At 68.1% G+C, this 55,445-nt stretch carries 57 protein-coding genes and 1 tRNA gene; 36 read left to right on the top strand and 22 right to left on the bottom strand.

The window, feature by feature from the left end:
• Positions 1 to 357 precede the first annotated feature (357 nt).
• From ACLM5J_RS13900 to ACLM5J_RS13930, 7 genes are all read right to left on the bottom strand, one after another.
• On the bottom strand, positions 358 to 1,038 hold the full coding sequence (locus ACLM5J_RS13900) for a response regulator (protein WP_413657029.1): 681 nt from the start codon (positions 1,036 to 1,038) through the stop codon (positions 358 to 360).
• Entirely contained in the window at positions 1,035 to 2,300 is a 1,266-nt protein-coding gene (locus ACLM5J_RS13905; protein WP_413657030.1) for a sensor histidine kinase, read from the bottom strand. The genes ACLM5J_RS13900 and ACLM5J_RS13905 overlap by 4 nt, the downstream gene beginning before the upstream one ends.
• A complete protein-coding gene (locus tag ACLM5J_RS13910; protein WP_413657031.1) occupies positions 2,300 to 3,355 on the bottom strand; it encodes an acyltransferase family protein in 1,056 nt (351 codons plus the stop codon). Before ACLM5J_RS13910 ends, ACLM5J_RS13905 begins: the two co-directional genes overlap by 1 nt.
• A complete protein-coding gene (locus tag ACLM5J_RS13915) occupies positions 3,352 to 4,305 on the bottom strand; it encodes a D-alanine--D-alanine ligase (protein WP_413657032.1) in 954 nt (317 codons plus the stop codon). The genes ACLM5J_RS13910 and ACLM5J_RS13915 overlap by 4 nt, the downstream gene beginning before the upstream one ends.
• Positions 4,302 to 5,429, bottom strand: coding sequence for an alanine racemase (alr, locus tag ACLM5J_RS13920; RefSeq protein WP_413657033.1), 1,128 nt, complete (start codon positions 5,427 to 5,429; stop codon positions 4,302 to 4,304). The genes ACLM5J_RS13915 and alr overlap by 4 nt, the downstream gene beginning before the upstream one ends.
• Positions 5,426 to 6,061: a M15 family metallopeptidase gene (locus tag ACLM5J_RS13925; RefSeq protein WP_413657034.1), complete on the bottom strand. Its 636-nt coding sequence runs from the start codon at positions 6,059 to 6,061 to the stop codon at positions 5,426 to 5,428. The genes alr and ACLM5J_RS13925 overlap by 4 nt, the downstream gene beginning before the upstream one ends.
• 95 nt (positions 6,062 to 6,156) lie before the next feature.
• Entirely contained in the window at positions 6,157 to 6,957 is an 801-nt protein-coding gene (locus ACLM5J_RS13930) for a crotonase/enoyl-CoA hydratase family protein (RefSeq protein WP_413657035.1), read from the bottom strand.
• Between the two features lie 47 nt (positions 6,958 to 7,004).
• Here ACLM5J_RS13930 and ACLM5J_RS13935 point away from each other — a divergent pair, with 47 nt between their 5' ends.
• The 3 genes from ACLM5J_RS13935 to ACLM5J_RS13945 are packed head-to-tail and all read left to right on the top strand — an operon-like array spanning position 7,005 to position 10,524.
• On the top strand, positions 7,005 to 8,639 hold the full coding sequence (locus ACLM5J_RS13935) for an acyl-CoA synthetase (RefSeq protein WP_413657036.1): 1,635 nt from the start codon (positions 7,005 to 7,007) through the stop codon (positions 8,637 to 8,639).
• Positions 8,639 to 9,739, top strand: coding sequence for an NAD(P)H-dependent flavin oxidoreductase (locus tag ACLM5J_RS13940; RefSeq protein WP_413657037.1), 1,101 nt, complete (start codon positions 8,639 to 8,641; stop codon positions 9,737 to 9,739). Before ACLM5J_RS13935 ends, ACLM5J_RS13940 begins: the two co-directional genes overlap by 1 nt.
• Entirely contained in the window at positions 9,739 to 10,524 is a 786-nt protein-coding gene (locus tag ACLM5J_RS13945; protein WP_413657038.1) for an enoyl-CoA hydratase/isomerase family protein, read from the top strand. The genes ACLM5J_RS13940 and ACLM5J_RS13945 overlap by 1 nt, the downstream gene beginning before the upstream one ends.
• On the opposite strand, the gene ACLM5J_RS13950 is transcribed toward ACLM5J_RS13945, so the two are convergent.
• From ACLM5J_RS13950 to ACLM5J_RS13960, 3 genes are all read right to left on the bottom strand, one after another.
• Positions 10,499 to 11,299, bottom strand: a complete 801-nt coding sequence (locus ACLM5J_RS13950) for a PIG-L deacetylase family protein (RefSeq protein ID WP_413657039.1) — start codon at positions 11,297 to 11,299, stop codon at positions 10,499 to 10,501. The genes ACLM5J_RS13945 and ACLM5J_RS13950 overlap by 26 nt on opposite strands.
• An 81-nt stretch (positions 11,300 to 11,380) precedes the next feature.
• Positions 11,381 to 11,656: a DUF1294 domain-containing protein gene (locus ACLM5J_RS13955; RefSeq protein ID WP_413657040.1), complete on the bottom strand. Its 276-nt coding sequence runs from the start codon at positions 11,654 to 11,656 to the stop codon at positions 11,381 to 11,383.
• A 12-nt stretch (positions 11,657 to 11,668) separates the two neighbouring features.
• Positions 11,669 to 12,472 carry a hypothetical protein gene (locus ACLM5J_RS13960; protein ID WP_413657041.1) on the bottom strand — a complete coding sequence of 268 codons (804 nt, stop codon included), beginning with the start codon at positions 12,470 to 12,472 and terminating at the stop codon, positions 11,669 to 11,671.
• 71 nt (positions 12,473 to 12,543) lie between these two features.
• Here ACLM5J_RS13960 and ACLM5J_RS13965 point away from each other — a divergent pair, with 71 nt between their 5' ends.
• Positions 12,544 to 13,284 (top strand): NUDIX hydrolase, encoded by a 741-nt coding sequence (locus ACLM5J_RS13965; RefSeq protein WP_413657042.1) that lies wholly within the window; start codon positions 12,544 to 12,546, stop codon positions 13,282 to 13,284.
• An 18-nt stretch (positions 13,285 to 13,302) separates the two neighbouring features.
• On the opposite strand, the gene ACLM5J_RS13970 is transcribed toward ACLM5J_RS13965, so the two are convergent.
• The 5 genes from ACLM5J_RS13970 to ACLM5J_RS13990 all read right to left on the bottom strand — a co-directional run bounded on the left by ACLM5J_RS13970 (position 13,303) and on the right by ACLM5J_RS13990 (position 17,302).
• A complete protein-coding gene (locus tag ACLM5J_RS13970) occupies positions 13,303 to 13,701 on the bottom strand; it encodes a YdeI/OmpD-associated family protein (protein ID WP_413657043.1) in 399 nt (132 codons plus the stop codon).
• A gap of 149 nt (positions 13,702 to 13,850) precedes the next feature.
• Positions 13,851 to 14,447: a dihydrofolate reductase family protein gene (locus tag ACLM5J_RS13975; protein WP_413657044.1), complete on the bottom strand. Its 597-nt coding sequence runs from the start codon at positions 14,445 to 14,447 to the stop codon at positions 13,851 to 13,853.
• A 40-nt stretch (positions 14,448 to 14,487) separates the two neighbouring features.
• The gene (locus tag ACLM5J_RS13980) at positions 14,488 to 14,895 is read right to left on the bottom strand and encodes a YccF domain-containing protein (protein ID WP_413657045.1); all 408 of its coding nucleotides are present in this window, start codon (positions 14,893 to 14,895) and stop codon (positions 14,488 to 14,490) included.
• Positions 14,896 to 15,002: 107 nt separating this feature from the next.
• The gene (locus tag ACLM5J_RS13985) at positions 15,003 to 16,109 is read right to left on the bottom strand and encodes an acyl-CoA dehydrogenase family protein (RefSeq protein ID WP_413657046.1); all 1,107 of its coding nucleotides are present in this window, start codon (positions 16,107 to 16,109) and stop codon (positions 15,003 to 15,005) included.
• 14 nt (positions 16,110 to 16,123) lie between these two features.
• A complete protein-coding gene (locus tag ACLM5J_RS13990) occupies positions 16,124 to 17,302 on the bottom strand; it encodes an acyl-CoA dehydrogenase family protein (RefSeq protein ID WP_413657047.1) in 1,179 nt (392 codons plus the stop codon).
• Between the two features lie 121 nt (positions 17,303 to 17,423).
• On the opposite strand from ACLM5J_RS13990, the gene ACLM5J_RS13995 reads away from it, so the two are divergent.
• The 4 genes from ACLM5J_RS13995 (at position 17,424) to ACLM5J_RS14010 (ending at position 21,484) form a co-directional block, all read left to right on the top strand.
• On the top strand, positions 17,424 to 18,578 hold the full coding sequence (locus tag ACLM5J_RS13995) for a Rieske 2Fe-2S domain-containing protein (protein ID WP_413657048.1): 1,155 nt from the start codon (positions 17,424 to 17,426) through the stop codon (positions 18,576 to 18,578).
• Between the two features lie 291 nt (positions 18,579 to 18,869).
• Positions 18,870 to 19,967 (top strand): 2Fe-2S iron-sulfur cluster-binding protein, encoded by a 1,098-nt coding sequence (locus ACLM5J_RS14000; RefSeq protein ID WP_413657049.1) that lies wholly within the window; start codon positions 18,870 to 18,872, stop codon positions 19,965 to 19,967.
• A 302-nt stretch (positions 19,968 to 20,269) separates the two neighbouring features.
• Entirely contained in the window at positions 20,270 to 21,121 is an 852-nt protein-coding gene (locus ACLM5J_RS14005) for a 3-hydroxyacyl-CoA dehydrogenase (RefSeq protein WP_413657050.1), read from the top strand.
• 150 nt (positions 21,122 to 21,271) lie between these two features.
• On the top strand, positions 21,272 to 21,484 hold the full coding sequence (locus tag ACLM5J_RS14010) for a hypothetical protein (protein WP_413657051.1): 213 nt from the start codon (positions 21,272 to 21,274) through the stop codon (positions 21,482 to 21,484).
• 93 nt (positions 21,485 to 21,577) lie between these two features.
• On the opposite strand, the gene ACLM5J_RS14015 is transcribed toward ACLM5J_RS14010, so the two are convergent.
• The 3 genes from ACLM5J_RS14015 to ACLM5J_RS14025 form a co-directional block, all read right to left on the bottom strand.
• Positions 21,578 to 22,114, bottom strand: a complete 537-nt coding sequence (locus tag ACLM5J_RS14015; RefSeq protein WP_413657052.1) for a hypothetical protein — start codon at positions 22,112 to 22,114, stop codon at positions 21,578 to 21,580.
• A complete protein-coding gene (locus ACLM5J_RS14020) occupies positions 22,111 to 22,779 on the bottom strand; it encodes an MBL fold metallo-hydrolase (RefSeq protein ID WP_413657053.1) in 669 nt (222 codons plus the stop codon). The genes ACLM5J_RS14015 and ACLM5J_RS14020 overlap by 4 nt, the downstream gene beginning before the upstream one ends.
• A gap of 123 nt (positions 22,780 to 22,902) precedes the next feature.
• Positions 22,903 to 23,601: a maleylpyruvate isomerase family mycothiol-dependent enzyme gene (locus ACLM5J_RS14025; protein WP_413657054.1), complete on the bottom strand. Its 699-nt coding sequence runs from the start codon at positions 23,599 to 23,601 to the stop codon at positions 22,903 to 22,905.
• Between the two features lie 154 nt (positions 23,602 to 23,755).
• Between ACLM5J_RS14025 and uvrA the strand changes: the two genes are divergently transcribed.
• The 12 genes from uvrA (at position 23,756) to ACLM5J_RS14085 (ending at position 36,369) form a co-directional block, all read left to right on the top strand.
• Positions 23,756 to 26,791, top strand: coding sequence for an excinuclease ABC subunit UvrA (uvrA, locus tag ACLM5J_RS14030; RefSeq protein WP_413657055.1), 3,036 nt, complete (start codon positions 23,756 to 23,758; stop codon positions 26,789 to 26,791).
• A gap of 19 nt (positions 26,792 to 26,810) precedes the next feature.
• The gene (locus ACLM5J_RS14035; RefSeq protein ID WP_413657056.1) at positions 26,811 to 27,302 is read left to right on the top strand and encodes a Rieske (2Fe-2S) protein; all 492 of its coding nucleotides are present in this window, start codon (positions 26,811 to 26,813) and stop codon (positions 27,300 to 27,302) included.
• Positions 27,299 to 27,700, top strand: a complete 402-nt coding sequence (locus ACLM5J_RS14040; protein WP_413657057.1) for a Rieske 2Fe-2S domain-containing protein — start codon at positions 27,299 to 27,301, stop codon at positions 27,698 to 27,700. The genes ACLM5J_RS14035 and ACLM5J_RS14040 overlap by 4 nt, the downstream gene beginning before the upstream one ends.
• A 65-nt stretch (positions 27,701 to 27,765) precedes the next feature.
• Positions 27,766 to 29,712: an excinuclease ABC subunit UvrC gene (uvrC, locus tag ACLM5J_RS14045; RefSeq protein WP_413657058.1), complete on the top strand. Its 1,947-nt coding sequence runs from the start codon at positions 27,766 to 27,768 to the stop codon at positions 29,710 to 29,712.
• Positions 29,712 to 30,590, top strand: coding sequence for an RNase adapter RapZ (rapZ, locus tag ACLM5J_RS14050; RefSeq protein WP_413657059.1), 879 nt, complete (start codon positions 29,712 to 29,714; stop codon positions 30,588 to 30,590). Before uvrC ends, rapZ begins: the two co-directional genes overlap by 1 nt.
• A 44-nt stretch (positions 30,591 to 30,634) precedes the next feature.
• Positions 30,635 to 31,576 carry a gluconeogenesis factor YvcK family protein gene (locus ACLM5J_RS14055; protein ID WP_413657060.1) on the top strand — a complete coding sequence of 314 codons (942 nt, stop codon included), beginning with the start codon at positions 30,635 to 30,637 and terminating at the stop codon, positions 31,574 to 31,576.
• An 11-nt stretch (positions 31,577 to 31,587) separates the two neighbouring features.
• A complete protein-coding gene (whiA, locus tag ACLM5J_RS14060) occupies positions 31,588 to 32,574 on the top strand; it encodes a DNA-binding protein WhiA (protein WP_413657061.1) in 987 nt (328 codons plus the stop codon).
• Between the two features lie 40 nt (positions 32,575 to 32,614).
• Positions 32,615 to 33,622 (top strand): type I glyceraldehyde-3-phosphate dehydrogenase, encoded by a 1,008-nt coding sequence (gap, locus tag ACLM5J_RS14065; RefSeq protein ID WP_413657062.1) that lies wholly within the window; start codon positions 32,615 to 32,617, stop codon positions 33,620 to 33,622.
• Between the two features lie 49 nt (positions 33,623 to 33,671).
• Entirely contained in the window at positions 33,672 to 34,883 is a 1,212-nt protein-coding gene (locus ACLM5J_RS14070) for a phosphoglycerate kinase (RefSeq protein WP_413657063.1), read from the top strand.
• 3 nt (positions 34,884 to 34,886) lie between these two features.
• Positions 34,887 to 35,693 carry a triose-phosphate isomerase gene (gene tpiA / locus ACLM5J_RS14075; protein WP_413657064.1) on the top strand — a complete coding sequence of 269 codons (807 nt, stop codon included), beginning with the start codon at positions 34,887 to 34,889 and terminating at the stop codon, positions 35,691 to 35,693.
• Positions 35,694 to 35,724: 31 nt separating this feature from the next.
• Complete coding sequence (gene secG, locus ACLM5J_RS14080) at positions 35,725 to 35,958, top strand: preprotein translocase subunit SecG (protein ID WP_413657065.1); 234 nt, start codon at positions 35,725 to 35,727, stop codon at positions 35,956 to 35,958.
• Between the two features lie 51 nt (positions 35,959 to 36,009).
• Entirely contained in the window at positions 36,010 to 36,369 is a 360-nt protein-coding gene (locus tag ACLM5J_RS14085; protein WP_413657066.1) for an RNA polymerase-binding protein RbpA, read from the top strand.
• Between the two features lie 5 nt (positions 36,370 to 36,374).
• Here ACLM5J_RS14085 and pgl read toward each other — a convergent pair whose 3' ends face one another.
• The 4 genes from pgl to tkt are packed head-to-tail and all read right to left on the bottom strand — an operon-like array spanning position 36,375 to position 41,999.
• Positions 36,375 to 37,103, bottom strand: coding sequence for a 6-phosphogluconolactonase (pgl, locus tag ACLM5J_RS14090; RefSeq protein ID WP_413657067.1), 729 nt, complete (start codon positions 37,101 to 37,103; stop codon positions 36,375 to 36,377).
• The gene (locus ACLM5J_RS14095) at positions 37,100 to 38,755 is read right to left on the bottom strand and encodes a glucose-6-phosphate isomerase (protein ID WP_413657068.1); all 1,656 of its coding nucleotides are present in this window, start codon (positions 38,753 to 38,755) and stop codon (positions 37,100 to 37,102) included. The genes pgl and ACLM5J_RS14095 overlap by 4 nt, the downstream gene beginning before the upstream one ends.
• Positions 38,752 to 39,852, bottom strand: a complete 1,101-nt coding sequence (gene tal / locus ACLM5J_RS14100; RefSeq protein ID WP_413657069.1) for a transaldolase — start codon at positions 39,850 to 39,852, stop codon at positions 38,752 to 38,754. Before tal ends, ACLM5J_RS14095 begins: the two co-directional genes overlap by 4 nt.
• Before the next feature lie 44 nt (positions 39,853 to 39,896).
• A complete protein-coding gene (tkt, locus tag ACLM5J_RS14105) occupies positions 39,897 to 41,999 on the bottom strand; it encodes a transketolase (RefSeq protein ID WP_413657070.1) in 2,103 nt (700 codons plus the stop codon).
• Positions 42,000 to 42,118: 119 nt separating this feature from the next.
• Between tkt and ACLM5J_RS14110 the strand changes: the two genes are divergently transcribed.
• The 16 genes from ACLM5J_RS14110 (at position 42,119) to pdxT (ending at position 55,424) form a co-directional block, all read left to right on the top strand.
• Entirely contained in the window at positions 42,119 to 43,117 is a 999-nt protein-coding gene (locus tag ACLM5J_RS14110; RefSeq protein ID WP_413657161.1) for a heme o synthase, read from the top strand.
• A gap of 85 nt (positions 43,118 to 43,202) precedes the next feature.
• Positions 43,203 to 43,278, top strand: a tRNA-Gly gene (locus ACLM5J_RS14115).
• A gap of 235 nt (positions 43,279 to 43,513) precedes the next feature.
• Complete coding sequence (locus ACLM5J_RS14120; protein WP_413657071.1) at positions 43,514 to 43,657, top strand: GPGG-motif small membrane protein; 144 nt, start codon at positions 43,514 to 43,516, stop codon at positions 43,655 to 43,657.
• A gap of 103 nt (positions 43,658 to 43,760) precedes the next feature.
• Positions 43,761 to 44,864 carry a hypothetical protein gene (locus tag ACLM5J_RS14125; RefSeq protein WP_413657072.1) on the top strand — a complete coding sequence of 368 codons (1,104 nt, stop codon included), beginning with the start codon at positions 43,761 to 43,763 and terminating at the stop codon, positions 44,862 to 44,864.
• Positions 44,865 to 44,930: 66 nt separating this feature from the next.
• Complete coding sequence (gene thrS / locus ACLM5J_RS14130) at positions 44,931 to 46,910, top strand: threonine--tRNA ligase (protein ID WP_413657073.1); 1,980 nt, start codon at positions 44,931 to 44,933, stop codon at positions 46,908 to 46,910.
• Positions 46,910 to 47,848, top strand: coding sequence for a hypothetical protein (locus tag ACLM5J_RS14135; protein ID WP_413657074.1), 939 nt, complete (start codon positions 46,910 to 46,912; stop codon positions 47,846 to 47,848). The genes thrS and ACLM5J_RS14135 overlap by 1 nt, the downstream gene beginning before the upstream one ends.
• Before the next feature lie 12 nt (positions 47,849 to 47,860).
• A complete protein-coding gene (locus ACLM5J_RS14140; protein ID WP_413657075.1) occupies positions 47,861 to 48,367 on the top strand; it encodes an HIT family protein in 507 nt (168 codons plus the stop codon).
• A gap of 10 nt (positions 48,368 to 48,377) precedes the next feature.
• A complete protein-coding gene (locus ACLM5J_RS14145) occupies positions 48,378 to 49,634 on the top strand; it encodes an arginine deiminase (protein WP_413657162.1) in 1,257 nt (418 codons plus the stop codon).
• Between the two features lie 12 nt (positions 49,635 to 49,646).
• Positions 49,647 to 50,261, top strand: a complete 615-nt coding sequence (pgsA, locus tag ACLM5J_RS14150; protein WP_413657076.1) for a phosphatidylinositol phosphate synthase — start codon at positions 49,647 to 49,649, stop codon at positions 50,259 to 50,261.
• A gap of 30 nt (positions 50,262 to 50,291) precedes the next feature.
• Positions 50,292 to 51,200, top strand: a complete 909-nt coding sequence (pdxS, locus tag ACLM5J_RS14155; protein WP_413657077.1) for a pyridoxal 5'-phosphate synthase lyase subunit PdxS — start codon at positions 50,292 to 50,294, stop codon at positions 51,198 to 51,200.
• Between the two features lie 76 nt (positions 51,201 to 51,276).
• On the top strand, positions 51,277 to 51,822 hold the full coding sequence (locus ACLM5J_RS14160) for a DUF6891 domain-containing protein (RefSeq protein WP_413657078.1): 546 nt from the start codon (positions 51,277 to 51,279) through the stop codon (positions 51,820 to 51,822).
• 146 nt (positions 51,823 to 51,968) lie between these two features.
• Positions 51,969 to 52,520 (top strand): alternate-type signal peptide domain-containing protein, encoded by a 552-nt coding sequence (locus ACLM5J_RS14165; RefSeq protein ID WP_413657079.1) that lies wholly within the window; start codon positions 51,969 to 51,971, stop codon positions 52,518 to 52,520.
• Between the two features lie 11 nt (positions 52,521 to 52,531).
• Entirely contained in the window at positions 52,532 to 53,068 is a 537-nt protein-coding gene (locus tag ACLM5J_RS14170) for a signal peptidase I (RefSeq protein ID WP_413657080.1), read from the top strand.
• A gap of 86 nt (positions 53,069 to 53,154) precedes the next feature.
• Positions 53,155 to 53,754: a hypothetical protein gene (locus ACLM5J_RS14175; protein WP_413657081.1), complete on the top strand. Its 600-nt coding sequence runs from the start codon at positions 53,155 to 53,157 to the stop codon at positions 53,752 to 53,754.
• Positions 53,755 to 53,852: 98 nt separating this feature from the next.
• Positions 53,853 to 54,779 carry a signal peptidase I gene (locus tag ACLM5J_RS14180; RefSeq protein WP_413657082.1) on the top strand — a complete coding sequence of 309 codons (927 nt, stop codon included), beginning with the start codon at positions 53,853 to 53,855 and terminating at the stop codon, positions 54,777 to 54,779.
• A 45-nt stretch (positions 54,780 to 54,824) separates the two neighbouring features.
• The gene (pdxT, locus tag ACLM5J_RS14185; RefSeq protein ID WP_413657083.1) at positions 54,825 to 55,424 is read left to right on the top strand and encodes a pyridoxal 5'-phosphate synthase glutaminase subunit PdxT; all 600 of its coding nucleotides are present in this window, start codon (positions 54,825 to 54,827) and stop codon (positions 55,422 to 55,424) included.
• The last annotated feature ends 21 nt before the right edge of the window (positions 55,425 to 55,445 follow it).

Here is a 55,445-nt window from a genome sequence, read left to right on the forward strand (position 1 = left end):
CGATCAGCGGTGGTGCGGAGGTCGAGCTTGCCGGGTCCTGATGTCGGCAGGCTCGGTCAGCGGTGGTTCGGAGGTCGGGCTTGTCGAGGCCGAGTCCTGATCTCGGCAGGCTCGATCAGCGGTGGTGCGGAGGTCGAGCTTGCCGGGTCCTGATGTCGGCAGGCTCGATCAACGGTGGTTCGGAGGTCGAGCTTGTCGAGACCGAGACCTGATCTCGGCAGGCTCGATCAACGGTGGTCCGGAGGTCGAGCTTGTCGAGACCGAGACCTGATCTCGGCGGGCTCGATCGACGGTGGTGCGGAGGTCGGGCTTGTCGTGACCGAGACCTGATCTCGGCAGGCTCGATCAACGGTCCGGCTAGACCAAACCGTGCTCGTGGGCGAAGACGACGACCTGGACCCGGTCCCGCAGGCCGAGCTTGCGCAGGATCGCGCCGACATGGGTCTTCACCGTCGACTCGCCGGAGAAGGTCGCCGCCGCGATCTCGGCGTTGGAGAGGCCGCGAGCCACGGCGTCCAGGATCTCGCGTTCCCGTTCGGTGAGGCTCAGGTAGACCTCGGGAACGGGGGAGCGGTGCTGGAACTGGCCACTCATCAGCGCTTCCAGATCCGCCGGCGCGAGCACCGCGTGCCCGGAGTGGACGGTCCGGATCGCGTCGGCCAACAGTGACGGCGTGGTGCCCTTGAGCAGGAAGCCGCTGGCACCGTGCCGGATCGCTGTGGCCGCGCGGTCGTCGAGGTTGAAGGTGGTCAGCACGACCACCCGGACCGGTCGGCTCCGTGCTGCGACCCGCGCCGGGCTGAAGATCTGCCGGGTCGCCTCGACGCCGTCCATCTCGGGCATCCGGATATCCATCAGCACGACGTCTGGGTCGAGTGCGTCGACGGCGCTGATCGCCTCGAGCCCGTTGACGGCGGAGCCCACCACAGTGATCCCGGGCTGGGCGTCGAGGATCACCCGTACGCCCTCCCGGAAGAGGTCCTGATCGTCGACCAGGAGGACCCGTACCTCGGAGTTCTCAGCAGGGGTCTCGGTCATCGGTGCGGCTCCTCGAAACGGCCGGGCAACGGGATCCACGCCGTTGCGGTGAAGGTGGGCGGGTTCGCCCGGCTACGGATGTCGAGATGGCCGCCGACAGCCTCGAGCCGTCGGCGCATCCCTTCGACCCCATGTCCCGAGAGGGCGACGGTCGGTGCGGCGGCGGTCTCGGCCGCGTCGAAGGCCGGATTGGTGACCTCCAGACGCAGGTCGCCACCCCAGTGCCGCTCCAGCGTGATCGGCCCGGGAGCGCCGTGTCGGACGGCGTTGGTCAGCATCTCCTGGAGCACCCGGTGCGCTGCGGCGGCGCGGTCGGGCGGCAACGGACGTGCCTCACCGACGTCGCTGAGCAACACCTCGCGACCACCGGCCCGGACGCCGGCGAGTAGGTCGTGCAGGTCCTGCTCGGCCGGCACGATCGGGATCGGGCCGGTGTTGTGCAGAACCTGGCGCACGTCTGCCAACGAGGCTCGCGCGGTGTCGGCGATGGTGGCCAGGGTCTGCTTGACGGCGGCATCGTCCTGATACTGCGCGGCTTCGGCCTGGGCCAGGATCACGGTGAGCGAGTGTCCGACCACGTCGTGCACGTCGCGTGCCAACTGGGCCTGGGCCTCACGGACATGGGCGACGTCCTCGGCAACGGTGCGGGCGGCCTCGGCGCTCTCCCGCTCGGACTCGGCCCGCTGGGCGGTCTGCAGTGAGGCGTCGGAGCGGCGCATCAGCCGAACGGCGAGGCCGACCAGCCACGGTACGAGCAGCCCGAGGAGACCGATCACGCCGACGACCAAGGTCGGCCCGAACGACGAGTTCTGAGCACTCTCTGCGAGACCGCGCAGACCGAGGTCGGAGAGCCACCAGGAGAGCATCCGGGGCTCGTCGTCCCTGGTGTGCAGGAAGACCTGCGCGCAGACGGCGGCGGCGAGCGGGATGGAGAAGAGGCTCAGGGCCAACGTCCAGCGCGATCCCCAAGCGGCACAGGCGAAGGCGACGAAGGCGATCGCGAGTTCGGTGGGGAGGAAGAGCAGGCCTGCGGTGACGTGGAAGGCCAGCAGCAACCAGATCAGCCCGAGCGCCGCCGCCTGCCAGCGCCAGGCGATCGCGACCGCGCCCGCGGTGAGGATGCTGATCAGCTGGACCTGTCCGGAGCTGAAGGTGAGGCCATCGTCCCGGTAGGCGTAGCCGAGCGCCAGGACCGCCGCTGCCAGGGCCACAGCCGGCGCAGCACGTTGGACCTGGTTGGCTCGGCTCGTGGTCGCACCCATCACCAGGGCACTGTCTCACGGCGCGGCGCCGGAGCGGGTTGCCGCCAACGCTTCGCCTGCCACCGGGCGACCGGTTCCTCCACCCAACGCCAGCTCGCTGTCGCGATCACAACGGTCAGCAGCAGCGCTGTCACCGCGCCACCCCATCCGTAGGGCCGTAGCCATAGTGCGAGCGGGTAGTTCCACAGGTAGGCGGCGTAGGAGATCACGCCCAACCGACGGAGCGGGTCCGCCCAGCGGGGGACGGCGGGCCAATGCGGGGTGAACTGTGCCAGGGCTGCGGTCACGGCGGCGACCAGCGGCCCGACGACGAGGTAGGTGGTCAGTTCTCCTCGGAGCGGCAGCACGGCGAGACCAGCCAGCAGAGCTGAACCGCACACCACCCAGGCGACGGCGCCACGCGGCGGCCGGGCTGAGGTTGACGCGCGTCCGCGGGTCAGCCATCGGGCCAGTCCACCGATCACGAAGCAGATCGCCCAACTGGTGGGCAGCACATAGGCCTGGTCGGGGTTGTTCCGGAACCAGTAGGCGGTGGCGACGAGGAGGCCGGCGCTGACCACGGCCGCGACGGCGAAGGCCAACCACCGTTGGCCCAGCCGGGCACCGATCAGCAGGAGGGCAGGCCAGATCAGGTAGAACTGCTCTTCGGTGGCCAGCGTCCAGAGGTGGAATCCGGCGTCGCTGAAGACCGGCCGGAACGGGAGGTTCGCCGTCCAGGTCAGGCTGACCAACCAGGTGGCGCCGAGCAGCTTACGTTCGTGGAGCGGGTCCAGGGCCAGAGTGACCAGGGTGATCCCGACCAGCCAGGCAACCATCGCCGGCGCCAGGCGGAGTGCCCGGCGGCGGTAGAAGTGGGTGAGCCGGACGCTCTCGGTGCGGTCCAACTCGCGGAGCAGCACGCCCGTGATCAGGTAGCCGGACAGCGAGAAGAACATCACCACGCCGACGACCCCTGCGCCGGGGAAGAGATCAGGGGCTGCATGCCGTGCCATCACCAGGGCGATGGGGATGCCGCGAAGCAGGTCGAGCGAGGCGATCCGGTTGGCTACGTTCATCCCCGCGCAGCGCCGACCAGTTCGGTCAGCAGCCCCGGGTAGTCGAGCCCGGCGGCGGCGAGCATCCGGGGTGCCTGGGACTGTTCGGTCATCCCCGGAATGGTGTTGATCTCGTTGAAGACCCAGCCGTTCTCGGTCAGGAAGAAGTCGATCCGGGCGAGTCCGGCACAGCCGAAGCCTTCGTAGAGGGTGATCGCGTGCTCCTGCAGGGCTTTGAGTTCCAGGTCGGTGAGCGGTGCCGGGATCTGGAACTCCGCGGAACCGTCGTACTTCGACGTGTAGTCGAAGAGTCCGGGCACGTGGATCTCGAGGGGTGGTGAGACCAGCAGGGTGCCGTCGGCGCGACGGAGCACGGCGATGTCGATCTCCCGCCCGACCAGCCGCTCCTCGACCAGCGTCCGCCGATCGTGCTGGAAGGCGTGGACAAGAGCATCGCCGAGTGCTTCGCCGTCACCGGCGAGGACCAATCGAACGCCTTGGCTCGACCCGGCGGCGACCGGCTTGACGACACAGTCGCCGGGCCAGTGCGGCGTCGGATCGCCAGCCTTCACCAGGAGGCCGTCCGCTACCGGAACGCCGAGCGCGCGGGCCACGAGCTTGCTCACCCACTTGTCCATGCCGACCGCTCCGGCCCCCAGCGCCGAACCCACACAGGGGATCGTGACCAGGCGGGCGAGGGCGGCGAGGGTCCCGTCTTCGCCGCCGGGGCCGTGGACCATCGGGAAGAGCACGTCGCAGGTGGAGATCGCGGCGACCGCGGCCGCAGGCGTGAGCGGGACCCCTTCGGCGTCGCGCCACCCGCCGTCCGGGGCGATGGTGAGGTTGAGGACGGCGAAGCCAGCCCGGATCAGGGTGGCGGAGACCGCCTCGGTCGAGGCGAGCGAGACGACATGTTCACTGTTGGCGCCACCGCCGATCACGGCGACGCGTTGGCCGGGTTCCTGCTTCATGCGGCCTCCTCCTCGGGTTGGCTGCTGGCGTTGAGAGTGGCGACGACGCGGCGACGCACCCGCGGGCCGATCCGGGTCAGCACCTCGTGTTCGATGGTGTCGGCCCACGCTGCCCAATCGGCGAGCCTCGGGGCGCGGTCGGTGACGCCGAAGACGGTGGCCTCGGTACCCACGGAGACCGGTGTATCGCCGAGGTCGACGACGACCTGGTCCATCGAGATGGGACCGAGCAGTTTGCGGCGCCGTCCGGCGATCAGCACCTCCGCCCGGCCGGAGGCGGCACGGGGCAGCCCGTCGGCGTAGCCGAGGGGGAGCAGGCCCAACCAGGTCGGTTCGCTGAGTCGGGTGCCGGTGCCGTAACCGACCAGCGAGCCGGCCAAGGCGTGCCGGACCTGGACCACGGGAGCGCTCAACGTGGCGACCGGTTGCAACCGGCCCAGTCCGCTGGGGTCGATGCCGACCAGGCCGGCACCGACTCGCACCGCGTTGTGCCGGGTGCCGGGCGAGCCGAGGGCCGCCGAGGTAGCCGCCAGGTGGACCAGCTCCGGCCGCAGTCCGAACCGGTGGGCGAAGGCGAGCGCGGTGCGGAAGCGGCCGGTCGCCAGGGTGTGGTCGAGCTGCTCCGGCTCGGCACAGCCGAGATGGCCCATCACTCCGACCACCTCGATGGCGCCGCTCTGTTCAGCCGACCGTGCGGCTTTGCAGAGTGCCGGCCATTCGATCGCCGGGCAGCCGTCGCGGGACATCCCGGTGTCGACGAAGAGATGGACGCGTCGTGGTGCGGCGCCGCGAGGTCCGGTGAGCAGTGCCGTCAGGTGTTCGCGGCTGCCGATGGCGAGCTCAATCGCGGTGGGTAGCGCTGCGCTGAGGTCGTCAGGGTCGCTCAGCCAGGCCAGTACGCCGACGTCGGAGGCTGCGTCGGTGGCGCAGAGGGCGGCGGCCTCCGCGAGGGTGGCGACGCCGAGCAGGGCGGCGCCGGCCTGGCGCGCGGCAGCGGCAACGGTGGTCGCACCGACGCCGAACCCGTCGGCCTTGACGACCGCGATCAAGTCGCCGTCGCCGCGCAGGCGCGTTGCGTTGTTGGTGATCGCCGACGTCGAGACGGTCAGGACCGGGCCGCTCATGCGGCGCTCGGAGTCGACGGGACGGCGGCGATCGGGCCATGCACGGCAGCGGGGGCGCCGGTCATCAACGCCCAGTACCGATCGCCCCAACTCCAGTGCCACCACTCGGTCGGGTAGTTGACCATCCCGACGTCGCCGAGCACGCGGGCGAGCAGGTTCCGGTTGGCGCGTGCTTCGGCGCTGATCTCCACAGACTCGGTGTAGCAGCGTCCGCCGCTGACCTCTGGCGTCGCGTCGATCGCCGTCCCCATCGGCAGTTCGACGCCGTGGTCTGTGCTCAGGGTGAGGTCCACCGCGGAACCCGAGACGTGCGGCGCGACGGCCAGCGGCGCCACGAAGCGGCTGACGAGGCGGTCCAGCTCTGCGGGGCCCACCCCCGGATGGGCCCCGCAGACCTCGGCGCTGTAGCGCGCGATGATCTCCTGCTGGAGTACGGGTTCCCGGTGTCCTTCGACGACTTTGAGTCGAACTCCGTCGGGCAGCGCTGCCGCGGCCTCCACCAAGCGGGCGGCGACCTCGGCCCGGACCAGGCAGTGGTCGGGGGAGAGGTGGTGGGGCAGCGCTACCAACGGGCTGGCGCTGTCACGGACCTCGAGGGCCGCGACGCGCGGATCGCTCAACAGGATCGTCATGACCCCGAGATTAGGAATCCGCCAGGGGTGGTCACCTCCACCTGAGGTACCGAACTGGTGACCTCAGGGTGGAGATGCCAGCCGCTGGGTGCTACTCAGGAAGCGGTGAAGTTCGGCGAACGCTTCTCGGCGAAGGCGCGCGGGCCTTCCTTGGCGTCGTTCGAGGCGAAGACGGCGGCGCCGACGGTGGCGTCGTCCTTCCAGCACTCGTCCTCGTGCCTGCCCTCGGAGTCGCGGACCGTCTTCAGGATCGCCTGGACGGCGAGTGGCCCGTTGGCGCAGATCAGGTCGGCGATCTCGTGGGCCTTGGCGAGCGCTTCGCCGTCGGGGACCACGTAGCCGATCAGGCCGATCTCCTTGGCCTCGGGCGCCTTGATGTGCCGGCCGGTGAGGAGAAGGTCCATGGCGATGGTCTGCGGGATCTGGCGCGGCAGCCGAACCACCGAGCCGCCGAGCGGGTAGAGGCTCCATCTGGCCTCGGAGACGCCGAATCGGGCGGATTCGCCGGCGATCCGGATGTCGGTCGCGGTCAGGATCTCGGTGCCGCCGGCGATGGCCGGCCCCTCGACCGCGGCGATCAGCGGCTTGTTCAGGCGATAACCCTTGAGCAGCGCTTTGATGATGCTCGGGTCGTAGGCGCCCGAGGAGAACTTGTCGCTCGGCGCATCCTTGCTCATCGCCTTGAGGTCGGCGCCCGCGCAGAAGTAGCCACCGGCGCCGGTCAGGATGACGACGCGGATCCCGGGGTCGTTGTTGACCCGTTCCCAGGTCTCTTCCATGATCGCGAGCATCTCGGTGGAGAGCGCGTTGCGGGCGTGCGGCCGGTTCATGGTGACCACGAGCTTGTGGCCGACCTGCTCCACCAGACAGTGCGGAGCTTCGACTTCGGTTGACATGTGCGAAACCATAGCTTGAAACGAGAACGTGTTCTAGTCTTGCGGACATGGCTCTCAACATCGCTGATCTCTTCGAGCACGCCGTCGACGCCGTGCCCGACCGTCTCGCCGTCCAGGTCGGCGACGACACCCTGACCTTCGCCGAACTCGAGCGTGAGTCGAACAAGCTGGCCCACTACCTGGCCGCCCAGGGCATCGGTAAGGGCGACCACGTCGGCCTGTACTCCAAGAACAGCATCGAGCACGTGATTGCGCTGATCGCGATCCTCAAGGTGCGTGCGGTCTCCATCAACATCAACTACCGCTATGTCGCCGGTGAGCTCGAGTACATCTTCGAGAACGCCGACCTGGTCGGCCTGGTCCACGACCGGGTCTACGCCTCCCTGGTGGCCGAGGTTGCGCCCAGGTTCGAGAAGCTGAAGACGATCATCGCCGTCCCGAACTCGATGGAGCCGGGTGACGACAGCGACCTCTCCGGGTTCGGCGGGGTCACCCTGGCCGAGGCGGTCGCCGGTCAGAGCGACGCCCGCGACTTCGGTCCGCGGAGCGCCGACGACATCCACATCATCTACACCGGTGGCACCACCGGCTTCCCCAAGGGAGTGATGTGGCGCCACGAGGACTTCTGGCGGGTGCTCGGCGGTGGCGTCGACTTCATGACCGGCGAGCTCAAGGGCGAGTACGACCAGTCCAAGGCGGCTGCGGAGGGTGCGAGCCTGATCACCCTCCCGCTGAGTCCCTTGATGCACGGCGGCGCCCAGGCCAGCCTGTTGATGCACCTGTTCGCCGGTCAGCTCACCATCATGGAGCCGAAGTTCGACCCGGTCCGAACCTGGGAACTCATCGACCAGCACAAGGTGCAGATGGTCTTCATGACCGGCGACGCGATGGCCCGCCCGCTGATCGAGGCCTACGAGGAGGGCGGCTTCGACGGCCAGAGCCTCTTCGCGATCGCCAGCAGTGCCGCGATCTTCTCCAAGGCCGTCAAGGAACGCTGGATGGCGAAGTTCCCGAACGCCGTCTTCACCGACTCCGTCGGCTCCTCCGAGACCGGCTTCCAGGGCACCGGCCTCCAGGACGCCAGCGCACTGTCGACCGACGGCCCCGTGGTCAGCATCGGCCACGCCACCGTGGTGATCGACGACGACGGCAAGATCCTCGACCCGAGTGTCGACGTCGGCAAGGTCGGTCGCACCGCCAAGGCCGGCTTCGTCCCGGTCGGCTACTACAAGGACCCGGTGAAGTCCGCGCAGACCTTCATCGAGATCGACGGCGAGCGGTACTCGATCCCCGGCGACTACGCCCGGATCGAGGAAGGCAACCGCCTGACCCTGTTGGGCCGCGGCTCCAACTGCGTCAACACCGGCGGGGAGAAGGTGTACCCCGAAGAGGTCGAGATGGCGATCAAGGGGCACGACGCCGTCTACGACGTCCTGGTGGTCGGTCTGCCCGACGAGAAGTTCGGCCAGACGGTGCACGCCGTCGTCGAGTTGCGCGAGGACGCCAGCCTCGAACTGGAGGCGCTGCGCGACTACCTGCGCGCCCACCTCTCCGGATACAAGCTGCCCCGCGGTCTGACCGTGGTGCCCGAGATCCCGCGCAACGCCACCGGCAAGGCCCAGTACCCGCAGGCCAAGGAGATCGCCCTGGCCGACCGTGACGCCCAGGAGGCGAGCAGCTGATGCGTTCCCCGATCTGCGAGATGTTCGGCATCGAGTACCCGATCTTCGCCTTCACCCCGTCCGAGAAGGTGGCCGCAGCAGTGTCGCGGGCCGGCGGACTCGGTGTCCTGGGCGCGGTCCGGTTCAACGACGCCGAGGACCTCGACAAGACGCTGACCTGGCTCGACGAGAACACCGATGGCAAGCCGTACGGCGTCGACATCGTGATGCCGATGAAGGTGCCGACCGAGGGCAAAGCCGTTGACCTGAAGGCGATGATCCCCGACGAGCACCTCTCGTTCGTGGAGCGGACCCTGCAGCAGCTCGGCGTACCGCCGCTCCCTGAGGGCGAGGGCCGCGAAGGCGTGCTCGGTTGGCTGCACTCGGTGGCGCGCTCCCACGTGGACGTGGCGTTGGCCCACCGTCCGGTGCTGATCGCCAACGCGCTCGGCTCGCCGCCGGTCGACGTGATCGAGCAGGCGCATGCTGCCGGGGTGAAGGTCGCTGCGCTGGCGGGTGCCGCCAAGCACGCGCTCTCGCACGTGGCCAACGGCGTCGACATCATCGTTGCCCAGGGCTACGAGGCGGGTGGCCACACCGGTGAGATCGCGGGCATGGTGCTGACCCCGGAGATCGTCGACGCGGTCGGGCCCGACGTTCCAGTCCTCGCGGCCGGTGGCATCGGCTCCGGACGCCAGATGGCGGCGGCGATGGCACTCGGTGCCCAAGGTGCCTGGACCGGTTCCTTGTGGCTCACGGTCGAGGAGTACGACCTCTCGGCAGGTACCGGCATCCGCGACGCCCTGCTCAAGGCCGGCTCCGGCGACACCGTGCGGACCCGCGTCTACACCGGCAAGCCGGCCCGCCTGCTGAAGACCAAGTGGACCGAGGCCTGGGAGACGGAGGACGCGCCGTCCCCGCTGCCGATGCCGCTGCAGAACCTGCTGGTCGCCGACGCTCACAACCGGATGAACGGCGGCGACAACCCCGACACGATCTCGATGCCTGCAGGCCAGATCGTCGGCCGGACCAATGAGGTCCGTCCGGTGGCCGAGGTGATGGCGGACCTGATCCGTGAGTACGAGGAGACCGTCGACCGGCTTGCCAAGACGGGGCGTTGATGGTCCTCCGGATCGACGACGAGAAGCGTGTCCGGACGATCACCCTTGATCGTCCGGATGCGTTGAACGCCTTCAACGAGGAGCTCTACGACGCCGCAGCCGAAGCTCTGCTGGCAGCAGCGGCAGACGACCAGGTCGCCGTCGTCCTGCTGACCGGGGCCGGGCGCGCGTTCAGTGCAGGCACCGACCTGTTGGAGATGCACGCCCGGGTCAGCGATCCCGCGTTCGTCCCCGGGAAGCATGGGTTCCTCGGGTTCCTCGATGCGTTGGTGGAGTTCCCCAAGCCGTTGGTGCTGGCGATCAACGGCCTCGGGCTGGGCATCGGCGCGACGATGGTCGGATTCGCCGACCTTGTCTTCATGTCGACAAGTGCCCGGCTGAAGTGCCCTTTCACCAGCTTGGGGGTGGCGCCGGAAGCGGCGTCGTCGCTGCTCTTCCCGCAGTTGATCGGACGGCAGAACGCGGCGTGGGTCCTGCTCTCCGCCGAGTGGATCTCCGCCGAGCAGGCGTTGGAGATGGGGCTCGCCTGGCGGCTCTGCGAGCCGGAGGAGTTGGTGGCCGAGGCACGACGTCATGCCGAGGTGCTGGCCGCCCGCCCGATCTCCAGTCTGCTGGCCGTCAAGCGAACGATGACGGCACCGCACCGCGATGCGATCCGCGAGGCTCGCGACCGGGAGAACGCCTGTTTTGCCGAGCTGATGGGTGGGCCGGCAAACGTTGAGGCGCTGACCGCCTTCGCCGAAGGACGTCAGCCGGACTTCACGTCGCTTCCGCCTGGCTGGTGAGCTCCTGGGCCATCGCCATCGCCTGTAAGGCGATCGGCGGTGGCGCCTGGAAGTCGAAAGCCTTCAGCAGCACCGCATGCGGTACTCCGAGGCGTTGGCCCTGGACGGCGGTGATGCCGGTCAGCATCAATCGGGGCGATGGGTGGCCGGGGATTCCGGCGAGGTAGGCCCCGTGTGCTTCCAACGATGCGATCCCCTTCTCCAGCGGGTCCCCGGTCACGTCGACGCCGTGGGTCGGCTGTTGATCGCTGGCGACCAGCAGCCATCGCGGCGACCAGGGCTGTTGGCCCTCGTCGAGAAGTTCGGGGAAGACCCATCGGTTGCCGGCGTCGCGGATCGCATCGATCGCGGCCAGCCCGGCGACCCGATGGTCAGCCTGGTTGAGCCCTGCCGCGAACTCCACCTCCCAGCTTCCGACCAGGACCGCGTCGGGGCGGAAAGCGCGGATCGCCCGCGCGATATCGCGGCGCATCGTCAACGAATAGACCAAGGTCCCGTCGGGATAGTCCAGGAACTCGACCTGGCTCACCCCGACGATCGCGGAGGCCGCGAGTTGTTCGTGGGACCGTAACGGTCCTGTCTCTTCGGGATGTACGGCGTCCATCCCGGCTTCGCCTCGAGTCAGCAGCAGGTAGCGGACCTCGATCCCACCTGCGCTCCAAGCCGCGACCGCCGACGACGCACCATATTCGACGTCGTCAGGATGGGCGACCACACAGAGCACTCGTTCGAAGGCGTCGACGGGTAGCGGTGGTAGCTGCTCTGCGGGCTCCATCCGTCCACCGTAGGCGGCGGAGAGTGCGCGGACATGCCCCATCGTGACCAAAGACCATCCGCGTCGGGCTGTCGCGCGGCGTCAGCTGAGCAGGAACAACACGGCACCGAGGCCGGCGCAGTTGGCGGCCACGGTAGCCCAGAAGATCGCCCTGAAGGGCTGCTTCACGGTCTTGTGCCGAAAAGTCCGTTGCGCAGCCAGGGCGCCCGGCCATCCGCCGACGATCGCCAGCAGGTGCAGGCGATTCTCCGGGACACGGCGTCGACCACGGCGCGCCGCCGACTTGTCCAGGCCGTAGGCCGCGAAGGTGACCAGGCTGAGCGCGGCGTAGCCCGCCAGGAGGTAGAGCGGAGTCATGGTGGTCGCGGCTCAGAGGTGACCGCTGAGCTGTTCCAGCCGGGTCACCAGCGAGTCCACCATCGCGTTCGGCCGCAGGCTCGGCAGCGCGCCGCCCCGATCCAGCGCGGTGGCCGAGACCGGAAGCACGTCGACCGAGAGCTTCGCCCCACCGGCCAGGGCCCGGAGCTCGTCGACCCGGTTCCCGAACGGGGAGCCACTGCCGGGGGAGTAGTAGGCGATGACTTCGTCGAGCTCGTCGGGGTAGAGGTCGGCTTTGGTGACCGCGATGACCAGCCAGATCGGCTTCTCCCGGCGGACCGCCATCGAGGCGATCCGGTGGGCGGTGATCGTCCAGTCCTCAAGCTCTGCGGCGAGTTGCTGCTCGCGGGTCGCGGTCGCCTTCCCGCTGGTACCGGCGGCGCGTCGCGGCGTCGCGAACCCGTTGGCCACCACGTGGATCACCCCGTCGACGGGCTCGTCGTGGAACACCTCGTCGAGGGCACTGAGCCGGGTCGCCGCGTTGTCGCCCGGCACGACCAAGAACCGGAAGCCGTGCAGCCGCGACCGACGGGTGCGTCGCTCCATCACCGCTGAACCCACCTCGGCGACTCCCTCGCCCGAGGTCCGGCGGGACAGCCGGTCGGCGAGCTGGGTCTTCCCGACGCCGGTCATCCCGGTGACCGCCACTGTCGGGAAACGCCGGCGGAGCAGACGGGAGAACCGCTCAGGTGCGGCGGCCAGCCCGGTCAGCACCCCACCGGCGAGCGTGGCACCCACGGCGGTGCGACTCGGCCCCGGCAGGAGGCTCTGGAGGCGGGTGGTGGCGCGCGACATGCTGTCTCCTGGATATTCCATCGTGGATGCCCGTTGCGAGGCTGAGCCTACGTTCCGGCCACAATGGCCACATGTCTTCCACTCCTGTTGCGCCGCTTCGGTATGACGACGTCCTCCGTGAGCGGGTGCGCGCCAACCTGAGCGCCCACGAACGCCGCACGGTTCCCTTGGACGAGCGGCGGCGGGCAGCGGTGGCCGTCGTCGTGGTCGACTCCGAGGTCGGTGAGGACAGGATCGACCCGGCGCCGTGGGGCGTGGGCGACATGGCGCAGGTGCCCGGCAACGTGGACAACCTCGACGGCCGGATGGAGAACGTCTCCGGCGGCGCGGCCTTCCTGCTGTCGCGGCGTTCGGCCCGGCTCCGCGCGCATGCCGCCCAATGGGCGTTGCCCGGCGGCCGGATCGACGAGGGCGAGGACGCGATCGCGGCTGCGATCCGGGAGACCGACGAAGAACTCGGGGTCAGGCTCGGCGACGACGACGTTCTCGGGCTGATGGACGACTACCCGACCCGCTCCGGGTACGTGATCACTCCGGTGGTGCTGTGGGGTGGTGGTCGGTTGGAGCTTGATCCGTCCCCGGACGAGGTGCTGGCGGTCTACCGGATCGGCCTGCACAACCTGTTGGTCCCGGACTCGCCGCGCTTCGTCTCGATCCCGGAGAGCGACCGCCCGGTGGTGCAGCTACCGCTCGGCAACGACCTGGTGCATGCGCCGACCGGCGCGGTCCTGCTTCAGTTCCGTTGGTTGGGCCTGGAGGGCGACGGGCAGCCGGTGGCAGGCTTCGAGCAGCCGACCTTCGCCTGGCGGTAGTCGTTCTGACCCGCACCTTCACGTCCAGGGGTTGTCCCAGCGGCCGTCGGCCTTGGCAGCGTCGACCTCGGCAAGTCCAGCTGGGCGCATCCGTCCCTCAGCGGTGAGCCGCTCGACCTTCGCGATATTGATCCGGGACCACTTACTGCGTGGCCGGCGTCGCGTGTAGCGCTGGACGTAGGTGTCGTCGTCCCACTTTCGCCGGACCGCGGATACCCACCCGAAACAGAGGCCGACGTCGACTGTCTCGTCCTCGGTGATCGACGTGAGCTGCGAGGACTTCTTCGCGGTGCGCAGCCAGACCGCTCGGACCTCCTCAGCAGCATCTGTGAGCCACCGCTCGAACTCCGCGCGACTCGGCAGGTCCAGCGCCGGCTCGCCGTCGATCTCGAAACCTGACGTGTCGTTGGCTGACATAGGCACACTCTAGGAGCGCGGTCACCGGGCCGGTACCGGGTTGCGTCGTGCAGGCTCCGTCGGCTTACGTGCGGCTGGTGAAGCGGAGTCCGCGAGCAAAAAGACACGCAATGGGAGAGCTCCGACGCTTGGCCCTGGGGCGGCTATCCTCAGCCGCTTCGCGCCACCTCGTAAGCGGTATGCACGACGCCGGAGAGAAAGCGGTGCTCCTCAATGAGTCGCAGTTCATGGCGCCACTCAGCCGGGAGCCAATGGGTGCCGGCGCCGATCACCACTGGGAAGGCGTAATACTCGATCCGGTCCACGATGCCTGCGCGCAGCGCCTGGGCGGCCAAGGTGGGACCGCCGATGGAAACGTCGCCGGGCTGGTCGTCCACGAACTGGCGCACCGCAGCAGGCGAGAAGTGGTTGACCAGTCCGGTCCGCGCCGTATCGACGTCGTCCAGGGTGGTCGAGAAGACCACCTTGTCGCGGCCACGCCACAACTCGCCGTAGGCGCGACTGACCTCGAAAAGCGGGTCGGACGCAGCGCCGGGGGAGATCTCCTCACCCGCGACTGCGAACGTCTCCCAGAACTGCATCACCTGATACAGACGCCGTCCGTACAGATCGGCGCTGACCCGCCGATCCCGGGCATTCAGATAGGCGTGCATCTCCGCGGAGGGCCTGCAGAAGCTGAAGTCGCCGTCCTTGTCGGCGATGAAGCCGTCGAGAGAGCCGATCGCCGCATAGATCAGGTGCCCCATAGACCGAGACTAGGGGGCACAGGTGGCGAGGCGCGATGGTTCAGATGCGGTAGGCCACCATCGCCGCATCGAGATCGTCCGTGCTGATGATCTCGCGGCCCATCGGCAGCAGGCTGATCGGGATCATCTTGAAGCTGGCGATACCCAGCGGGATACCGATGATGGTGAGGCAGAGCAGGACTCCGACGATGGCGTGGTCGATGGCCAGCCAGATCCCGGCGAAGATGAACCAGAGCACGTTGCCGATCGCACTGCCCGCGCCGGCGGTGGGCTTGCGGACGACGGCGCGACCGAAGGGCCACAGCGCGTAGACGCCGATCCGGAACGAGGCGATCCCGAACGGGATGCCGATGATCGTGATGAAGCAGATCAGGGCGGCGACGAGGTAGCCGAGGAAGAGCCAGATCCCGGCAAGGACCAGCCAGATCACGTTGAGGACGAACTTCATCCCCTCAGCCTAGGGACTCGAGGGCGGTTGGGGGCGATTCGCCGCCGTTGTCCGGTGTCGTTTGGCGACACCGGACAACGGCGCTGACTGCGTCAGGTGCCGAGCGCTCAGTTGGCGGCGAGCAGACGGCCGATCGCCAACGCCTGCTCGGTCGCGGCGCCGAAGCTGAACTCGAAACGCTTGGCGGCGGTGAAGTAGCGGTGCGCCTCACCGTCCAGGTCGATGCCGACGCCGCCGTGGATGTGCACGGTGCTGTGCGCGACCCGGTGCCCGGCATCGGCGGCCCAGAGCTTCGCCGAGGCGACCTCGATCGCGGCAGGCAGATCGGCGTCGAGACGCCACGCGGCCTGCCAGAGGGTCAACCCTTCGAAGATGTTGTCGATGTAGCCGTCGGCAAGACGCTGCGATACCGCCTGGAAGGTGGCGATCGGGCGGCCGAACTGCTCCCGCTCCTTGGCATAGGCCGCGGTGATCCGGACGGCGCCCGCGACGACGCCGTACTGCTCGGCGGCAGCCGCGACGGTCGCCAGCTCGGTGGTCCGGGCAGCGGCGATGCCGTCGGCAGTCCCCAGGAGCCGGTCGGCGTCGAGTCGGACCCCGCTCAGGGTGACCAGCGCCAGGGTGTCGCCATCGCTGGTGTGCTGAGCGGTCCGCTCGACGCCGGCGTCGTCGGCACGGACGATGAAGACGCCGGCTCCTCCCGGTGTCTGCGCCGTCACCAGGAAGGCGTCGGCGGCCATGCCGGCCCGCACCATCGTCTTGACGCCGTCCAACGTCCAGCCCTCGCCGACCGCGGTGGCGGTGGTCGAAGGCGGCTGGGGGAGGTGGGCACGTTCCTCGGAGATCGCGATGCTCAGCACCGAGCTGCCGTCGGCAGCCCCAGGGAGCCAGGCCGCCTGTTGCGCCGCGCTGCCCAGGACCGCGATCGCACGCGACGCTGCGCCGTGCGTGGCCAGGGGGATCGGGGCTACCGTGCGGCCGACCTCGGTCAGCACTCGACAGAGCTCGATCAGGCCGAGGCCGGCGCCTCCGTGCTCCTCGGGGAGGTGCAGGCCCAACAGCCCTGCGGTGCCGAGTTCCGCCCACAGGTCGCGGTCGAACCGGTCGCCCGCCTCCTCGACCTCGCGCATCCGGGTCGAGGTGGTGCGGTCGCCGAGGATCGAGGCGGCCAGTGCCGCGGCTTCGTCCTGTTCGGGGGTGAAGCTGAAGTCCATGGTCTCTCCTCTACTCAGCGCTTCGCGGCCGGCAGGCCGAGCCCGACGTAGCCGATGATGTCGCGCTGGATCTCATTGGTACCGCCGCCGAAGGTCATCACCAGCGAGGAGCGGAAGTACCGCTCCAGGCGGCCGGCCAGGACCGCGCCGGGGGAGTCGCTGGTCAAGCCGCCGTGCGGGCCGACGATCTCCATCAGGGTGCGGTAGACCTCGGTGGCGAGCTCGGAGCCGTAGACCTTGGTGGCCGAGGCGTCGGCGGGGGAGAGCGTGTCGATCTCCGAAGCGAGCTTGTAGTTCATCAGGGTCTGCGCGTTGACCCGGGCGTGCGCACGGCCGAGCAGGATCTGCACCCACTCGGCGTCGATCACCCGCGAACCGTCGGGGTTCTTGGTCTGCTTGGCCCAGTCGGTGACCAACTCGACGGAGTGCACCAACGAAGCGGCCGAGGTGAGCGCCACCCGCTCGTGGTTGAGCTGGTTGGTCATCAACGACCAACCGCCGTTGAGTTCGCCGACCAGGTTCTCGGCCGGGACCCGGACGTTCTCGTAGTAGGTGGCGCTGGTGTGCACGCCGGCCACGGTGTGTACCGGGGTGAAGCTGACGCCGTCGCTGTCGGCCGGGACCAGGATCATCGACAGGCCCTTGTGGCGGGGCAGATCGGCGTCGGTCCGGCAGGCCATCCAGATCCAGTCGGCGTACTGGATCAGGGAGGTCCACATCTTCTGACCGTTGATCACCCACTCGTCGCCCTCACGGATCGCGCGGGTCTTCAAGGAGGCCAGGTCGGTTCCCGAGCCGGGCTCGGAGTAGCCGATCGAGAAGTGCAGGTCGCCGGCGAGGATGCGGGGCAGGAAGTACTCCTTCTGCGCGTCCGTGCCGTAGCGCATGATCGTCGGTCCGACGGTGTTGATCGTCAGGTAAGGGATCGGTACGCCGGCGATGGCGGCGACGTCACCGAAGATCAGCTGCTCGGTCATCGAGCGGTTCTGACCGCCGAACTCCTCGGGCCAGCCGATGCCCAGCCAACCGTCGGTGCCGAGTTGCCGGATCACCTCTTTGTAGGTGGTGGCCTCGCCGAACTCGCCGGTGGCGGACGCCAACGCGGCACGTCGTTCGGGCGTGATCAGTTCGGCGAAGTAGTGCTGCAGGTCGGCGCGAAGCGCTTCCTGCTCCCGGGTGAGGGCGATGTGCATAGGGGTGGCTCCTGAACCGAATGCGCGTCAACATGGAGAGTGAGGTGGAATACGCGACTCAAAAACTATAACCTGTTCTCGTTTTGGTCTAGATGCTCTTTCCGCAACGGAGGAATCCGCCATGAGTGACACCCGCCAGCTCGACACCGGCACCGTTCCTGACCGCTACGCGCGCGGCTGGCACTGCCTGGGCCTCGCCGCGGACTTCGCCGACGGCAAGCCGCACGCCGTCCAGGGCTTCGGCACGAAGCTCGTCGTCTGGCAGGACAGCAAGGGTGAGCTCAACGTGCTCGACGCCTACTGCCGACACATGGGCGGTGACCTGACCCAGGGCTCGGTCAAGGGTGACGAGGTCGCCTGCCCGTTCCACGACTGGCGCTGGGGCGGCGACGGCAAGTGCAAGGCGATTCCCTACGCGCGCCGGGTCCCGTTGCGGGCGCGCACCCAGCGCTACGAGGCCGTCGTCCACAACGACCAGGTGCTGATCTGGCACGACCCGGAAGGTTCCGAGGCCGACCACGCCCAGCTGCCGCCGGTCCTGCCCGGTCTGGCCGAGGGCGAGTTCACCGACTGGGTCTGGAACACCCAGGAGATCGAGGGCTCCAACTGCCGTGAGCTGATCGACAACGTGGTCGACATGGCGCACTTCTACTACGTGCACCTCTCGTTCCCGACCAGCTTCCGCAACGTCTTCGAAGGCCAGATCGCCACCCAGATCATGGAGAGCAAGGGGCGTCCCGACGTCGCGGGTGGCTACGGCTCACCGGAGCTGTTCTTGAAGTCGACGGCGACCTACTTCGGGCCGTCGTACATGATCAACTGGCTCGACGTGGACTACAACGGCTTTCAGACCGAGGTCGTGCTGATCAACTGCCACGTGCCGACCAGCCTGGACTCCTTCACCCTCCACTACGGCATCACCGTGCGGAAGCCCGAAGGCCTCGACGACGACACCGCCAACTACATCGCCCGCAAGTACGCCCAGATGTTCGGCGACGGCTTCCTCCAGGACGTGCACATCTGGAAGAACAAGGTCCCGGTGCAGAACCCGTTGCTCTGCGAGGAGGACGGCCCGGTCTACCAGCTGCGCCGTTGGTACGAGCAGTTCTACGTGGACGCCGCGGCCGTCGAGGGCGAGATGGTCGAGCGGTTCGAGTTCGAGGTCGACACCACCAAGGCCAACGAGTTCTGGCAGGCCGAGGTCGCCGAGAACCTGGCGAAGAAGGCTGCCGAGGACGCCGCCCTGGCCGCCACCGGCGCCGGCGACAACGCCTGATGCCTGGATTCGTACCCACCCACGACGAGACGCGGGAGGACCAGCGGCTCTACACCAGGGCGCGGCTGGTCGAGGTGGCCTGCCTCGACTGCCTCGCCGTGGTGGGTGTGAAAAAGAACTCAGAGCACCACACAAGCATCCAATGGTCGGGACAGGCGCAGAACGACTGCCAAGAGTTCGCCAGAATGGCCGCCGCCCCTCGTGGGCGAACTGTTACTGCCCCCTGCACACGCCTGCTGGCCAGCATCGAAGCTGCGGCCCGCGACGGCCAGATCCCCATCGGAGCTGAAGATGGATACTGAGTCCTACGTCCTTCCGGTACGCGAGGTCATCCGCGAGACCGCGGACGCATGCTCGATCGCCTTCGACCTCACCGACGAGGCGGCCGGGAAGTTCGACTACAAGCCGGGGCAGTTCCTCACCCTCGCCGTACCCAGCGACCAGACCGGTCTGGTCGCCCGCTGCTACTCGCTGAGCAGCTCGCCGGTCGGCGACCAGCCACTCACGGTGACTGTCAAGCGGACCGTCGAGGGTTACGCGTCGAACTGGCTGTGCGACAACCTCAAGGCCGGTGACACCCTGCGGGTGCTGCCGCCGTCCGGGATCTTCACGCCGGCCAACCTCGACGCCGACCTGCTGCTCTTCGCGGGCGGTAGCGGCGTCACGCCGATCATCTCGATCGCTCGCACGGCCCTGCAGAAGGGCAGCGGCAAGATCGTGGTCTTCTACGCGAACCGTGACCAGGACTCGGTGATCTTCGCCGAGGAGTGGGCCCGGCTCTCCGCGGAGAACCCGGACCGGCTGATCGTCGTGCACTGGCTGGAGAGCGTGCAGGGCCTGCCGACCCAGGACCAGCTCAAGGCGTTCGCGGCCACCTTCTCGTCCTACACCTCGTTCTGCTGTGGCCCGGCTCCGTTCATGAAGGCGGTCTCGACCGCGCTGCGTGAGCTCGAGTTCCCGCGCGAGCGTCGGCACCAGGAGAAGTTCGTCTCCCTGGGCGGAAACCCGTTCGGCGACGTTGAGGAGTTGCGTCAGGCGGAGGCCGACCTGGCCGCTGCCGACGACGCCGACGAGCCCGGCGACGCGGCTGACGACGGCCCGAGCTTCGGCCCGGTCAAGGTCGAGGTGGAGCTGGACGGCGACGGCTGGACCTTCGAGGACTGGGACGGCAAGAAGCTTCTCCTCGAGTACCTGGAGGAGAAGGGTGTTCCGGCACCGTTCTCCTGCCGCGAGGGCAACTGCTCGGCCTGCGCCTGCGTGGTGCTGGAGGGTGACCTCTCGATGAAGCACAACGAGGTGCTCGACAAGGCCGACCTCGACGACGGCATCCGGCTCACCTGCCAGGCGCAGGCCCAGAGCGAGACGCTGAAGATCAGCTTCAACGGCTGACCCGAACCGTCAGCCACACGCGCCGAACCGTCACCCATAGGCGCCGAACCGTCACCCACACGCGCCGAACCGTCACCCACACGCGCCGAGGGCGCAGAAATAGCGCGCGTGGGCGGACCAATAGCCAGTGACAACGGGGCTCGAGCGATCTGCTCGGGCCTCGTTGTTGTCTCGTCCATCACGCTTCGATCCCGGCCGGTATCGAAACTCCGTAGCCGCAGGTTCTTCTGGTGTAGGTCGCGTGCCGCGCATAACGTGGCAGGTGATCGCTCTGGTCAGACCCACACCAAGGAGTTCATGAGATGAGCAGCATCGACAAGGTTGTCGTCCTGGGGATGGGCGTTCTCGGATCGCAGATCGCGTTCCAGAGCGCTTTCAAGGGCAAGCAGGTGACCTCCTACGACATCTCCGACGAGGCGGTCGCCGCCGGTCGTGGGCGGTTCGAGGTGCTCGCGACGCGGTATGCGAGCGACCTGCCCGGCGTCGGCGATCCACAGGCCGCGTTGGCGTCGATCCGGTCCACCGCCGACCTCGCCGAAGCCGTGCGTGGCGCGGACCTGGTGATCGAGGCGGTTCCGGAGAAGATCGAGATCAAGCAGGAGACCTACCGGAAGTTGGCCGAGGTCGCCGACGCCGAGACGATCTTCGCCACCAACTCCTCGACCCTGTTGCCGTCGGCGATCGCACCGGCCACCGGCCGCGCCGACAGGTTCCTGGCGCTGCACTTCGCCAACGAGATCTGGCTCCGCAACACGGCCGAGGTGATGCCCGGCCCGGAGACCGATCCGCGCTATCTGACCGAGGTGGCGGAGTTCGCCGAGGAGATCGGGATGGTGCCGATCGTGCTGGCCAAGGAGAAGGCCGGTTACGTGCTGAACTCTCTCCTGGTCCCGTTCCTCGACGCCGCTGGCGAACTCTGGGCAGGTGGCTATGCCGACCCCGAGACCATCGACAAGACGTGGCGGCTGGCCACCGGTGCACCGGTCGGACCGTTCCAGATCTACGACATCGTCGGCCTGACGACGGCCTACAACATCGCCTCGACGAACCCCGACCCCGGGCATCAAGCCTTCGCCGCCAAGATCAAGGCTGACTTCATCGATCAGGGCAAGCTCGGTGTGGCCACCGGTGAGGGCTTCTACAAGTACCGCTGACCCCCACCACTCAATGTGACCTCAGCGCGCGAATTCGCACGGAAAACGGACCAGCAGCTCACATTGAGCGGCGATTGCCGAGGAGCAGGAGCCGTCGGTCGCGGGATAACACCTCGACGGAAGCGAGCGTGTGGTCGCTAGGCTCGGGGGATGGAGTGGTATCCGTCCCAACCCACTATCGGGCGGGCCCTGTTCGGGTCATTGATTCTTGGCGTGCTCGCGGCCGTACCTCTGTACTGGTCGATCGATGAGCAGGATGGAGGCAACCAGACCTTCCTCTGGGTACTTGGGTGCCTTGCTGGTGTTCTCGCCGTCGTGCGGTTCGGAGTGGTGATCCACCTTCTCCTTGAACGCCGCCGCTGATTGGGCGCGGAACGTCCAGACCGATCGGGCGTCCACTACCGTGCCAGCCGCTCAGGGACTGAGTCGCGTAACAACGAGGGTTGTGCCGTTGCGTTAGCGGCGTCGGGCGACGCGGCACCACGCAACGAATCGAATCCACCATAGGCGTAGGTACAACGCCGTCAGGATGGCGACGAAAGAGAATCCGGCCACTGCCACCGCATCCATGAGCACGACGGCTTGGTTCTCGGGTGGGTCGAACTGGATGTCGACCTTGCCGTCGTCCCCGATCACCCGGACCACGGTCCGAGCATCACCCACCGCGACGTCGAGACATTCGTCCTTGGTGGTGAACCGCTGCGGGAGGCCCTCCGGAGCACCGGGGGAGACCCACGTGATGTCTCGCTGTGTGGTGCCACTACCCCGACCGCAACCGAGGAACGAACTCCGCTCCTTGACGGCGACCACTCGGGCCTCTTCTCGCGGCCAACCCTCAGCAAGTGAGGCCTCACAGGAGCCGACCATCCACACGAACGCACCGAGCGCGAGGCCTCCGGAGGTCGCCAGATAGATGGGGCGTGCCAGAAGCCTTCCGAGCAGTCGGTCAGGCCGGGAGATCGCGTCGGGATCCCGGTGCCGTCCTGCGCTCACCAACCGCGTTCGCGCCACTCCGCCAGGTGCGGGCGCTCGTTGCCGAGGACGCCGTCCGAGCCGTGGCCGGGGTAGAAGCTGACGTCGTCCGGCAGGGTGCCGAAGATCTTGGTCTCGACCTCTTCGATCAGTTGGGCGAACGCATCGGCGTCGCCGAAAGTCGCGCCGACCCCGCCGGGGAAGAGCGAGTCGCCGGTGAAGAGGTGGAGACCGTCGACGGCGTCGCGGTGTAGCAGCGCGATCGAACCGGGGGTGTGACCCGCGATCGCCAGTACCTCAAGGGTGATCTCGCCGACCGTGATCGTGTCGCCGTGCTCGACCGGGTGGCTGACGGCGACGCCGGTCTGTTCGGTGATCGCTTCGACATCCGGGAAGCCGGCATAGACCGGAGCGTCGGTCGCGGCGACGACGTCGGCGAGCGCGCGGTGGTGGTCCCAGTGCTGGTGGGTGGTGATCACGGCGTCCAGCTTGCCGCCGGCCAGGTCGAGCAGAGCGGGTGCGTTGTCGGCGGCGTCGATCAGTACCTGCGCGCCGGTTGCCCGGCAGGTCAGCAGGTAGCAGTTGTTCGACATCTTCTCGTCGACGGCGAGCTTGGCGATGGTCAGCTGGGACAACTCGCGGACGTCGGCGGGGCCGCCGGGCGTCACCTCTCCGGTGTAGGTCATGCCGCGAGTGTAGGCGAGGCCACGGGTGGAGGAACGGCGCCCGCAAGTGCGCCTTCGATCGCTATTGGTGCGCCCACGGCGGCCATAACTGCGCCTTCGGCGGCTATTGGTGAGCCCTCGGGGTCAGTAGGTAGGGGTGGGTGGGAGTTCGCCGGCCGAGGAGGTGAGGCCGTCGCCGGTGCCCCGGCCGATCAGCCACCAGGCCAGGTCGGCGGAGCTGCCGGAGAGCGTCACCGGTGCGTCGTCGGGGCCCCAGGTCTGGTCGGTGTCGGTCGCGGTGAAGCGGAGCTCGCGGTGGCCCGGCGTCCGCGCGGAGAGCAGCAGTTCGCTGAACTCGACCGGCCAGGCGGCCCGGGAACTCGTCGCCAACCCGAGGTCGGCATGGTGGATCTCGACCTCACCCAACCGTCGCTGCGGGACCTCGCGCAGGGCGAAAGCGAAGCCTCCTCCATCCGGCAGCCGATGCGCGACGGCGTCGAGAAGCTGCTCGGGGAAGGCGCAGAGCGCCTCCGAGATCGCCTCGTCCACCGCGATCGCCCGCGCCCTGATCTCTGCGGGAGCCGCGCTAGCCAGGGCGTCGATGTCCAGGTCGCGGCCCTCGGCGGTGTCGTACATCGACGCGGGTTGCTCGGCGGCACCGAGTCGCAGGACGCGCAGGAAGGCCTCGCCGTTCAGCGCGACGTGTGCGATCACATGCCCGCGCGACCAACCGGGCAGTCCGGACGGTGCCGCGAAGTCGTCGTCCGCCAGGGCGGTGATGGTCTGGTGCCAGCGTTGCGTGGCGTCACTCAGGGCAGCGCGCAGCGGGTAGTTCGGGGGCATGACGGTATTCAACACCCGCGCGGCGTCCGACTTGGGCAGGCGTGAGATTCTGGCCGAGGCGCGTGGCGACTTGCATCGACCGGGCGCTTCGCGAACACTTGTTCGAACCGGCCCGTTGTCGACGACGGGCACCGACCTCAATCTCCGGGGAAGCATGGCCGACCAGATCACCATCCGCGGTGCGCGTGAGCACAACTTGAAGGACGTCTCGCTGGATCTTCCGCGGGACGCCCTCATCGTCTTCACCGGACTCTCCGGATCGGGCAAGTCCAGCCTCGCGTTCGACACCATCTTCGCCGAGGGCCAGCGTCGCTACGTCGAGTCGCTCTCGGCCTATGCCCGCCAGTTCCTCGGCCAGATGGACAAGCCGGACGTGGACTTCATCGAAGGTCTCTCGCCGGCGGTGAGTATCGACCAGAAGTCGACCTCGAAGAACCCGCGCTCCACGGTCGGCACGATCACTGAGGTCTACGACTACCTCCGCCTGCTCTACGCTCGCGCCGGCCGACCGCACTGCCCCGTATGTGGTTCCCCGATCGAGCGCCAGACTCCGCAGCAGATCGTCGACCAGGTGCTCACCTACGAAGAGGGTGTCCGCTTCCAGGTGCTGGCCCCCGTGGTCCGCGGCCGTAAGGGCGAGCACCTCGAGCTCTTCCGCTCTCTGCAGAGCCAGGGCTTCTCCCGGGTCAGGGTCAACGGGGAGACCTCCACCCTGGACGCCGTCCTCGACGGCCCGGTGCTCAACAAGCAGCAGAAGCACAACATCGAGGTCGTCGTCGACCGGCTCGCGGTGAAGGAGAGCGCCAAGCGCCGACTCACCGACTCGGTCGAGACGGCCCTCAACCTGGCCGGCGGTCTGGTGGTCTTCGACTTCGTCGACCGTGACCCCAAGGCCGCCGACCGGGAGAAGAAGTTCTCCGAGCGGATGGCCTGCCCCAACGAGCACCCGCTCGACACCGACGACCTCGAGCCGCGCTCGTTCTCGTTCAACTCGCCGTTCGGTGCCTGCCCCGAGTGCACCGGTCTCGGGACCCGGATGGAGGTCGACCCCGAACTCGTCGTCGCCGACCCGGGCGCCACCCTGGGCGAAGGCGCCATCCAGCCGTGGAGCGGCGCCCACGTGGCCGACTACTTCCTGCGGTTGCTCGGTGCCCTCGGCGACGAGTTGGGCTTCGACCTGAACACCCCATGGGAGCAGATGCCCGGCAAGCTGCAGCGGATCATCCTGGACGGTCACCCGACCAAGGTCCACGTCCGGACCCGGAACCGGTACGGCCGCGAGCGGTCCTACTACGCGGCCTACGAAGGTGTCCGCCCCTACATCGAGCGCCGCCACCGGGAGGCCGAGAGCGACACCAGCCGCGAGCGTTTCGAAGGGTTCATGCGCGAGGTGCCGTGCCCGGCCTGCGCCGGCAGCCGGTTGAAGCCGGTCTCGATGGCGGTCACCCTCGGCGCCCGGGAGAAGGGCGGCATGAACATCGCCGACCTCTGCGCGCTGCCGATCCGGGAGACCGCCGCGCACCTGCGTGAGCTCGACCTGTCCGCCAAAGAGCGGCAGATCGGTGAGCGCGTCCTCAAGGAGATCGAGGAACGCCTCAACTTCCTGCTCGACGTCGGCCTGGACTACCTCTCGCTGGACCGGCCCTCGGGCTCCCTCTCCGGCGGTGAAGCGCAGCGGATCCGGCTCGCCACCCAGATCGGGGCCGGACTCGTCGGCGTCCTCTACGTGCTGGACGAACCGTCGATCGGCCTGCACCAGCGTGACAACCAGCGGCTGATCGAGACTCTGGTCCGGCTCAAGGACCTCGGCAACACCCTGATCGTGGTCGAGCACGACGAGGACACCATCCGGACCGCCGACTGGGTCGTCGACATCGGTCCGGGTGCGGGCGAGCACGGTGGTCAGGTCGTCGTCTCCGGCACCGTCGACGATCTGCTCAACCACCCGGACTCCTCGACGGGCGCGTACCTCTCGAAGCGGCGCGAGATCGAGGTCCCCGCGGTCCGCAGGCCCCGCACCAAGGGGCGCGAGCTGACCGTGCACGGCGCCCGGGAGAACAACCTCAAGGACGTCACGGTCGACTTCCCGTTGGGGCTCTTCGTCGCCGTGACCGGTGTCTCCGGGTCGGGCAAGTCCACCCTGGTCAACGACATCCTCTACACCTCGTTGGCCAAGGAGCTCTACAACGCCCGTACGGTCCCCGGGCGGCATCGCAAGATCACCGGCCTGGAGCACATCGACAAGGTGATCCATGTCGACCAGTCGCCGATCGGTCGCACCCCGCGAAGCAACCCGGCCACCTACACCGGCGTCTTCGACCACGTCCGCAAGCTCTTCGCCTCCACCCCGGAGGCCAAGATGCGCGGCTACCTCCAGGGCCGGTTCTCGTTCAACGTCAAGGGCGGTCGCTGCGAGGCGTGCGCCGGAGACGGCACGATCAAGATCGAGATGAACTTCCTCCCGGACGTCTACGTCCCGTGCGAGGTCTGCCACGGTGCCCGGTACAACCGGGAGACCCTGGAGGTCCACTACAAGGGCAAGAGCATCGCCGAGGTGCTGGACATGCCGATCGAGGAGGCCGCCGACTTCTTCGCAGCCGTACCGGCGATCTCGCGGCACATGAAGACGCTCTGCGAGGTCGGGCTCGGCTACGTCCGGCTCGGGCAGCCGGCGACCACACTCTCGGGTGGCGAGGCGCAGCGGGTGAAGCTCGCCAGCGAGTTGCAGAAGCGGTCCACCGGTCGCACCGTCTACGTGCTCGACGAGCCCACCACGGGTCTGCACTTCGAGGACATCCGCAAGCTCCTGTTGGTGCTCGGACGGCTCGTCGACCAGGGCAACAGTGTGCTGGTCATCGAGCACAACCTCGACGTCATCAAGACGGCCGACTATCTCGTCGACATGGGCCCCGAGGGCGGCTCCGGCGGCGGCACGGTGGTCGTCACCGGTACGCCGGAGGAGGTCGCCGCGACGTCGGCCAGCCACACCGGTCGCTACCTGGCGCCGTTGGTCGGAGTCGAGGCACGGCCCTACGCCGCTCCGACTCCGGTGCCGGGGACGCCCGCGAAGAAGACGGCGAAGAAGGTCGCCGCCAAGAAGACGGCGGCGAAGGAGACCGTGAAGAAGGCTCCTGCGAAGAAGGCGACCGCCAAGAAGGCAGCGACGAAGAAGAGCGCTGCCTCACAGTGAGTTGGCTACGCTCGACCCCATGACCGAACGACGCAAGACGGCGCCGATCCCGCGCCGCACGGTGGTCACGGTCGGCGGGTTGGGTATCACCGCCGGTCTACTTGCTGCGTGCAGCGGCGACGGCGGCAACGGTGACTCCAACGCGGGGACGCCGACCTCTGCAGCCCCGAGCGAACCGGCACCGAGCAGTCAGGCACCGGACGGCGGCACCTCGTCGGCGCCGGGCCCCTCTGGCTTGGTCGCGGAGCAAGACGTCCCGGTCGGCTCTGGCGTGATCCTCGGCGACGAAGGCATCGTCGTCACCCAGCCGACATCGGGTGAGTTCCGCGGGTTCTCCTCCACCTGCACCCACAAGGGTTGCACCGTCGGTTCGGTGACCGACACGATCAACTGTCCCTGTCACGGCAGCAAGTTCGCGATCAGCGACGGCTCCGTGGTCAACGGCCCGGCGACAGCGCCGCTGCCGGAAGAGAAGGTCCAAGTGAAGGGTGGCCAGGTGGTTCGCGGATGAGTAGGCCGATCATCGGACGCCGCACGGCGTTCAAGGGGCTCGGCGCGCTCGGCGTCGCCCTCGTCCTCGCCGGATGTGGCAGCGACGACGAGGCTGGACCGAAGGCGAAGTCCGGTGAGCTGTTGGGGGAGACGGTCGAGGTTCCGATCGGTGGCGGCCTGGTGCTGGCCGACAAGAAGATCGTGCTGACCCAACCCACCGAGGGTGAGTTCCGGGCCTTCTCCGCCGTCTGCACCCACCAGAGCGGCGAGCTTTCGCCGACCGCTGAAGGCCTGCACTGCAGCATGCACGGTTCGGTCTTCTCCGCCGACGACGGCTCGGTGCTCCGGCCCCCGGCCAGCGCGCCATTGCCGGAGATCGCGATCACCGTCGACGGCACGAAGATCCGCGCAGCCTGACGTCGGCTCGCTCCCCGGGCGCAGAGCGGTGCCGAGGAGTCGGAGGTGCCTCGTAGGGTTAGTGCGTGGCTGATCCATCGACGTACCGACCCAAGCCGGGGACGATTCCCACCCAGCCGGGTGTGTATCGGTTCCGTGACGCGCACAAGCGGGTCATCTATGTAGGCAAGGCGAAGAGTCTGCGCCCGCGGCTCTCCTCCTACTTCCAGGATCTGGCCAACCTGCATCCGCGCACCCAGACGATGGTGACGACGGCGGCGAGCGTCGAGTGGACGGTCGTCAACACCGAGGTCGAGGCGCTCCAGTTGGAGTACTCCTGGATCAAGGAGTTCGACCCCCGGTTCAACGTCAAGTACCGCGACGACAAGTCCTACCCGTGGCTGGCGGTGACCCTCAGCGAGGAGTTCCCCCGGGTCATGGTCGGCCGTGGCGCGAAGAAGAAGGGCACCCGGTACTTCGGTCCCTACGGCCATGCCTGGGCGATCCGGGAGACGGTCGACCTCCTGCTCCGGGTCTTCCCGATGCGGTCCTGTTCCAACGGTGTCTTCAAGCGGTCGCAGCAGATCGGCCGACCGTGCCTGCTCGGCTACATCGACAAGTGCGCTGCGCCCTGCGTGGGCAAGGTGGACGCCGATGAGCACCGCGCCATCGTCGAGGACTTCTGCGAGTTCATGGGCGGTCGTACCTCCGCCTTCGTGAAGCGCCTGGAGAAGGAGATGTACGCCGCCTCCGACGCGATGGAGTTCGAGAAGGCGGCGCGGGTCCGTGACGACCTCGGCGCGTTGCAGAAGGTGCTGGAGAAGCAGGCGGTCGTCCTCGGCGACGGCACCGACGCCGACGTGATCGCCATCGCTGAGGACCCGCTCGAGGTCGCGGTCCAGATCTTCTACGTCCGAGGTGGCCGGATCCGTGGTCAGCGGGGTTGGGTCGCCGACCGGGTGGAGGAGGGCGACACCGGAGAGCTGATCGAGCACTTCCTGCTCCAGCTCTACGCCGGCGAGGAGTCGGAGAGCGCGCAGGCGATCCCGCGCGAGATCCTGGTGCCCGCGCTGCCTCCGGACGCCGCCACCCTGGAGCAGTTGCTCAGCGAGATCCGCGGCGCGAAGGTCGCGATCCGGGTTCCGCAGCGAGGCGACAAGAAGACCCTGCAGGAGACGGTTGCCCGCAACGCCGTCCAGTCCTTGGCGCTGCACAAGACGAAGCGGGCCAGCGATCTGACCACCCGCAACCAGGCGTTGGAGGAGATCCAGGAGACGCTGGAGCTCGACGAGGTCCCGCTGCGGATCGAGTGCTACGACGTCTCGAACCTGCAGGGCACCGAGGTGGTGGCCAGCATGGTGGTCTTCGAGGACGGCCTTCCACGCAAGAGCGAGTACCGGCGCTTCGTGATCCGGGGCGTCGACGGTCAGAACGATGTGGCCTCCATGCATGAGGTGATCACCCGCCGGTTCCGCCGTCTCCTCGACGAGCGGACGCCCGAGAGCGGCCCGACCAGCGACTCGGGCCCGATGCTGGTCGATCCGGAGACGGGCAAGCCACGGAAGTTCGCCTACGCCCCTGGCCTGGTCGTCGTCGACGGCGGCCCGCCGCAGGTGGCGGCAGCCTCCCAGGCGTTGGCGGAGCTCGGGATCACCGACATCCCCGTCTGTGGTCTGGCCAAGCGGCTGGAGGAGGTGTGGCTGCCGGGTGAGGAGGACCCGGTGATCATGCCGCGGACCAGTGAAGGGCTCTACCTCTTGCAGCGGGTCCGCGACGAGGCCCACCGCTTCGCGATCAACCACCACCGGTCCCGCCGTTCGCGGACGATGGTGGAGAGCGTCCTCGACGACGTCCCCGGGCTGGGCGAGGTGCGGCGTAAGACGCTGCTCAAGCACTTCGGATCCTTGCGGAAGCTCCGCGCCGCGACCGTCGAGGAGATCGCCCTGGCTCCCGGCATCGGCCCGACCGTCGCCGCAGCGATCCATCAGGCCGTGTCACAATCGCCCGCAACCTCTGGCTCCCAGGAGAAGTGATGACTCAGACCCGTACCGCCACTCCCGGTGAGCTCGTCGTGGTCACCGGCATGTCCGGGGCCGGCCGGAGCACGGCGGCCAAGGAGCTGGAGGATCTCGGCTACTTCGTGATCGACAACCTGCCTCCTTCGTTGCTCAACGAGGTCGTCAAGCTGATCGACGACTCGCGGGGCCCGGGTCAACCGGTCGCCGTCGTCGTCGACGTCCGGTCCGGCCTGTTCTTCGAGGAGTTGCGCGCCACCGTCGCCGACAACACCACCGGGCGGCACACCACCCTGCTGTTCCTGGAGGCCGACGACAACGTCCTGGTCCGGCGCCAGGACGCCGCCCGGCGCCCGCACCCACTGCAGGGCACAGGTCGGCTGCTGGAGGGACTGCAGCGTGAACGCGAGGCGCTGGCTGCGCTCCGCGGGATGGCCGACGTGGTGATCGACACCTCCAACCTCAACGTGCACCAGTTGACCGCGCAGGTCGCGGAGAAGTTCGGCGACCCGCAGGTGCTCAAGCTGGCGATCACCGTGGTCAGCTTCGGTTTCAAATACGGCATCCCGGTGGACGCCGACTACGTCGCCGACATGCGCTTCCTGCCGAACCCCTACTGGGTCCCGGAGCTCAAGGAGCACACCGGCAAGGACGACGCCGTCGCCCGCTATGTCACCTCGCAGCCGGACGCTGAGCGGTTCCTCGACGCATGGCTGCCGGTGCTGGAGATCGTCTCCAGCGGCTACCTGCGTGAGGGGAAGCGGTTCCTGACCGTCGGCATCGGCTGTACCGGCGGCAAGCACCGCAGCGTGGCGATGACCGAGGAGATCGCCCGGCGCCTGACGGCGATGGGTTACGAAGCGACCGCGGCCCACCGCGACCTCGGCCGCGAATGATCGGGCAGCGGACCCCAGACACCCGTGAGCTCCGTCCTGAAGCCGTGGTGGCATTGGGCGGCGGCCACGGGCTGCACGTGACCCTCTCGGCGCTGCGCCGGGTGGTGACCGACCTGACCGGGATCGTCACCGTCGCCGACAACGGCGGCTCGTCGGGACGGCTCCGCGAGGAGTTCGGCGTCCTGCCCCCCGGCGATCTGCGGATGGCGCTGGCGGCGCTCTGCGGCGACGACGAGTGGGGCCAGACCTGGGCCAAAGTACTGCAGTACCGGTTCACCGGTGACGGCGAACTCGGCGGCCACGTCGTCGGCAACGTGTTGATCACGGCCCTGTGGGAGTTGCTGGGGGAGCATGCCGCCGGCCTCGACTGGGTCGGTCGCCTGCTGGACGCCGAGGGCAGGGTGCTGCCGATGGCCGATGAGCCGCTCGACATCGAGGCCCAGGTGCGCGGCCACGATCCAGCCGCCCCCGACACTCTGACAACGGTTCGGGGTCAGAAGGAGATCGCTCTCTCGCCGGGCTCCGTCACCACGATCCGGCTGACGCCACCGACGGCGACGGCGAGTCCCGAGGCGTTGGCGGCGATCGCCGCCGCCGACTGGATCTTCCTCGGCCCCGGCAGTTGGTACACCTCAGTCATTCCGCATCTTCTGCTGCCCGACCTGCGCCAGGCCCTGGAGGAGGCGCGGGCACGGAAAGTGGTGGTACTCAACCTGCTCGGTGAGGACGGAGAGACGACCGGCTACACCAACGTCGATCTGCTTGCCGCGCTCTTCGAACGGGCGCCGGAACTCCGCCTCGATCTGGTGCTCGCCGACCGCGCCGCGGTGCAACGTCGAGGGGCCGAGGCCGACGAGTTGGCGGCCGCGGTGGCCAGTGCCGGAGGCACCCTGGTGCTTGCCGACATCGCTGCCGATGATGGCGAAGCTCACCACGATCCGCAGAAGCTTGCCGACGCCTGTGCGCAGATCATCGGCAATGTGTAAGGATCACCGTTATGGCTATGACGGCTCAGGTGAAGTCAGAGCTGGCGAGCACCCAGACCACCAAAACGTGCTGCCGCAAGGCTGAGGTCTCCACGACCCTGCGCTTCGCGGGCGGACTCCACATCGTGAACGGCAGGATCGTCGTCGAGGCGGAGCTGGACACCGGTGCCGCTGCCCGACGGCTGCGCACCGACATCTCCGAGATCTTCGGTCACCAGGCCGAGGTCGCGGTGGTCCAGCCGAGCGGTCTGCGCAAGGGCAGCCGCTACGTGCTGCGTGTGGTCCGTGACGGAGAGTCCTTGGCCCGTCAGACCGGGTTGCTCGACCAGCGTGGTCGTCCGGTGCGGGGGCTCCCGCCGCAGGTGGTCTCCGGCGGCGGTTGTGACGCCGTCGCGGCCTGGCGGGGTGCGTTCCTTGCCCACGGCTCGCTCACCGAGCCGGGTCGGTCCTCCTCCTTGGAGGTGACCTGCCCCGGGCCGGAGGCAGCGCTGGCGCTGGTCGGGGTGGCCCGCCGTCTCGGCATCCAGGCCAAGGCCCGCGAGGTCCGCGGCGTCGACCGGGTGGTGATCCGCGACGGCGACGCCATCGGTGCGCTGTTGACCCGCCTCGGCGCCCACGAGGCGTTGATGGCCTGGGAGGAACGCCGGATGCGCCGCGAGGTGCGAGCTACCGCGAACCGCCTCGCCAACTTCGACGACGCCAACCTGCGTCGCTCCGCCCGCGCTGCGGTGGCCGCCGGTGCCCGGGTCGAGCGGGCGCTGGAGATCCTCGGTGAAGAGGTCCCCGACCACCTCGCGCTGGCCGGTCACCTCCGTCTGGAGCACAAGCAGGCCAGCCTCGAAGAACTCGGTCAACTCCATGACCCGGTCCTCACCAAGGACGCCATCGCCGGCCGCATCCGACGCCTGTTGGCGATGGCCGACAAGAAGGCCGAGGACCTCGGCATTCCGGACACCGAGTCGTCGCTGACCCCCGAGATGTTGGCTGACGAAGCCTGACCCATCCGAGACAGACCCCCGCCACGAGGAGGAGAGACCGATGACCGTACGAGTCGGGATCAACGGATTCGGCCGGATCGGCCGGAACTTCTACCGGGCGGTGCGTGCCTCAGGGGCTGATATCGAGGTGGTGGCGGTCAACGACCTGACCGACCACGCCTCGCTCGCACATCTGCTCAAGTACGACTCGGTGTTGGGGGTACTCGACGCCGAGGTACGGGGTGACGACGAGACGATCACCGTCGACGGCAGCAGCTTCGTCGCGCACGCCCAGCGCGACCCGGCCCAGATCCCGTGGGCGGATGCCGGTGTCGACGTGGTGGTCGAGTCGACCGGTTTCTTCACCGATGCGGCCAAGGCGCGCGCCCACATCGACAGCGGCGGGGCGCGCAAGGTGATCATCTCCGCTCCCGCGACCGGCGCCGACCTCACCGTGGTGATGGGCGTCAACCACACCGCGTACGACCCGGCAAGCCACGCGGTGATCTCCAACGCCTCCTGCACCACCAACTGTCTGGCGCCATTGGCGAAGGTGCTGCACGACGGACTCGGCATCGAGCGCGGTCTGATGACCACGGTGCATGCGTACACCGCCGACCAGAACCTGCACGACAACATCCACCGTGACCTCCGGCGGGCACGTGCTGCGGCGATCAACGTGGTGCCGACGTCGACCGGTGCCGCCAAGGCGATCGGCCTGGTGCTCCCGGAGTTGGAGGGCCGGCTCGACGGCTATGCGCTCCGGGTCCCGGTGCCGACCGGCTCGATCACCGACCTCACCGTGACCACCTCCCGGGAGACCACGGTCGAGGAGGTCAACGAGCTTTTCGCGGTCGCGGCGTCCGGTGCACTCGCGGGATATCTGCAGTACTCGACCGCGCCGATCGTCTCGTCGGATATCGTCACCAATCCAGCCTCCTGCATCTTCGACGCCCCGCTCACCAAGGTGATCGGTGACCAGGTGAAGGTCGCCGGTTGGTACGACAACGAATGGGGCTACTCCAACCGGCTGGTGGACCTGATCGTGCACCTCGGCACGACCCTCTGAGATTCTTTCCCCACGCTTCTCCGCACGTACGACTGCAGAACAGGAAGACATGTCCGGCATTGACGCCTTGACCGCTGCCCTCGGGGGCTTGCGCGGTAAGCGGATTCTGGTCCGCTCCGACCTCAATGTGCCGCTCGACGGCACCACGATCACCGACGACGGCCGGATTCGCGCGAGCGTCCCGACCATCGCCGCGCTGGCCGATGCCGGCGCTCGGGTCGTGGTCACCGCGCACTTGGGACGCCCCAAGGGAAGCCCCGACCCGGCCTACTCGCTGGCCCCGGTCGCCACCCGTCTCGGCGAGATCCTGGGCCGCCCGGTCGCCTTCGCCACCGACACCGTCGGTGAAAGCGCCAAGCAGACGGTCGCGGCCCTGGGTGACGGCGAGGTCGCCGTCCTGGAGAACGTCCGGTTCAACGCCGGCGAGACCAGCAAGGACGACGCCGAGCGCGGCGCCTTCGCCGACCAGCTCGCCGCACTCGCCGACGGTTTCGTCAGCGACGGCTTCGGCGTCGTGCACCGCAAGCAGGCCAGCGTCTACGACGTCGCGGCCCGGTTGCCGCACGCGATGGGTGCCCTGGTCGCCACCGAGATCGACGTGCTGCGCCGCCTCACGGTCGACCCCGAGCGGCCCTACGTGGTGGTCCTGGGCGGTTCCAAGGTCTCCGACAAGCTTGGCGTCATCGACAACCTGCTCGGCAAGGCCGACAAGCTGCTGATCGGTGGCGGCATGGTCTTCACCTTCCTGGCTGCTCAAGGCCACGAGGTCGGCAAGAGCCTGCTGGAGAACGACCAGCTCGACGTCTGCCGCCAGTACCTGGCCCGGGCCGCGGAGAGCGGTGTGGAGATCCTGCTCCCGACCGACATCGTGGTCGACACCGCCTTCCCGTCCGGCGACCGTGAGCCCCAGCCGCAGGTGGTCGCCGCAGACGCGATCGGTGCCGACGTACTTGGCCTCGACATCGGCCCCGACTCGGGCGCGGCCTTCGCCGCCGCGCTCGCTGACGCCAAGACCGTCTTCTGGAACGGTCCGATGGGCGTCTTCGAGGTCGAGGCGTTCGCCGGCGGTACCCGTGCCGTGGCGGAAGCGCTGACCAAGGTGCCCGGGCTCTCGGTTGTCGGCGGTGGCGACTCCGCCGCCGCAGTCCGTCAGCTAGGTTTCGCCGACTCCGCCTTCGGGCACATCTCGACCGGCGGCGGCGCCAGCCTTGAGTACCTGGAGGGCAAGGAACTGCCCGGCATCGCGATCCTGGAGGCCTGAGCGATGGCCACCAAGAAGCCGGCGGGCCGGGTCCCGCTGATGGCGGGCAACTGGAAGATGAACAAGAACCACCAGGAAGCGGTGGTCTTCGTCCAGAAGCTCGCGTGGACGCTCTCGGACAAGCGTCACGACCCGGCCGCCGTCGAGGTCGCGGTGATCCCGCCGTTCACCGACCTCCGCTCGGTGCAGACGTTGGTCGACGGCGATCGGATGCCGATCAAGTACGGCGCCCAGGACCTCTCGGCCCACGATTCGGGTGCCTACACCGGTGAGATCTCGGCCGGCATGCTGGCGAAGCTGGGCTGCTCCTACGTCGTGGTCGGCCACTCCGAACGTCGTCAGTTCCACGGCGAGGACGACGCTCTGGTCAACGCCAAGACGCGAAAGGCGCTGGCTGCCGAGCTCACCCCGATCGTCTGCGTCGGCGAGGGCCTCGAGGTCCGTCAGGCCGGCGAGCACGTGGCCCACACCGTGGCCCAACTCGACGGCGCGCTCTCCGGAATCGCAGCGGACGCCGTTGCGGGCTCGGTGATCGCCTACGAGCCGGTCTGGGCGATCGGCACCGGCGAGGTCGCCACCCCGGCCGACGCCCAAGAGGTCTGCGCCGCGCTTCGGGCCCGGGTTGGCGAGCTGTACGGCGAGGAGGCCGCCGCTTCGGTGCGGATCCTCTACGGCGGTTCGGTCAAGGCCGCGAACGTGGCAGCCATCATGCAACAGAGCGACATCGACGGGGCACTCGTCGGTGGCGCCAGCCTGGAGGTCGAAGAGTTCAGCGGTATCTGCCGCTTCTACGACATGCCGGTGCTGTGATCTATACATCAGTCAGTTAGGGTTTGGCACTGTGGAACTTGTCTTCACCATCATTCTCGTGATCACCAGCCTGCTGCTGATCCTCCTTGTCCTGCTCCACAAGGGACGCGGCGGCGGCCTTTCCGACATGTTCGGTGGCGGTGTCTCCAGCGGGTTGGGTGGTTCGTCGGTCGCTGAGCGGAACCTCGACCGGCTCACCGTCGGAATCGGTCTGATCTGGGCTGCGTGCCTGATCGCTCTGGGCCTGTTGGTCGCCTACTCCTGATCTCCCGGCATCGGGTACGCACGTTCAGTTCACTGAGAGGTAGTCGTAGTCGTGGCAGGTGGAGGAAGTGCGATCCGGGGTAGCCGGATCGGTTCGGGCCCGATGGGCGAAGCAGAGCGTGGCGAGGCCGCACCGCGGCAGGTCGTCAGCTATCACTGTTCTCAGCAGCATCGTTCCGAGATCACTTTCTCCACTCAGGCTGCGGTTCCCGAGAACTGGGACTGCCCGCGCTGTGGCCGACCGGCCAGCCTGGAGTCCGCAGAGCCCCCGCCGGCGCAGCGGAACGAGCCGTACAAGACGCACCTCGCCTATGTGAAGGAGCGTCGCTCCGACGAGGAGGCGGCGCATCTGCTGGACGAGGCGATCGCGCTGCTGCGGTCGCGCCGAAAGTCCGGCGACATCATCTTCTGAGTCGGCTACAAGAGGCTCGAGGCCTCGTCGTCGAGCCACCACAGGGTCTCGATCCGACCGTGGACCCCACGAGCCGGAAGCTCCGCCACCGGGCCGGAGCGGTGCGCAGCTGCCACCGCTTCGGCCTTCGCGCTCCCCGACGCGACGAACCAGACGGCGCGGGCACGATTGAGCGCGGCCAGGGTCAGGGTGACCCGCTGCGGTGGAGGCTTGGGGGAGTCGATGACGCCGACCGCGATCGAGTCGGCGTCGAGCGCCCGATGTCCTGGGAAGAGTGAGGCGACGTGGCCATCCGGGCCGACGCCCAGCATCACCACCTCGAACTCGCCGCTCGCTTCGGGTTCGCTGCCGTGTTGGCGCACCTCGGCGCCGTAGCGGGCTGCGGCCTGGTCGACGGAGCCGCAACCGACGGTGACTGCCGGCATCGGATGGATCCGCTGCGGGTCGACGCCCAACGCGTGGAGCACGGGTAGCACCTCGGCGTCGTTGCGGTCGGCCGTTCCCGCGGGGACGAACCGCTCATCGCCCCACCAGAAGTCGACCTGGTGCCACTGCACGGCCGAGTTCGGACCCAACCTGGCCAGCTCACGGTGGATCGCACTCGCGATGGTGCCGCCGGTCAGCGCGACCGAGGGCACGCGGCCTAGCGATTGAGCCTCTGCCAGGCGCCGGATCAGGGCACCAGCAACCTCCCGCGCCAGGGTCGGCGGATCCGGGAGGACGTTCGGGCTCATCGCAACGCACGCACCACGTCGTTGAAGCCGCCCGGACGCTGTGCGTGCAGGCGGAGCACGGGTCGCCCACGCCGGCTGAGGATCTGACCGTCGCCGATCGCCTGTGCGGTGATGAACTGCTGCAGCGTGAACTCGCGGCCAGGAACCTCGAGATCCGCCTCCGGTTCGCAGGTCAGCTGGAGGAAGACGCCAGTGGCCGGGCCACCCTTGTGGTACTGACCGGTCGAGTGCAGGAAGCGCGGTCCCCACCCGAAGGTGACAGGTCGACCGGTGCGGGCCGCGAGCAGGTCGCGCAGCCGCGCCACATCGGCATCACGTTCCGCGTCGAGGTAGGCCTGGACAGCGAGGTAACCGTGTGCGGGATCGATCTGATCGAGCAGCGCGGCGACCGCGTGGTCGGTGTCAGTGACCGTCTCCAACCAACTACCGGCATAGATGTCGATCGCGTTGCTGGTTCCTCGCGGAGCCGGTGTGGCGACCGTTCCGCCGAGCATGTGGCGGGCGGCTTCCTTCGAGCTCTCCACGTCAGGCTGGTCGAACGGGTTGATCTCCAGGATCCGGCCGGCCACGGCGACCGCGGCTTCCCAGAGCAGGAACTGGGCACCCAGACCAGCGTCGACGGCTACGCCGATCCCGGAGGCCGGGGCGACGACGTCGAGGACGAAGTTCGGACCCCACGTCGCGACCACGGTGTCGGTGGTGCTGGGGACGACATTGGGCTTGGTGGTGTCGCCGACCGCGATCGGCAGGATCCCGGTGCCCTCCTTGCCGGTGGACTCGGCGATCAGCTGTTCGGCCCAGATTCCGAGTTCGGAGAACGGAGCACCAGCTTCGGCGAGGACGAGCTTGTCCACGCCGGCGCGGGCGGCCAGCCCCAACACGACGCCCAGGGCGAGCGCGGGGTTCGTGGCTTCGTCACGGGCCAGAGCGGGGGCGATGGTGGCGGCGTCGGTCAGCAACTCGTCGAGGTCCACCCCGGCCAGGCCGCTGGGCACCAGGCCGAAGGCCGAGAGGGCCGAGTATCGCCCGCCGACCTCGGGATCGGCGAGGAAGACGCGGTGTCCGGCCGCACGAGCATCGCGCTCCAGCGGTGAACCGGGGTCGGTGACCACGACGATCCGGTTGGCGGGATCGATTCCGGCGGCCCGGAACGCACAGTCGAAGATCCGGCGCTGACTGTCGGTCTCCACGGTTCCGCCCGACTTGCTGGAGACCACCACGACGGTGGCGGCGAGGTCATCGTGGACGGCGCGGCGGACGACGTCGGGGGAGGAGGAGTCGAGGACCCGCAGCGGCTTACCGGCGCCCTGGCAGATCACCTCGGGGGCCAACGAGGAGCCGCCCATGCCGCAGAGGACGACCTTCTCGATGCCCTGGCCGCGCAGCTCATCCCGGAGAGCGGTGATCTGGGCGACCAGAGCGCGGGAAGTGTCGTGGAGATCGACCCAGCCGAGCCGCTTGCTGGCCTCCTCCTCGGAGTCCGGTCCCCAGAGCGTCGGGTCGCCGGCGAAGAGCCGCGACGCGACCCGGTCGTCGATGAGCCCGGCGACGGTCTCGTTGACCGCCTCGGGGTCCGGGTGGTTCAGACGCAGGCTGAAACCCGGACCCTCGGTCGGGGTCCAGCTCAGCGCGACCTGATCGCCCGGGGTCACCGGCGAACCGCTGCCAGCTGTGCAGTCACGGTCTCCACCAGCTCGTCCCAGGAAGTGATGAACTTCTCCACGCCCTCGCGCTCCAGGAGCCCGAGCACGTCAGCCATGTCGATCCCAACGGCGGCGAGGTCGGTGAGTACCTGGGTCGACTCAGCGCTCCGGCCCGAGACGGTGTCGCCCTCGACGACGCCGTGGTCGGCGAACGCGGCCATCGTCTTCTCGGGCATCGTGTTGACGGCGCCGTCGACGACCAGCTGGGTGACGTAGAGCGTGTCCGGGTAAGCCGGGTCCTTGACGCCCGTGGAGGCCCACAGCGGGCGCTGCACGTTGGCTGCCGGCAGGGTGCGGAACCGCTCGGCCCCGAACGTCTCCTCGAAGGCGGCGTAGGCGAGGCGGGCATTGGCCACAGCGGCCTTGCCGCGGAGTGCGGTCGCCGCCGGCGTGGCCAGGGCGTCGAGTCGCTTGTCGATCTCGCTGTCCACGCGGGAGACGAAGAACGAGGCGACCGAGTGGATGGTGGCCAGGTCGATGCCGGCGTCGCGGGCCTGCTCCAGCCCGGCGATGTAGGCGTCCATCACGGCTCGGTAGCGCTCGATCGAGAAGATCAGCGTGACGTTGACGCTGATCCCTTCGGCGATCGCTGCGGTGATCGCCGGCAGACCCTCTTCGGTCGCCGGGATCTTGATCATGACGTTCGGACGGTCCACCTTGGCCCACAGTTCCTGGGCCTGGGCGATCGTGCCGGCGGTGTCCCGAGCGAGGCCGGGCTCGACCTCGATCGAGACCCGGCCGTCGAACGGATCGGCCTGGTAGACACCAGCCAGCACGTCACACGCCGCCCGGACGTCATCGGTCGTCAACTCCGTGATCGCCCGGGCCGCATCGGCACCGTCGGCGGCGAGTGCGGCCAACTGGGTGGCGTAGCGCTCGCCGTCGGCGAGCGCGCCCGCGAAGATCGTGGGGTTGGTGGTGACCCCCACGACCGAGCTCTCGGCGACCAGCTTCGCGAGGTTGCCGGTCTCCAGGCGTTCGCGGGACAGGTCGTCCAACCAGATCGACACGCCAGCTTCGGCGAGGGACTTCAGACGTTCGGACACTTGTAACCTCCGTGGGTTCCTAGGCGTGTGCGTGCGGCGGCGAGTCAGGCAGATGCAGCCCTGACGCTGTCGTGCGCGGCACGGACGACGGCCTCGGCGGTGATGCCATATTCCGTGAACATCCGGTCGGCGTCAGCAGACGCGCCGAAAGTCTCGATCGAAATGATCCGGCCTGCGTCCCCGACGATCTCACGCCAACCCTGTCCGATGCCGGCTTCTACGGAGACCCGAGCGCGAACAGTGGGCGGGATCACGGAGTCGCGGTAGGCCTGGTCCTGAGCGTTGAACCACTCGACGCAGGGCAGCGAGACGACCCGTGCCTGGACGCCGTCGGCGGCCAGCAGGGTGCGTGCGGCAACCGCAAGCTGCACCTCGGAGCCGGTGGCCACCAGCACCACGTCCGGGTCTCCGCCGTCGGCGTCGATCAGGACGTAGCCGCCCTTGGCGACGCCGTCGACGCTGGCAAAGCCCTCGACGCCGCGGGGGAAGGTGGGCAGGTTCTGGCGGCTGAGGCAGAGACCGACCGGCTGGTCGGTGATCTGTGCCACGGCCCGCCAGGCGGCGACCGTCTCGTTGGCGTCGGCGGGGCGGACCACGGCCAGGCCGGGGATCGCGCGCAGCGCGGCGACGTGCTCGATCGGCTGGTGGGTCGGGCCGTCCTCGCCGAGGCCGACGGAGTCGTGGGTCCACACGAAGATGCTCGGGATCTGCATGAGCGCGGCCAACCGGACCGACGGCCGCATGTAGTCGGCGAACTGGAGGAAGGTGCCACCGAAGGCGCGGGTCAGGCCACCGAGGGTGATCCCGTTCAGGATCGCACCCATCGCGTGCTCGCGGATGCCGAAGTGGAGCACCCGGCCGCGGAGCGGGTCGGTGGTCCACTGAGCGGTGGTGTGGTCGGCCGGAGCGAACGACGGCACGCCGTTGATCGTAGTGTTGTTGGAGCCGGCCAGGTCGGCCGAGCCGCCCCACAGTTCGGGGAGGTGCTGGGCGAGGGCGTTGATCGCCTTACCGGAGGCGGAGCGGGTGGCGACACCCTTGGCGTCGGCCTCGAAGACGGGGAGGTCGGCGTCCCAGCCGGCCGGGAGTTCGCGGTTGCGGAGCCGGTGCAGCAGTTCGGCCTGCTCCGGGTTCGCGGTCGCCCAGGCCTGGTAGTCGGCGTCCCAGGCAGCGCCGGCGGCGGCACCACGGGTCAGCGCCTGGCGGGTGTGTGCGAGCACGTCGTCGGCGACGGCGAAGTGCTGCTCGGGGTCGAAGCCGAGGACCTTCTTGGTGAGAATGATCTCCTCGGCGCCGAGCGCGGAGCCGTGCGAGGCCTCGGTGCCCTGGGCGTTCGGGGCGGGCCAGGCGATGATCGTGTTGAGCGCGATGATCGACGGCTTGTCGGTGACCTTGCGGGCCTCGCCGATCGCGGCGTAGAGGGCGTCGACGTCTTCGACGTAGGTGCCGGTGGCGGTCCAGTCGACGCGCTGTACGTGCCAGCCGTAGGCCTCGTAGCGGGCCAGGACGTCCTCGGAGAACGCGATCTCGGTGTCGCCCTCGATCGAGATCTTGTTGTCGTCCCAGATCACCGTCAGGTTGCCGAGCTGCTGGGTGCCGGCGATCGCGGACGCCTCAGCCGAGACGCCTTCCTGCAGGTCGCCGTCGGAGGCGATCACGAAGATGTTGCGCTCGAAGGGGGAGGCGCCGGCAGCGGCGTCCGGGTCGAGCAGGCCACGCTCGCGACGGGCCGCCATCGCCATGCCGACCGCGTTCGCGATGCCCTGGCCCAGCGGGCCTGTGGTGGTCTCGACGCCTGCGGTGTGGCCGTACTCGGGGTGGCCCGGGGTCTTCGAACCCCAGGTGCGGAACGCTTTGAGGTCGTCCAGCTCCAGGCCGAAACCGGCCAGGTAGAGCTGGATGTAGAGGGTCAGGCTGGAGTGGCCGCAGGAGAGCACGAACCGGTCGCGGGCGACCCAGTTGGGGTCAGCGGGATCGTGGCGCATCACCTTCTGGAAGAGCAGGTAGGCCGCGGGAGCGAGGCTCATCGCCGTACCCGGGTGGCCGTTACCGACCTTCTGCACTGCGTCCATGGCCAGGACACGGGCCGTGTCCACTGCCCGCTTGTCGAGTTCTGTCCACTCCAGGCGGGGCAATTCGGAGGTCAAGGTGCTTCCTTCCAAGGGAATGAGGTGACGGCAACTCTGAGCCTACTCAAGGTGAGCGGTAGACTCATCCTCGGCTCTTGTCTTGAGTCGTGCATTCCGCTTCCGACACCGAGGTTCATGTGACGCACGTCGGCCAACCGGCTTCTGCATCCGCGACCGGCACTCCCGGCTCCGCTCCTGGGTCCAAGGACCCCGGAGTTCCCCAGGATTCTGGTCATCCCGAGCGGGCGACGTTCAAGGACGTCATCGCCGCCTACGTCGGCCTCACCAAGCCGCGGGTCATCGAACTGCTGCTGCTGACCACCGTTCCGGTGATGTTCTTCGCCGCACGCGGTGTGCCCGACCTCGACCTGGTGCTGTGGACCGTGATCGGTGGCATGCTCTCCGCCGGCTCGGCGTCGGCCTACAACTGCGTCTACGACCGCGACATCGACGAGCAGATGCGACGCACCCGCCGCCGCGCCTTGCCGCGCCATATCGTGACGCCGGTCGCCGCGTTGATCTTCGCCACCGTGCTGGCCGTGCTCTCCACGGTCGTCCTCTGGTTCGGCGTCAATCCGCTCTCGGCCGGCCTGGCGCTCGGCGCGAACGCCTTCTACGTGCTGATCTACACGATCGTGCTCAAACGGCGGACGACCCAGAACATCGTCTGGGGTGGCCTGGCCGGCTGCTTCCCGGCGCTGATCGGTTGGACCGCGGTCACCGAGCAACTCGCCTGGGAGCCGGTGGTGCTCTTCATGGTCGTCTTCTTCTGGACGCCGCCGCACACCTGGTCGTTGGCTCTTCGCTACCGGGAGGACTACCGCAACGTCGACGTGCCGATGCTGCCCGTCGTCAAGCCGGCAGCCGAGGTGGGTCGTCAGATCGTCCTCTACAGCTGGGTGATGGCGGCTACCGCGATTCTGCTGTGGCCGGTGGCGGACACCGGTTGGTTCTACCCGGTCGTGGCTGCGGTCCTGGGCATCGTCTTCGTGGCCGACGCACACCGGCTCTGGGAGCGCACCAAGCGTTCGGAGGATCTCGCCGTGATCCGTCCGATGCACCTGTTCCACCACTCCAACATGTACCTGACGTTGCTCTTCGTCTCGGTCGCGTTGGACCCGCTCTTCACCCGCTAACGAGACCCCGATGCGACAGTTTGCATCGGAATGCGTTAGTTTTCTCCGTGTCGCCAGCACCGGCTCAGGCCGGTGGGAGACACCTGCGGACGTAGCTCAGTTGGTAGAGCGCAACCTTGCCAAGGTTGAGGTCGCGAGTTCGAGCCTCGTCGTCCGCTCCAGTCAGATCAGGCCCGTGACAGCAATGTCGCGGGCCTGATCTTTTTCGCTTACCCAGCTTCGGGGAGACGTTTGAAACCCGCCCCGATGGGCACCAAGCGCGAGGTTTGTCAGCAACCGCCCTCGGTGGCCGAAATGCTTGGTCTGTACAGCTCTCTGCGCTAGCGTCGAAGGTGGCATCGCTCTCAAGGAGGGAGCCAGATGCTGAACCATCTGAACGAAGAGAGGAGCATTTTCATGGCATTCATTCTTTGGATTCTTGCGGTGATCCTGGTTGTCTCGGGCATCTTCGCTCTGTTCCGCGGCGAGACCCTCTGGGGGATCGTTCTGATCATCGTCGGTCTCGCAGTCGGCCCCGGTGGTTATTCGCTCTTCAAGTAGCGATCGGGCGCTCTGAGGCGGGCGGGCAACGGCGGTATCGTCGACGCCCGCCCGTCTCATGCCATGATCTGTCCCTGACGGCGCCGCACACCCTGAGGAAGCCATGAGTACCGCTACCGCCCTCGTCTTCGCGGCAGTCGTCGCCGGACGCTTCCTCCTGCCGTTGTTGATCTTCCGGCACCCGTTGCCGGCGATCATCGCCTGCCTGATCCTGGACGGCGTCGACCAGACGATCTTCCAGACGTTCGGCTATGACCCGCCCGGGTACCAGAGCTACGACAAGGCGATGGACATCTTCTATCTGGCGATCGCCTATCTGGCGACGCTGCGGAACTGGACGTCGATGTGGGCCTTCCAGGTCTCCTGGTTCCTGTATTTCTACCGCCTGATCGGGGTGGTCCTTTTCGAGTTCACCCACTTCCGGCCGCTTCTGTTGATCTTCCCGAACACCTTCGAGTACTTCTTCATCGCTTATGAGGCGATCCGCAGCCGGTGGCAGGTGGCGGCCCGCGACTACCGTTTCTGGATCGCCCTGGCAACGTTGATCTGGGTGGTGGTCAAGCTGCCTCAGGAGTACTGGATCCACGTCGCCCAGATGGATCTCACCGACACGCTCAGCGACCACCCGTGGACGATCGGGGTCTTGATCGCACTGGTCGTCGGGGCCTGCCTCGGCATCCGTTATCTCGCGGCCACCTATCTCGGTGAGCCGCAGCCTGGGCTGCGGCTTGCGGCCGACCCGATCCCGCCTGCGATCAACGAGGCCAGCGAGCGAGCGGCATGGACCGCGAAGTACGGGAAGCTCCGTTCGATGGCGACCGCCGAGAAGGTGGTCCTGGTCGGCCTGATCTCGGTGATCTATGCCCGCGTGCTGCCGGACTACGAAGGTTCCTCGGTCAGCCTCTTCTTCGGTGTCGGCGTCGTCGTCCTGGTCAACGCGGCGTTCACGATCCTCGCCTCGCGGCGGATGTGGACCGTCGAGTCGGCGTTGGCCGGCTTCGTCGGTCGTCTCGCCTTCAACGTCGCCTTCGTGTTGGTCGCCGACTGGCTGTTGCGGCGCAACAGCGGCGACCTCGACTTCATCGACACGTTCTTCTTCTTGAGCCTGATCAGCCTGATCACCTCGCTGCATGATCGGTACCGGCCGGTGCACGCGGTCCGGATGCGGGAGACCACTGAGCCAATCCGGGGCGCGGCGACCGCCTGATGGCGGATAGGCTTTGCCACGCCGGAATGCGACCGGCTCTCACCACGAGCAACGAGGAGTTCACCCGTGTCCGATATCAAGGTCACCGTCGTTTCCGCCCAGGGCGAGGAGCAACGGACGGTCACCACGGGCACTAAGGCCTGGGAACTCTTCGCCGACGACGCGGACGTGATCGTCGCCCGGGTCGGCGACGAGCTCAAGGACCTCGCCTACGAGCTGGCGGACGGGGACGTCGTCGAGGGCGTCCTGATCGGCAGCCCCGACGGTCACAACGTGCTGCGTCACTCGACCGCGCACGTGCTGGCCCAGGCCGTGCAGCAGCTCTTCCCCGACGCCAAGCTCGGTATCGGCCCGCCGGTGGTCGACGGTTTCTACTACGACTTCGATGTCGAGACCCCGTTCGTGCCCGAGGACCTGGTCAAGATCGAGTCCGCGATGCGGAAGATCATCAAGGAGAACCAGCGCTTCGAGCGCCGGGTCACCAACGACGACGACGCCTTGATCGAGCTCGCCGACGAGCCGTACAAGGTCGAGCTGATCGGTCTCAAGGGCAACTCGGCGGAGGCTGCCGAGGGCGCTTCGGCCGAGGTCGGGGCCGGAGAGCTGACGATCTACGACAACATCAACCGCAAGGGCGAGGTCGCCTGGAAGGACCTCTGCCGGGGTCCGCACCTGCCGACCACCAAGCGGATCCCCGCGTTCAAGCTGATGCGTTCGGCCGCCGCCTACTGGCGCGGTAACGAGAACAACAAACAGCTGCAGCGCATCTACGGCACCGCCTGGGAGTCCAAGGAGGCGTTGGAGGAGCACCTGCACCGGATCGAGGAGGCCGAGCGCCGCGACCACCGCAAGCTGGGCCGCGAGCTGGACCTGTTCAGCTTCCCCGACGAGCTCGGTTCCGGCCTGCCGGTCTTCCACCCCAAGGGCGGTGTGCTGAAGCGGGTGATGGAGGACTACGTCCGCCAGCGCCACATCGAGGAGGGATTCTCCTACGTCGGCACCCCGCACATCTCGAAGGACGGCCTCTTCCACACCTCCGGCCACCTTCCGCACTACGCCGAGACGATGTTTCCGCCGATGGAGTTCGAAGGCTCGAACTACCAGCTCAAGGCGATGAACTGCCCGATGCACAACCTGATCTACCGCTCGCGCGGTCGGTCGTACCGCGAGCTGCCGCTGCGGCTCTTCGAGTTCGGCTCGGTCTACCGTTACGAGAAGTCCGGCGTGATCCACGGTCTGACCCGGGTTCGCGGCTTCGCCCAGGACGACTCGCACTCCTACTGCACCCCGGAACAGGCCCCTGAAGAGGTCAAGCACCTGCTGAACTTCATGCTCAGCGTGCTGCGTGACTTCGGTCTCGACGACTTCTACCTGGAGCTCTCGACCCGCGACCCGGAGTCGGACAAGTTCATCGGCAGCGATGAGCAGTGGGCGGTCGCCACCAAGGTCCTCGAGGACGTCGCCGCTGAGACCGGCCTCGACCTGGTCCCGGACCCGGGTGGCGCGGCCTTCTACGGTCCGAAGATCTCGGTGCAGGCCAAGGACGCCATCGGTCGGACCTGGCAGATGGGCACCGTGCAGTACGACTTCAACCAGCCGCACCGGTTCGAGTTGGCCTACCAGGCAGCAGACGGCTCGCGCCAGGAACCGGTGATGATCCACTCGGCGAAGTTCGGCTCCATCGAGCGGTTCATCGGCGTCCTGGTCGAGCACTATGCAGGCGCCTTCCCGCCGTGGCTCGCCCCGGTCCAGGCGGTCGGTATCCCGATCGCGGAGCGCCACGACGGCTACCTCAAGGACGTCATGGCGAAGCTGACCGCAGCCGGGCTGCGGGCGGAGGTCGACCTGTCGGACGACCGGATGCAGAAGAAGATCCGCAACGCGCAACTGCAGAAGGTGCCGTTCATGCTGATCGCCGGTGACGACGACGTCGAAGCAGGCGCCGTCTCCTTCCGCTACCGCGATGGACGTCAGGACAACGGCGTCCCCGTCGAGGAAGCGATCGCTCGGATCGTCGAGGCTGTCGCGACCCGCCACCAGGTCTGATGCGACCCGCTGGCCGTCTCCTGGCCGCCGCTGCCCTCGTGGTGGCGGCGGTCGGGTGCGCCAGCGATCCGGCCGAACCGGAAGCGGCAGCGGTGCCCAGCGCGCCGCCGACCACCTCAGCAGCACCGACCCCGGCCGATCCGGAACAGCTCGCGAAGCTCGCCGAAGAGGCCGAGGCGGCTGCTAAGGAAGCCGCCGAGAAGCCGGTCGAGCGGATCACCGAGCCGGTGATCGGCGCCGACATCAGTTGGCCGCAGTGCCCGAAGGGGATGGGGATCCCGGAACGGCGCACCGAGGGCATGCCGATGCCGACACCGGACGCCCGCTACGTGATCATCGGGCTCACCAACGGACCAGGCTTCACTGCAAACCCGTGTCTGGGCGACCAGGTGGCGTGGGCCGCGGAGCAGAAGCTGGCGACGTCGGCCTACGCGGTTGCCAGCTATCCCGACGAGGTGACTCTCGACCGGTTCGGCACCGAAGGTCCGTTCGCGAAGACCAAGCTGGGTCGGCTCCGCAACGTCGGATACCAACAGGCGGCCTTCAACGTGAAGTCGATGCAGGCGGCCGGCCTGAGCACGCCGATGCTGTGGATCGACGTCGAGCCCGTCCCCGACTTCGACTGGAGCGACGATCTGGTTGCGAACGCCGCGGTCGTCCAGGGATTGGCCCGCGGTTACATCGACGCCGGAATGAAGATCGGCATCTACTCCACCCCACACCTGTGGCGGCGGGCCGTCGGCGACCTCGCTCTGGGCGTGCCCGAGTGGCGGGCCGCCGGACAGACCTCGCAGTCCGAGGCATTGACCCGCTGCGGCGACGACTGGCAGATCCAAGGCGGCGACGCCGTCTTCGGCCAGTGGGTCGCCAACCACCGCGACTACAACGTGACCTGCCCGTCGGTGACCTCACTGACGCCGTGGTTCCACCAGTACTGAAGGAGAAGTTGAGTGACCGCCCCCGATCGGCTCGAGCGCCTTTACACCCCGCACCGGATGAACTACGTCCGCGAAGCGGGGCCGGCGAGCGTGGGCTGCCCGTTCTGCGGGATGGCCGACGAGCACCCGGGCGAGGGCCTGGTGGTGGCTCGCGGTGTGACGACCTTCGCGGTGCTCAATCTCTATCCGTACAACCCGGGGCACCTGATGGTCCTGCCGACCCGGCACGTCGCGGACTACACCGAGCTCACCGAGGCCGAGACCACGGAGCTGGCCACGATGACCCAGGACGCCGTCCGCGCGATCCGTGCGGTCTCGACGCCGCACGCCTTCAACATCGGCATCAATCTGGGCACCGTCGCCGGTGGGTCGCTCGCCGACCACCTGCACCAACACGTGGTGCCGCGGTGGTCCGGGGACGCCAACTTCCTGACCGTGGTCGCCGGTACCAAGACGTTGCCACAGTTGCTGGAGGAGACCCGCGACCTGCTCACCGAGGCGTGGAAGAGCCTGACATGAGCAGCGGGCGCTGACGATGTCACCGGGCGTGTACTCCGAGGTGGGGCGGTTGCGCTCGGTCCTGGTCTGCCCGCCCGGTCTCGCCCACGAACGGTTGACGCCGACCAACTGCGACGACCTGCTCTTCGACGACGTGATGTGGGTCCGCAACGCGCGGCGTGACCACGCCGCCTTCGTCGAGCTGATGGTCGAACGTGGGATCGAGGTCCTGTCGGTCGATGAACTGCTCGCCGAGGTGGTCGCCGTTCCTGCGGCGCGAGACTGGCTGCTGAGCAGGAAGATCGTCGCCAACCAGGTCGGCTCCGGCATGGTGGCGGGCACCCGGGCCTTCTTGGACGAGTTGGCACCTTCGGAGTTGGCCCGCTATCTGATCGGCGGTCTCTCCGTGGATGACCTTCCCGTCGACTTCCGCGGCGAGGAGAGCCTGCTCGCCGTCGAGTCGCTCGGCGTGAGGGAGTTCTTGATGCCGCCTCTGCCCAACCTGCTCTATGCCCGGGATACCACGACCTGGATCGGCGAAGGCGTGGTGCTCAACCCGCTGCACTGGCCGGCTCGGCGGCACGAAACGCTCCTCTATCAGGCGATCTACCGTTTCCACCCGCGGTTCAACGGCGCGCCGGTCTGGTGGGGCGATGCCGAAGGCGAGTCCGGGCTGGCCACCCTGGAGGGTGGCGATGTGATGCCACTCGGCCAAGGCGTCGTCCTGGTCGGGATGGGGGAGCGGACCTCGCGCCAGGCGATCACTCAGCTGGCGGCCGCGCTCTTCGCGCAGGGCGCAGCGGAGCAGGTGATCGTCGCGAGTCTGCCGCGGCAGCGGGCGACCACGCACCTGGACAGCGTCTTCACCTTCGCCGACGTCGACGTGGTGACCAGCTACCGCGACGTCGTGGAGACGATGGCGAGCTTCACGCTGCGCCCGGGAACCGCATCCCGGTTCGGTTCGGTGGCCGTCGACGCTGGTGTCGATGTTCGGGCCAACATCAGTCCGTTCGTGGAGGTGGTGGCCCGCGCGCTCGGCCTCGCCAAGCTCCGGGTGGTGGCGACCGGGGGAACGGACTACGAGGGGGAACGACAGCAGTGGGACTCGGGGAACAACGTGCTCGCGTTGGAACCCGGGGTCGTCGTCACCTACGACCGGAACACCACCACGAACGCCCGGTTGCGTAAGGCAGGGATCGAGGTGCTGCCTATCGTCGGTGCCGAGTTGGGACGGGGCCGAGGCGGTGGACACTGCCTGACCTGCCCGCTCGAACGCGGCGCAGGGTAGTCTGCGACCGCCATGTTGGAGAGATTCCGCGCGTTCTGGACGCGCCTTCTGAACCCGATCGCCCGTCTATTCATCAAGCTGGGGATCAGCGCCGATGCGGTGACCCTGGTCGGCACCCTCGGTGTCTGTGCCGGTGCGCTGATCTTCTTCCCCCAAGGGAAGTTGTTGACCGGTGTCCTGGTGATCACCGCCTTCGTCTTCAGCGACCTGATCGATGGCCACATGGCCCGGATCACGGGCAAGACGAACAAGTTCGGTGCCTTCCTCGACTCGACCCTGGACCGGATCGGCGACGGCGCGATCTTCGCCGGCCTGGCGCTCTACTTCGCCGGCCCCGGTGAGAGCGACCTCTACCTGGTGTTGGCCCTGGTCTGCCTGGTGATGGGTTCGGTCACCTCCTACGCCCGGGCGCGTGCCGAAGGGCTGGGATACCAGGCCAAGGTGGGGATCGCCGAGCGAGCGGACCGGCTGGTCGCGATCCTGGTGATGACCGGCCTGGGCGCCATCTTCAGCCTCCCGATCCTGATGGAGGTGACGTTGTGGGCCCTTGCCGCGGCCAGCACGATCACCGTGGCACAGCGGATCTGGGTGGTCCGTCAACAGGCCTACGCTGAGACGGTGAAGTGAACGGCGTTCTGGAGAGTTAGGCTGCAGGTTATGGGAACTGAGACTCCGAACGACAAGACGGCCACCGGCACGTCTGCGGTCAAGCGTGGCATGGCCGAGATGCTCAAGGGCGGCGTGATCATGGATGTGGTCACCCCCGAACAGGCGAAGATCGCCGAGGACGCCGGCGCGGTCGCCGTGATGGCCTTGGAGCGAGTTCCGGCCGACATCCGCGCCCAGGGTGGCGTCTCCCGGATGAGCGACCCGGACATGATCGACGGGATCATCGAGGCTGTCTCGATCCCGGTGATGGCGAAGGCCCGGATCGGCCACTTCGCTGAGGCTCAGGTGCTGCAGAGCCTGGGCGTGGACTACATCGACGAGTCCGAGGTGCTGAGCCCGGTCGACTACGAGAACCACATCGACAAGTGGGCCTTCACGGTTCCCTTCGTCTGTGGTGCGACCAACCTCGGTGAGGCGCTGCGCCGGATCACCGAAGGCGCCGCGATGATCCGCTCGAAGGGCGAGGCCGGCACCGGCGACGTCTCCAACGCGGTCACCCACATGCGGACGATCCGCAAGCAGATCCGCCGTCTGGGCGCTCTCGACGCCGACGAGCTCTACGTCGCTGCCAAGGAGCTGCAGGCGCCGTACGAGCTGGTCAAGGAGGTTGCCGGCACCGGCAAGCTCCCCGTCGTCCTGTTCACCGCGGGCGGTATCGCTACCCCGGCCGACGCCGCGATGATGATGCAGCTGGGCGCGGAGGGTGTCTTCGTGGGTTCGGGCATCTTCAAGTCCGGCAACCCGGCGCAGCGTGCCGAGGCGATCGTCAAGGCGACCACCTTCTACGACGACCCGGACGTCGTCGCCAAGGTCTCGCGTGGCCTGGGCGAGGCGATGGTCGGCCTCAACGTCGACGAGATCCCGCAGCACCACCGCCTGGAGACCCGCGGCTGGTAACCCAATGTGACCTCAGCGCTGGGTTTGACCGGTTGTGAGTGCTGAGAGGTCACATTGAGCGCGTAGGGTTCGCGTGGTGAAGAAAGAACGTAAAGAGCAGGAGCTGCGCGATCTCGCGCGGCTCCTGCTGCTTTCCGGGCTCGACGAGCCGGCCCGGATGCGGAACGAGCTCGCCGAGGCGATCCGCGCCGACCTGCCCAGGACCGCCGACGCCGACGCCCTGGCTGAGGCCTGGTTGGCGCAGGCCCGCTCCGATGCAGTGGCGGAGCCGGGAGCCCAGGTTGACGGCGCACGGCTGGCGGCGGCCCTTGAGGAGTGCCGTCACCGCCAATTGGCGGTGCTGGTCGGAGTCCACGACCACTGGGCGGCGAAGGCGGAGCTGGACCGTGCGCATGCGGCGGGGGAGTCGCCCCGTGGTGTCCTCTGGTTCACCCGCGCCGACGTCTGGCATTCGATCGACGCCGGGATGCTGGAAGTGAACCTGTGGCACTCGACCACCGCGAACGGGGCGCCGGGCGATGCACTTCTCGATGAAGTGCTCGGTGTCTTCGCCAGACACGGCCTGGCGGCCCACTTCGACGAGGGTCGGATCGAGGTCGCCGCGACCTGGCGTGCGATTTGATCGGTTTGTCATAGCCCGTTGGGGCCAATCGAGCTCTCCGGCCGGACAGAATCGGGCTTGAGCCCTCAGTAACTCATCGACCTCGGTGGGAACGTCGTTGTACACGGGAACCTGCTGTGTTCCCGGAACAACAACGGGGGACAGCCATGAACAAGAGCACCAAGGGAGCATTAGCACTAGGCGCAGCGGCTGCGCTGCTGGTCGGTGGCGTCGGATCGCTGGCCTACTGGACAGACAGCGAGACCGTGCCTGGCGGCACGGTCAATGCCGGTCACCTCGACCTGGTCACCGACGCCACCAACGCCGGTTGCGGCCAGTGGACGCTGGACTCCGGCGAATCCGCTCCGGCCACCTACGCCGCCGGCGACCCGCTGGTGCCGGGCGACGTACTCAACAAGACCTGCGCCTTCACGATCGCTGCGGAGGGAAACCACCTGCGCGCCCAGGTCAGCGCGACCGCTTCCAACCTGACCGGAGACCTCGCCCCCGGGCTGGTGGTGAGTGCTACCGGCCTCACCGTGAACGGTGCTGCCGCGACCGAGTTCACCGAGGCCAACGATGGGCAGGCGCTCGGCGTGACGGTCAGCGTGGAATTCACCGACCCGGGCTCAGCGGACAACACCTTCAACAGCACCTCCACGCAGTTCCAAGCGGTGCTGGATGACATCACGGTGACCGCGCAACAGGTCCACAACTAAGGATCACTGCCGTGTCGGCGCGCCGCGTGCTGACGTCTCTGCGCCAGGTGCTGGTGTGGACGGCACTGCTTGCGCTGACCGCTGTGCTGCTGGTCGCGGTGGTGGTTCCCCGGATCGCGGGGGCAACGCCGTATGTGATCACGACGGGATCCATGGAGCCGGAGCTTCCGCCCGGCACGATGGTCGTGGTCCGGCCGGTCGAGGCCGACGAGATCGGTGTCGGTTCGGTGATCACCTACCAGTTGCGCTCCGGTGAGGCAGCGGTCGCCACCCATCGGGTGGTCGCCAGCTCCCGCAACGGGCGCAACGAGCGGTCGTGGCAGACGCAGGGCGACGCCAACTCGGTACCCGATCCGGAACCGGTCCGACCGGTCCAGGTCAAGGGCGAGCTCTGGTATGCGGTGCCGTACCTCGGTCACGCCGCAGGTCTGCTCTCCGCGGATCGTCGCGGCCAGTTGATCCAAGGGCTGGCCGTGGTGTTGGTGTGGTACGCCGCGCTGATGTTCGTCGGTGTGATGCGGGAGCGCCGTTCCCGCATCGCGCCGTGAAACGGGGGAAGTGATGAGGAGGGGTCGGTCGTGGTGATCGCAACGTCCCTGGTGAACGGCTTCATGCCGCGTGCCGGAGGTGGGCGATGAGCAGGCATCGCGCGGACCGCCGGCAACGGGGGATCGGTTCGGTGGCCGTTCTGGTCGCGCTGAGCTTCGGAGTGGTGGCGACGTTCGGCGCGCTCACCACATCGGCGTTCTGGACCGATCAGGTCACCGTCAACGGGAGCACATTCAGCGCTGGCAACCTGGATCTGGTGCTCAATGACAATCCGAGCGACGCGGTCGGCATGACCACGCTGACCCTGACCGGGATGGCGCCGGGCAACAGTGCCGCCGGGGTGCTCAAGGTGGCGAACACCGGCACGGTGCCGTTGGCCTACGACGCGAGTTCTGTGGTGACCAACCCGGACGGCAAGAACCTGGGCGGACTCCTTACCGTGAAGGTGACCGGGGCCGCGGCCACCACCGGGTCGGCGCCGACGGCGACCTGTGCCGGGACCGCACTCGCGGGGACCGGCAGCCTGCTGGCGGGTGCCCTGGTCACCACGAAACGGGTCCTGGCCCCGGGAGCGAGCGAGAACCTCTGCATCCAGGTCACGTTGCCGACCAGCGCAGGCAACGCCTATCAGGGCAGTACGACGGCGGCCACCTTCACCTTCAATGCCACCTCGGAACTGCCATGAGCCGGAGTCCGACACCGAGCTCATGGTGCGCGCGCCTCGTGCTCCGCGCGACAGCGCTCCTGGGTGCGCTCTGCCTTCTCCTCACGGCAGTCGCGTGGTTGCTCGACGCACGTGTTCTCGTGGTGACCTCGGGGTCGATGGCGCCGGCCATCGACGTCGGCTCGGCGGTCCTGGTCCGCGGCGTGGCGGCGGATCAGGTCGCCGTCGGGGACGTGGTCAGCGTCGTCGACGACGGTGAGCGGGTGATGCACCGCGTCGTCGCGGTGCACCCGAGCGGAACCGGCGAGGTCGACTACGACCTGGTGCTCAAGGGTGACGCCAACGAGGCGGCGGACCCGACCCGGTACGACGCAGCGGTGGTGGATCGGGAGCTCGTTGCGGTGCCCGGGTTGGGATACGCGATCGCCGCGATGGCGACTCCGTTGGGGCTGTTCACTCTGATCGGTGTGGTCCTGGTGGCTGCTTGGGCGGCCCGGAGTCGACCGGAGAGTCAGTCGGCGCCCCGGCATCGTGACGTCCCGGCGTCGTCGGGGGCCCAGGTACGCCGGATCGTCGGGACCGCGTTCCTTCTTGCCGGGCTGGCGATCCCGTTTGCGGTGCCACGGCTGGCCGGGACCGCCGCGGCGTTCACCGATGACGCCAGCGCCGCGTCGGGCGCCCTGGCCACCCTGACGCTGACACCGCCGGACACCGTCTCGTGTTCGGGTGGTGGCGCGATCTCGACCCAGATCACGCTCAGCTGGCCGCACAAGGACATCGCCTACGACTACCAGGTGGTGATCCGCGACGCCGGGGGTACGGTCCGGCAGACCTATCTGGTCACCGGCGCCGGTGCCGTCGGCAGCACCCAGAGCCGGGTGATCCCGGGCGGCCTGCTGGGGAGCATCGGGTTGGGCACGTTCTACACGACGGCAGAGGTCCGTTCGCAGCTGAAGACCAACGCGGCTTGGCAGAGCGCCGCGATGAGGACCTGGACCTACCGTGAGGTGGTCGTGGTCCTGGGCCTGTCGATCCACTGCTCGTGAACTCCGCTGCGCGGCACGCTGAGTTCGGCACTTAACATTCGCTTCGTGCAGAACACGACGGTCGGGGTCTTCGCCCTGCAAGGAGATGTCCGCGAACACCTGGCTGCGCTGGACGCGGTCGGGGTCAAGACGCTGACGGTGCGCCGTCCCGAGGAGCTGGCCCGGTGCGACGGACTGGTCATCCCCGGAGGCGAGTCGACCACGATGGGCAAGCTCGCCCGGATCTTCGAGCTGCTGGAGCCGCTGCGGGAACGGATCGCGGGAGGTATGCCGACCTTCGGTACGTGCGCCGGCATGATCATGCTGGCCGACCGGGTCCTCGACGGGACGGCCGACCAGGAGACCATCGGCGGGCTGGACATCACCGTTCGGCGCAACGCGTTCGGCCGTCAGGTCGACTCGTTCGAGGCGCCGCTGGAGTTCCGGGGTCTCGACGACCCGGTACCTGCCGTCTTCATCCGTGCGCCCTGGGTGGAAGCGGTCGGCGCCGACGTGGAGGTGCTGGCCAGGGTCGAGGGTGGCGAGGCTCACGGTAGGATCGTCGCGGTCCGCCAAGGCACCCTGATGGCGACCTCCTTCCACCCGGAGGTCGGCGGGGACGCACGAGTGCATCGACTCTTCGTTGATCTGGTGCGCTCAGCCTGAGCGGAACGTCGGATGCGAACG

The organism is Nocardioides sp. Bht2 (assembly GCF_047308515.1).
Lineage (GTDB): Bacteria > Actinomycetota > Actinomycetes > Propionibacteriales > Nocardioidaceae > Nocardioides.

Excerpts from the sequence above, each read along its gene's own strand:
- tpiA (WP_413657064.1), top strand. The coding sequence starts at position 34,887 with ATGGCCACCAAGAAGCCGGCGGGCCGGGTCCCGCTGATGGCGGGCAAC.
- ACLM5J_RS13980 (WP_413657045.1), bottom strand. The coding sequence starts at position 14,895 with ATGAAGTTCGTCCTCAACGTGATCTGGCTGGTCCTTGCCGGGATCTGG.
- ACLM5J_RS13965 (WP_413657042.1), top strand. The coding sequence starts at position 12,544 with ATGTCTTCCACTCCTGTTGCGCCGCTTCGGTATGACGACGTCCTCCGT.
- gap (WP_413657062.1), top strand. The coding sequence starts at position 32,615 with ATGACCGTACGAGTCGGGATCAACGGATTCGGCCGGATCGGCCGGAAC.
- ACLM5J_RS13950 (WP_413657039.1), bottom strand. The coding sequence starts at position 11,299 with ATGGAGCCCGCAGAGCAGCTACCACCGCTACCCGTCGACGCCTTCGAA.
- ACLM5J_RS14040 (WP_413657057.1), top strand. The coding sequence starts at position 27,299 with ATGAGTAGGCCGATCATCGGACGCCGCACGGCGTTCAAGGGGCTCGGC.
- ACLM5J_RS14020 (WP_413657053.1), bottom strand. The coding sequence starts at position 22,779 with ATGACCTACACCGGAGAGGTGACGCCCGGCGGCCCCGCCGACGTCCGC.
- ACLM5J_RS13930 (WP_413657035.1), bottom strand. The coding sequence starts at position 6,957 with ATGTCAACCGAAGTCGAAGCTCCGCACTGTCTGGTGGAGCAGGTCGGC.
- ACLM5J_RS13960 (WP_413657041.1), bottom strand. The coding sequence starts at position 12,472 with ATGTCGCGCGCCACCACCCGCCTCCAGAGCCTCCTGCCGGGGCCGAGT.
- pgsA (WP_413657076.1), top strand. The coding sequence starts at position 49,647 with ATGTTGGAGAGATTCCGCGCGTTCTGGACGCGCCTTCTGAACCCGATC.
- ACLM5J_RS14135 (WP_413657074.1), top strand. The coding sequence starts at position 46,910 with ATGCGACCCGCTGGCCGTCTCCTGGCCGCCGCTGCCCTCGTGGTGGCG.
- ACLM5J_RS14120 (WP_413657071.1), top strand. The coding sequence starts at position 43,514 with ATGGCATTCATTCTTTGGATTCTTGCGGTGATCCTGGTTGTCTCGGGC.
- ACLM5J_RS14025 (WP_413657054.1), bottom strand. The coding sequence starts at position 23,601 with ATGCCCCCGAACTACCCGCTGCGCGCTGCCCTGAGTGACGCCACGCAA.
- ACLM5J_RS13945 (WP_413657038.1), top strand. The coding sequence starts at position 9,739 with ATGGTCCTCCGGATCGACGACGAGAAGCGTGTCCGGACGATCACCCTT.
- ACLM5J_RS13975 (WP_413657044.1), bottom strand. The coding sequence starts at position 14,447 with ATGGGGCACCTGATCTATGCGGCGATCGGCTCTCTCGACGGCTTCATC.
- ACLM5J_RS14165 (WP_413657079.1), top strand. The coding sequence starts at position 51,969 with ATGAACAAGAGCACCAAGGGAGCATTAGCACTAGGCGCAGCGGCTGCG.
- ACLM5J_RS14070 (WP_413657063.1), top strand. The coding sequence starts at position 33,672 with ATGTCCGGCATTGACGCCTTGACCGCTGCCCTCGGGGGCTTGCGCGGT.
- ACLM5J_RS14125 (WP_413657072.1), top strand. The coding sequence starts at position 43,761 with ATGAGTACCGCTACCGCCCTCGTCTTCGCGGCAGTCGTCGCCGGACGC.
- pgl (WP_413657067.1), bottom strand. The coding sequence starts at position 37,103 with ATGAGCCCGAACGTCCTCCCGGATCCGCCGACCCTGGCGCGGGAGGTT.
- pdxS (WP_413657077.1), top strand. The coding sequence starts at position 50,292 with ATGGGAACTGAGACTCCGAACGACAAGACGGCCACCGGCACGTCTGCG.
- ACLM5J_RS13955 (WP_413657040.1), bottom strand. The coding sequence starts at position 11,656 with ATGACTCCGCTCTACCTCCTGGCGGGCTACGCCGCGCTCAGCCTGGTC.
- ACLM5J_RS13995 (WP_413657048.1), top strand. The coding sequence starts at position 17,424 with ATGAGTGACACCCGCCAGCTCGACACCGGCACCGTTCCTGACCGCTAC.
- ACLM5J_RS13985 (WP_413657046.1), bottom strand. The coding sequence starts at position 16,109 with ATGGACTTCAGCTTCACCCCCGAACAGGACGAAGCCGCGGCACTGGCC.
- whiA (WP_413657061.1), top strand. The coding sequence starts at position 31,588 with ATGGCTATGACGGCTCAGGTGAAGTCAGAGCTGGCGAGCACCCAGACC.
- ACLM5J_RS14010 (WP_413657051.1), top strand. The coding sequence starts at position 21,272 with ATGGAGTGGTATCCGTCCCAACCCACTATCGGGCGGGCCCTGTTCGGG.
- ACLM5J_RS13990 (WP_413657047.1), bottom strand. The coding sequence starts at position 17,302 with ATGCACATCGCCCTCACCCGGGAGCAGGAAGCGCTTCGCGCCGACCTG.
- ACLM5J_RS13905 (WP_413657030.1), bottom strand. The coding sequence starts at position 2,300 with ATGGGTGCGACCACGAGCCGAGCCAACCAGGTCCAACGTGCTGCGCCG.
- ACLM5J_RS13900 (WP_413657029.1), bottom strand. The coding sequence starts at position 1,038 with ATGACCGAGACCCCTGCTGAGAACTCCGAGGTACGGGTCCTCCTGGTC.
- ACLM5J_RS13910 (WP_413657031.1), bottom strand. The coding sequence starts at position 3,355 with ATGAACGTAGCCAACCGGATCGCCTCGCTCGACCTGCTTCGCGGCATC.
- alr (WP_413657033.1), bottom strand. The coding sequence starts at position 5,429 with ATGAGCGGCCCGGTCCTGACCGTCTCGACGTCGGCGATCACCAACAAC.
- ACLM5J_RS14000 (WP_413657049.1), top strand. The coding sequence starts at position 18,870 with ATGGATACTGAGTCCTACGTCCTTCCGGTACGCGAGGTCATCCGCGAG.
- ACLM5J_RS13915 (WP_413657032.1), bottom strand. The coding sequence starts at position 4,305 with ATGAAGCAGGAACCCGGCCAACGCGTCGCCGTGATCGGCGGTGGCGCC.
- ACLM5J_RS14005 (WP_413657050.1), top strand. The coding sequence starts at position 20,270 with ATGAGCAGCATCGACAAGGTTGTCGTCCTGGGGATGGGCGTTCTCGGA.
- uvrA (WP_413657055.1), top strand. The coding sequence starts at position 23,756 with ATGGCCGACCAGATCACCATCCGCGGTGCGCGTGAGCACAACTTGAAG.
- ACLM5J_RS14035 (WP_413657056.1), top strand. The coding sequence starts at position 26,811 with ATGACCGAACGACGCAAGACGGCGCCGATCCCGCGCCGCACGGTGGTC.
- ACLM5J_RS14175 (WP_413657081.1), top strand. The coding sequence starts at position 53,155 with ATGAGCAGGCATCGCGCGGACCGCCGGCAACGGGGGATCGGTTCGGTG.
- rapZ (WP_413657059.1), top strand. The coding sequence starts at position 29,712 with ATGACTCAGACCCGTACCGCCACTCCCGGTGAGCTCGTCGTGGTCACC.
- ACLM5J_RS13970 (WP_413657043.1), bottom strand. The coding sequence starts at position 13,701 with ATGTCAGCCAACGACACGTCAGGTTTCGAGATCGACGGCGAGCCGGCG.
- ACLM5J_RS13940 (WP_413657037.1), top strand. The coding sequence starts at position 8,639 with ATGCGTTCCCCGATCTGCGAGATGTTCGGCATCGAGTACCCGATCTTC.
- ACLM5J_RS13925 (WP_413657034.1), bottom strand. The coding sequence starts at position 6,061 with ATGACGATCCTGTTGAGCGATCCGCGCGTCGCGGCCCTCGAGGTCCGT.
- ACLM5J_RS13935 (WP_413657036.1), top strand. The coding sequence starts at position 7,005 with ATGGCTCTCAACATCGCTGATCTCTTCGAGCACGCCGTCGACGCCGTG.